The sequence below is a fragment of the Pseudomonas karstica genome (assembly GCF_009707515.1).
Lineage (GTDB): Bacteria > Pseudomonadota > Gammaproteobacteria > Pseudomonadales > Pseudomonadaceae > Aquipseudomonas > Aquipseudomonas karstica.
Map to the genome: position 1 here is coordinate 1 of NZ_WLYI01000010.1, position 56,208 is coordinate 56,208.

Genomic DNA, 56,208 nt, shown 5'->3' on the forward strand with positions numbered 1-56,208 from the left:
CTCCTGACAACGCTCCCCGGCCTTTACAAACCACATATCCGTAGGCATAAGGCTTGACCGCAAAGGCTAAGCATCGAATAAACCGATATCAGGCATTGAAAGTAAGCCTACCATTTAGTAGGTTTAAAATGCAGTAATGTACTCGCCGAGAGGTAAGTCTGAATATCTGGGCAACTGGTTTCTCAGCTGTCCCCCTCTTTGCTGCGGACCGCCTGCTCGGCGTGTGTCGTCATTGGCTTGGCTTCAAGCGCGATCTGAAGCCGACCTTTGTGGATCAAGCAACGCAACGTAACGCTCTATAGCGAGCCACGCAGAAAGCGCTCGAAAATGAGCTCTTACTTCCCCTACGATCTCACGAGGCAGCACTGGAATCTGAGTTGCGAGCAACGCGCATACGCAACACCCCTTCGTCGCATCTCCAATACCCCCCTGCCAGTAACCTTTATAGGCTCGAAGCTGATCTGCGGGGCCGGGGCATAGACTTTCCAAGTGGGTGATTCCGGCCTCCGCTTCTTGCCGATACTGGCTGACAATTGTCCGTACGAGGTCAACCTTGGTTAGAACGTGATGATGAATGCTAGCTATACGTATGCCTACGAACTCGGATATATCCGCGTAGCTGAAGCCGCTGTATCCGTCTGCAATGATGAGCGAGCGGGCGCAATTGATCATTTCGTAAAATATTTTTGAGTGGTTGGCCATCCTCGCACCCTACCTTTCAGTAGGGCTTCGCGTTCGTAAGCCCCTGCAGCCCGAGACTTGAACCTGTTGGGCTCTGGATAAATTGGCTTCACGCTTTCCAAAAATGGGCAAATAGCGACTATTGCAAGAAATCCTACCTTCTAGTAGGTTTATATCCACTAATGGCAACTGCAGTAATGGCCGACTAACTCCCCTGACATAAAAAACGCCTTGAGCAGTAGACGGAGACTGATGGTAGATAATGTTTTAACTGCGCTGTCGATTTTCGACGCTGCCGCCAGCATCACACCTGGCCCAAACAACATCTTGGTGATGGCTTCAGGCGCCAGCTTTGGTTTTTTGCGCCCAGTCCCCCACCCCTACGGCATTTCAGCGGGAGTGTTCGCAATCATTTCCCTCATCGGCCTTGCCTCCAACGCAATCTGGACCAGTATGGGGACCGCACTCCGCGATTATCTATCGGGGCAAGACTGTGGGCCTTCAATATCGCTATGGCGGTGTTACTCGTCGCGCCCCTTTACCCTGTGCTATTTCACTAACCACACTCATCAACGTCGACAACGGCAGGCACCGGCACGAGCACACGCTGGAATGGCCTGATAGCACTCAAAACAGAGTAAAACCGCCTGCAAAGAGGACACTTCATGAAAACGGTAGATATCCCAACTCAGCTTTCATCCTATCGACAGACAATCGACAATATCGATGCCGCGCTTATTCACATGCTCGCCGAGCGGTTTCGCTGTACCGATCAGGTCGGCGTTCTTAAGGCGGAAAATCACTTGCCTGCCGTTGATAAGGATCGCGAACAGCATCAATACGATCGCCTGCAAAAACTGGCAGAGGATGCCAATCTGGACCCGCTTTTCGTTGAGAAATTGATGCAGTTCGTCATCAGTGAGGTGGTTCAGCGGCACAGACAAATCGCCTCTGCACACGAAGCCATGAACACCTCGCATCCCCCTGCAACGAACAATTCCTGAGGCCGTACTTCTAGTCGACGCCGGCCAGCACTACCACCAGTGCATGTTGCCCATGCATCACGCCCTCCCAATCTGCGATCAGCTATCCGGCTAGATAAGCGATGCTGACTAAGGTATCCACGTGCTCTTGAATTCCGCATTTAAAATCGCGCTGCTACCCTTGGCGCTTATCAGTTTGAACGTCATCGCGGCACAAACTGATCCCGGCATGATCGACCCCATTCCCAAAGAACTGAACCCGCTGCTGGCGACCATAAACGAGCGTCTTGAGATCGCGGATCTCGTTGTGCTCACTAAATGGGAAAGCGCTATGCCGATCCAGGACAGTGACCGAGAGTCCCAGGTGAACGCCAACGCTCAGCAACAGGCCGTGAGTCACGGGCTTGGCAAAGACAATGTAGGGCAATTGATGGCTGCTCAGATCGAAGCGAACAAACTCGTTCAATATGGCTTGCTAGCCGTCTGGCAGACAGCGGGAATGGTCCCTGAAACAAAACGGCCCGACCTGAAAAACCAGATCCGACCTCGATTGGATGAGCGTCAGACCCGTCTGCTCTAGCTGGTTGAATAAGGTACGACCACGACTGGCCAGCGATCAACTGCACGAACTGGCGCTGATTCGGGCGACGGGCGAGTTGTGTATCCGTAACAAGCCGCATGCGACTGCGCTGAACTAACGTGACTCGCTCCCAAGCGACGATGCGATAACTGCTCATCTGATAGACGAGGAAAACAAATGAAGTGGCCCACGATCAACGAAGTACGCAGCTTCACATCCTTGCCCTCAGGCTATCTGTGGGACCACCTCAAGCGCGATGAAATTGATATCGCGATGACTTTTTTTAAAACTTGGTTTCCTTCCATCTCGGTCGGTATGGGCAGTCCATTCATGGACCGACAATTCTATGAAGAAAAAGTCGTACTCCATAAACAACTTGATAGGGGAGTCTTCGCTGCAGTGGTTCGCCACAACGATGAGATCGTCGCCATTGCTACTTGGGAGAGAATTGACGGAGCCGATGTGATCTACGGTCGAGTGGGCGCAGTAGCGAAACCCCATCGACAATCAAACCTGGCAGTGGCTGCCCAAGAGCTTGGCGAAAAGATGGGCAAACATATGGGGGCAGGTCTGATTTATGGCATGGCGACAACGAGCGCCCCTTATATGCAGCAAGCATTGGAACACGCCGGTTATACGCCCGTGGGCATAATGCCTGGCTATGATCGTGAGGAAAGAGAGCCTGGCGTAGTGCGTCGTGTGTATGAGGTGATCTACGCGAAACGCCTCGCGCCCCAGTCGGATTTTATGATTCCATCGCCGCAAAACCTCACCCCAGCTGTTGCCCGGCTATACGCAGAAATTTTCAAAGATGACATCAACACAACCCCACCAGATTAATGGGCAAGGGGTGAGTCGATGTGATCAAATCGATTGCCGAGCAAACCAACTTTCTCGCCCTGAATGCCGCCATTGAGGCTGCCCGCGCCGGTGACACCGGCCGAGGTTTCGCAGTGGTCGCCGATGAGGTCCAGGGCCTGGCCCAGCGCACGCAGCACTCGACCCAGGAGGTGGAGGTGCTGAGCAAGGCCTTGCACGCCGCTCGCACCCTGCACAACAATCACGTCATTACCGATCAAAGCGAGGGCCTGGACCGCGACGCTGGCCGCGCATTACAGGGAATAACCTTAGCGTGATTTACGTCTGGGAATAGTAAGCTGTCAACCGTCTATCAACACCGGCTACCTCCATAGCCATGCTGGCCATCGCCATAGTGTTTAGTCGCGACCTTGCACTAGCAACCAGCCCGACGAAAGAACTCGTCGTGACCGAAGCAGTCATGCCGGGTCAGGTGTGGCTTCTCAGCCTCGCGCTGCCCAGAGGTTCGCAAATGCATAGCTCGCGATCTGCTTGGAAGTTGCGCCGCCCCGTGCCCGACCTGGATCATGCCGTCGAGACAGTATTAGCGAAATGCAAAAGTCCGACAGAGGCTTACGATCTATCGTTCAACAATACATTGGACTCAAGCCTGCTGCCGCGTTGCTGCCAACACGATCTCCCGGATGCACACATTGCGGCTGCTCGTAGGCATAAGGAATCGCTGAGGCGACGTCGTCGGCACTGAGCACGATGCCGCCCATGTCTTGCTTCCAGATCTGATAACCAGTTTTGATCGCTTCGGCGGTGGTGTGGCTGAGCAACTCGGCTTCCACCGCGCCGGGGGCGATGGTGATCACTCGGACGTTGTGGGGCGAAAGCTCATAATGATGCGACATTTCATAGGGCTCCGACGAGCTGGAACAACATGTGGAAGCCGTCGAGGCCGGTCGAACCAACTATAAAAACGGCTAAGATATCCCTTCTTCGTTGACATTATTTGAAGACGCTCTTGACAGTTTGTTAGGTACCTACCTACCATTGTAGTGAGCTACCTAACCAAGGAACTTTTTTGAGCAACTCTAACCATCAATCAGTCGGCGCCTGGGCAAAGCGTTACCACCTGGCTAGCAGAGCGATGATCGAGCGTATCCTGCGCCCGTATGACCTAGGTTCGACGCAGTGGTATGTCTTGTACCAACTGGCCAACCATGGCCCAACCGCCCAACGCGACTTTCCAGCGTTGCTTCAGATCGAAAAACCCACGTTGAGTGATCTGGTCAGGGCTCTGGTTCGGAAAGGTTTTGTGACCCAAACGCCTGATCCTCTCGATCAGCGCCAGCGCATCCTGAAACTTACCGATGCGGGCAGTAAGTTGTGGAAAGAGTTGCCTGATCCGATTGCCCTAATTTTGGCACTCGCGTTCGAAGGTGTGGACAAGCCCACACTCGAGTTGGTCACCACCGTCCTCAAGCGCGCAACCGAGCGCTTGAGCAATCAAGTCGACGAAGGAGTTTGAAATCATGACAATTCTAGTTACCGGCGCAACGGGTATGGTTGGTGCGCGCATTCTCAAGCGTTTGCTCGCCGATGGAGTGAATTGCCGCGCCATCGTGCTCAGGGAAAACAAGTACCGGCCACCGTGACCGCCTTCGAGGCTGACCTTCTTGACCCCATTTCCCTGAAGGCCGCCGTTGAAGGTGTCACTGATATCGTCCACCTTGCCGCAGTTCTGCGTACGCAGAACCCCGACGACATCTGGAAGGCCAATCTGGAGGGTACCAAGAACTTGATCGAGGCTGCCAAGCAATATGCCCCGGAGGCGCGCATTGTCATGGCGAGCACTAGCCTAGTCTACAGCGCCGACAGTCCATATCCTGGACTCGAGGACGATGCAGTCGATCCGAAAATGGCCTATCCGGCTAGCAAGGTCGCGGCCGAAAAAGAGCTTCAGTCGTCGGGGTTGAACTGGTCTATCTTGCGATTTGCCTTCGTGTATGGCGACGACGATGGACATCTGCAGCAAATTCCCAAGCTCGCGGAACTGTTCAAGTGGCATCCGGCAAACAAGCTGAGCTTAGTTCACCATCGTGACATCGAAGCTGCAGTCAGGTTCGCCCTCGATGGAGGCATGGACCGGCGCATTGTCAACATCGTTGATGAAGCTCCACAGTCGATCTATGAGATCATGGGGATCATTGGCGCAACTATGGAGTCATCGGCCGAACCTTTGAGCAACCCCTGGTTCGGACAAATTGACGGCAGCTTGGCGCGCAGCTTGGGCTTGAAGGCCACAGTCGCCACGATTCACCAAGCGGTGCGCGAAGGCGCATTGTAGTCAACGCGCCAAATGCTTCCTAGGACCCCATGTAAGGAGGCATTACTGCAGAGGTTGAGCCTTTACTTTTCGACACCACAGCGTTAAGTGTGTCCAGGATGCTGCTCTTGAAGATTGCAGACAAACAGCAAACAACCATTTCACATTAGCCATGAAAACGCATATATAAGCCTGTGTCAGGCCTGCAGGTTTCAGATCAAGATTTTGGGCTGATGGTCACTGAACTGAAGTTCTTGAGCAAACATTCAGAAAATAGTTTTAACTCGCGATGACAGCTATCTTTCGTGCACAAATAAGACACCAGCAGTGTTACTGTTTTTAAATGACTGGCCTCGAAAGTTCCGAAGGTATCACTATAGCTAAATAATTGACCCGCATCAGCTCAACGTCCTGAGATACGCCTATCAATGAGAACTAATGGAAAGTTTAATAAACTTTTTAAATCTTCTAAATTGACTATCGACACATTCATGCGCACTCCGCGCTCAATCATCGCGAACGCTTATGCTCTTCCGACATTAGACAAGTATTGTATTCAGTCGTCTCACGGGATTGGGGGATGCTCCGAGGCCAAAAGTTAAAATTGACCAAAACCTAGCTTAGATAATAAAATTCAAGGCTAGCTCTGAGATTCGAGGTCGAAAGCCTCCTCTCGGAGACACTCGAAAAAAGCTCATCATCCGGTGGGCTTTTTTTTGCATCATCGAATTGTGGCGCGCTTCGTGCACTTGGTCGTTCATCTCATCGTTAGTGTGGGAATTTTTCCATCCAGGTATTAATGAGACTTGCGAACGTGTGAACAGAGTTAACAGTGATCGGAGAGTCGTGGAGAACTGAGGGGTACAACGAGTAACACCCGAATGCCAATTGCACAAGCTCTCGGCTATGACGGTCAAACCTGAACAGATTGAAGCATTCTTCAGCACACCGCCTTCTTGAAAAACATGGGCATTCAGTCCACCATAGACAAATATGCCACGCATTGAGCGATAGCTCTGCGCGGATCCAGGCTCCCATCAATCTCCAAAAATCAGTCATTAGCTAATGAAGAATATTGAAAACTACAAAGTGGTTGCGGACAGCATCGCTACGCTGCTTTTCCCAAACGCAGAAGTCATTGTTCATCATGTAAAAAGTCAGACTGTTGTCCACATAGCGAACAATTTTTCCAAACGAAAACTGGGCGATGATTCAGCGCTAGACGAAGAGCTAGGGGATCTTAGCGATGCGAGCAGCATAGGGCCTTATGAGAAAATCAATTGGAATGGACAAAAAATTCGCTCCATTACCAGCGTTCTCTGTGATCAGGATGGTAAGGCCGAATATCTGCTGTGCATTAATTTAAATTTCTCCGTTCTTGAGCAAGCTCACCATGCACTGGCTGATTTCTTCAAAGTCAGCCGACTAATACCTCAACCCGACGCACTGTTCAAGGATGACTGGCAAGAGCGAATAAATACATTTCTTCATGCCTGGTTACAAGATAAAAATTTGTCGTTGCGCACTCTTAACATCAAGGATAAACGTGCTTTGGTCGAGGCGTTATTTGCTGAGGGAGCGTTTGAGGGACGCAGTGGTGCTGATTATGTAGCCAATGTTCTGAATATGGGGCGCGCCACCGTGTATAAGTATTTGAAACAGTTGAGAAATTAATCGGGGTGCGAACCAGCTAATATAGAACGCATCTGCAAACCACGTTCAAGCGCCTCGAAAGAGGCTTTGAAGTGTAAAAACCATCAAGCAATCGAAAAGTGTTATACCCACTCGGGGTACTATCGTTATTTATTCGAGTATCAAGCACGTAATCGTCAAACTCACAGCCCCTTTGCGCGATGAACATAGCCGTTCGCTCTAGTGCTCCGCCTAAGACGTTGGAAATATTCAGCAGTAGATAGCCGTCTAGCTATGCGTGCGTATATATTTTCTGTCTATCAATCATTCTTTGTCGCCTTAGGTTTTCGGCCTAGTGCATCTGTAGTTATCCGAGGCTTATGTTTACTATTGTTAGCGGCCAAGAACTTGGGCATCAAATCAAATTCGTCAGTTTGTGATCCGGACTTAACCACCTTACTCCCTGAAGCAGGTCGAGTGGTATATCACTCCAAACTCATCATGGGCGTATTAAGGAGTTGCTGGTCAACCCCGGTTTGATGAACCGCAGACAGGAAATCAAGGCAGGCGCTAGTAACTGACCTATAGCGGACACACGCCTGACGAACACAATGTTCTCTGACGCAAAAAATAATTTCCATGGGGGAATGTTTCCATACAGAAATATTCGTCATGTATCGCTGTCAGCCCCTACCTAGAGCCATAAAAGCCCCAACCGAGAATTTTCATGATGCTTTTTTGATCAGGACTGACTCGATTTTTATCGATTGTCATTCGGAGATTATAGGTCTAGTGTAGACAAATATTCTACAAATGCGATGACTTTCCCATGTCGATCCAGACTCGCTTCACTGATTTACCGCCACTCGGCCCGGGCACCATGGTTCATTTGTACACACATGAGTTCACTGGGAAGGGGAGTTCGCGCAGTGCCTACATTCAGGCAGGACTGCACGCTGACGAGCACCCTGGTTTGTTGGTCGTGCAGCACCTGAAGAAAATGTTAGTGACGCTGCATAAACAGAACAAAATTCTAGGTCGAATAGTGCTGTGCCCTTTTGCCAATCCAGTTGGCATGACCCAAAACGTTTTTGGGTTCTGGACTGGTCGCTTCAATCTGGCGAACGGTGAAAATTTCAACCGTAACTTCCCAGATCTGCTTCCTCTCTTGGATGCACAGCTCAATGATTCCACCTGCCAAAAACTGACCCCTAAGCAGCGCCTGATGAACGCCATTGGAGCAATGTCGCCGACCGATACGGTTAGTACTCTCCGCCAGACGTTATTGGGTGAAGCGCTGCAGCATGATGTTGTGTTGGATCTCCATTGCGACACTGCCGGCGTACTGCACCTCTACGCAAATCAGGGCCAGCGTGACCAGGCGCTGAAGCTGGCCGAGTGCATGAACGTCGAGATAGTTTTTCTTGAGGAGTCAGCTGGCGGCCAACCGTTTGATGAATCATGTAATCGTCCGTGGGACTGGCTCATCAAGAACGAACTCCTCAGCAAAGAAGCACGCCCATTCGCAGCGAGCATCGAGTTGCGTGGGCAGGCAGATGTCGATGATCAACTCGCTTACGAAGATGCTCTAGGCATTTTGGATTTTCTCGCTGAAGAGGGGCTAATTCGGCTTGATGCCCCAACCGTGGCCAAATGCATTCCGCAGGTTTATCCGCTGGAAGGTGCAAGCCATTTGCCGTCTCCCGGCCATGGTCTGCTCGTCTGGAAAAAACGAGTCGGAGAAGCAGTTTCAAAAGGACAGTTAATCGGGGAAATCGTCCCAATCGACAGCGCAATTGGCACGCCTCGAATGCCCATCTTCAGTGATGTAGACGGGGTGATCGCGGTTCAACCTCTGTTCAAACTGGTTCGAGCAGGTCAGCGAGTAGCACTACTAGCTGGCACTGAACCCCTGCCCAATCGCCGGGCGGGCCAACTACTCAATCACTTCTGACTTATGAAGGAATTTTGAAATGTCCGTTGATCAAATCAGCTTGTCGTCTTTGTACGACTCGATATGCGAAGCACACAAAGCATTGCGACCTGCGGTAGCTGTAACTCCTCTAATTTACAGCGCACGACTTTCGGCCATGACCGAATGCGAGGTCTATCTGAAATGCGAGCACCTGCAACATACAGGCTCATTCAAATTTCGAGGCGCCAGCAACAAAATCCGTCTTCTCCCTGAAGCACAGCGTCAGTTGGGAGTGATCACCGCCTCTTCAGGCAATCATGGGCAAGGCTTGGCTCTCGCCGGCAAGGTTTTGGGTGTTCCAGTTACCGTCTACACCACCACTTCTGCATCAGCGTACAAGCTGGATGCCATTCGTGCCCTGGGCGCAGATGTCGTCAGTCTGGATCTCGACCCTTTGAGCGTGGAGTTGGAGGCTGCGCGCCAAGCTGCCTCTCAGGGCAAACCTTTCGTTTCACCTTATAACGATCCACAAATCATCGCTGGCCAAGGCACGATCGGCGTCGAATTGTTCGAGCAGGCCCCTGACCTTGACGCGGTGTTCGTGGCAGTCGGTGGCGGTGGGATGATTTCAGGGATTGGCGCTGCATTGAAAGCTCTCAATCCAAACACCGAAATAATCGGTTGCTGGCCAGCAAATGCACCGACCATGCAGCGCTCTCTCGAAGCCGGCGAGATTATCGAGATGGAGGAAGACGACACCATTTCCGATGGCACTGCCGGCGGTATTGAACCAGGCAGCATTACCTTCCCACTCTGCCAAGCCTTGTTAACGCGCACAGTGCTGGTTAGTGAAGATGAAATCAAAGCGGCAATGCGCGATGTCGCAAGCTGTGAACGCTGGATCATCGAAGGCGCCGCAGGCGTTGCCGTGGCCAGCATGAAGAAACTCGCGAAGGAATACCGTGGCAAGCGTGTTGCGGTGGTCATTTGCGGTCGCAACATCATCCTCGAAAAATTCCTCGGAGCCGTTCAATGAAGGTTTTCAACAAGCAACAGATCATCTCCCAACTTGATCTGAATCTCGCCGTAAAACGCTTGGAGGAAGGCTTCGTCGCGTTCTCCAACGGCGAGGTGCAGGTACCGCCAGTTCAAGCTTTTTCGTTTGTAGAAGCTAATGGCGATTGCTGCGTTAAATCGGCTTACGTTAAAGGCAGTGATACCTTCACCGTGAAGATATCTACAGGCTTCTACGACAATCCGGGCAAAGGCTTGGAGAGCAACGATGGGCTGATGATGGTGTTGTCCGCGACCACAGGGCAACCACTAGCGTTGCTGCAGGACGAAGGCTGGTTGACGTGTATTCGCACAGCGCTCGCGGGGCGAATCGCTGCCCGCTTGTTGGCTCCGAGCGAAGTAACGGCAATCGGCATCGTAGGTGCCGGCATGCAGGCACGGATGCACCTGGAGCAGCTTCATGCTGTCACCGATTGCCGCAAGGTGGTGGTGTGGGGGCGCAACGACGCAGAGCTTGAGGCCTATAAGGCCTTTGCTACTGATCTCGGCTACGAGGTGCAAACCACTCGTAACCCGGAAGACGTCGCACGGTCCGCAAATCTGATCATCTGCGTTACACCTTCGCGCGAACCTCTGCTCAAGAGTGAGTGGATTCAACCTGGGACACACATTACTGCCGTGGGCGCTGATGCCGCTGGCAAGCAAGAGCTGGATCCCGCTCTGGTCGCTCGCGCTGATCGCATCATTGTTGACTCCATCTATCAGTGCAGTCAGTACGGTGAAATCTCGCACGCACTTAAGGCAGGGCTGATTCGTGAAGAGCAGTTGGTTGAGCTTGGTGCGTTGCTGGCTGGTCGAGCAAAAGGTCGCGACAACGATGATCAGATTACGCTGGTCGACCTGACAGGTGTGGCTGTACAGGATGCCCAGATCTCCAGTTGTGCTCTGGCATCCATGAAAGGCTAATTCTCTCGCCATACCCAACTCGCGCGCCCAACCTGAGCGCGCTTGACCTTGCTCGGAGCGAAATCATGAAAATAAAAAAGCTTTCCGTTCTGTTTTCCAGCTCAGTTCTGGCCCTTCTGATGGCCTCTCACTCCAGTGCTGCGGACACCCTTAAAATTGGTATTGAGGCAGCTTATCCCCCATTCGCCTCAAAGACTGACAAAGGCGAAATTGTCGGATTTGATTACGACATTGGCAATGCCTTGTGCGTGCAGATGCAAGTGAAGTGCCAGTGGGTGGAGCAGGAATTCGATGGGTTGATTCCCTCACTAAAGGTGAGGAAGGTAGACGCAATCATTTCCTCCTTGACCATCAGTGAGGAGCGGAGGAAATCAGTCGACTTCACCAATCGCTATTACCAAGCAGCTGGCCGTTTGGTAATGCTCGAGGGCACCGACTTGGGTACAAACTTTTCGGGATTGTCTGGTAAGAGGGTTGGAGTGCAACGTGCGGGGATCCATGACCGCTTTGCTACCGGAGTTCTCGCCCCAGCGGGCGCTCAGGTTATTCGTTACACGTCGCTCAATGAGGCCTACCTAGATTTGATCGCAGGCCGTCTCGACGCTGTCCAGGGAGACGATGTTGCTGTTCAAATGGGGTTCCTCGACACACCCAACGGCAAGGGGTTCGCGTTTGCAGGAGGCCCACTGAGAGACCCGAAATATTTTGGTGATGGAGTAGGTATCGCGGTGCGTAAGGGTGACATAGCCCTGGCCGAGCGTTTTAACAGCGCCTTGGCAGCAATCCGGGAAAATGGTGAGTACAAAAAGGTTCAGGATCGCTATTTCAAGTTCGATATTTATGGCGAGTAAATTCTGAATTAACGCTAAAAAAGCGAAAATAATAAAATGACGACGACGCTTCGACGAACCACTAATGGCTCGTCAGGAGGCAAATTCGATGCAACTCGAATCGCTTGAGTTAAAAGCACTTCAAAATTTGCTCGAAAGTTTTGAGCATCAATCCAGCGAGGTTATCGACAGGCAACCGACGCCGGCCGGCTTTTTCACCATCATTCGATTAGGTGAATCAGTTCCCAGGCTTAGTCAGAAAAGCGAGCGAATATGGAAGTTCAAACACCCACAGCTTTGTGGCGGAGGCTTCTTTGTGTGTTGGCAGGTAAGTGATGTGGAGTTATGTCTAGAGGCAGTCTCAAATAACGGCCGCTGGCCAGCAGATATGCTCACGGCAGTTTAATCCCCTAGATGGCGAACCTTCAGTGTTCGCCTATCGCTCAGCCTTCCATTGCATTACCCGCCAAGGTGTCGAGCAAAAAAGTACTGTTAGTCAGTTTCTGGATGCACTTACCGTTCATGCGGGACTTAATTTGAGGTGATTGTGCATGAGGACACCGCATATCTTTGCGAGTATGACCAACGACGAGTCGGAAGGTCGGACTTAGTGCAGAAAGTGGAACGGGCTTTATCCCCCGGTGCTTGATCGGAGGGTCTGCACAAGCAGCTTGGCCAGTCCGTCCACTGCGCTCACGCCTCTAGACCCCGAACTTCGATATACAGATACAGACATTGGCTGAAGAGGCCCCAGCCCATGCTCAATACCAAGCTTGGCAAGATGTGCAGGAACGCTGCATTGGGTAAGAACGGCAACCGCCAGGCCGCTTTCTACGGCAGCAATCTGGCCAGCCAGACTTGAACTGTCACACACTATTCGGTATCGACGGCCCTGCAGGCCCAAAGCCTGCAAGGCGCTACGCCTCGCAGGGCTGGTTTCTTCATAAAGTGCGATGGGCAGAGGATCGCGACGCCATATTTCAAAGGCCGCAGACCCGATCCAGAGTAAGGGCTCCTGAAACAAAAAAGTACCGCGGCGTGCGTGATCACGGGAAATAAGGGCTATGTCGAGATCACCTCGCTCTACTCGGGGAATCAGTGAAGTGGATTGCTCGCAGTGAAGCTCGATATCGACTGCGCCATGACGGGCGGCGAAGCGCCTGAGCACCGGGGTCAGGTACTTAGCCGCGAAGTCCTCGGGTACACCAAGCCGGACGCGGCCGGTTAGCTCACCGCCGTGAAAATCCGCCAGGGCCTCGGCATGCAAATCGAGCATTCTTCGCGCATAGCCCAGAAGTCGCTCTCCATCCAGGGTCAACTGATGAACCCTTGAATCGCGAACCAATATCTGCCGCCCTAATGCAGCCTCGAGTTTTTTCAACTGCATGCTCACCGCCGATTGCGACCTGTTCAGCTCAGGCGCAGCGCTGGAGAGTGAACCAGCATCAATCACGGTGACGAAACATTTGAGCCAGTCCAACTGTAGATCTCTGTATTGCATCACGGCTATTTGATTTTCGAATAGGTAGTATGCAGATTATGCGCTTTGCGCAAAAAATAAGCACTGTTATCGTTTGAAAATTCTATGGGTAACCTGACTGTCAGAGCTGCGCCTCAATCGGCTTTGCGGTCTTGGCAAAGAGTAGTAGCAGTTTGAATTTTAGGAGTTGTTTTTGGCCAGTATAGAAGTTGGTAAATCCGAGCTTGGCTTGAGAGAGATCTGTTATGGCTTTCAGCAATTGCTGCCTATATCGCTGTTCGTTGTGGCATTTGGGCTTGCGTTCGGTCTCGCCAGCACTCAAATGGGATTGACCAATAGCACCACGATGGCGATGAGTATCTTCGTGTTCGCTGGTGCCGCCCAATTTGCGGTATTGGATCTCTGGGGCCAGCATATTCCAGTCCTCCCTCTCGCTGTCACGGTATTTGCCATCAACGCAAGACACCTGTTGATGGGGGCAGCGCTTTATCCTTGGCTCAAGCATCTCCCCGCAGCCAAACGTTACGGCATCATGCTGGTGGTTTCCGACTCCAACTGGGCTATGTCAATGCAAGCGCTCAGCCGATCGCAACCTGGCCTTGGCTTGCTGTTCGGAGGCGGCTTGGCGTTGTGGGCTGCATGGATATTGGGTACTTGGCTAGGCATACACTTCGGCAATGTAATCAATAGCCCGATAAGCCTCGGCCTCGATATGGTCATGGGGTGCTTCCTATGGGCGATGGTATTGGGTGGTAACAAAAGTACCCGCCTGATCTTCATCTGGGCTGTGGCCGGCTGCGCAGCCCTCCTGGCCCGGGCTTACTTGCCCGAGAACGCCCATGTTGTAACCGGCGCCTTGGCGGGTGGCCTGCTTGGGGCAATGTGGACGGAGCAGAAACAATGACCATTGAAGCAACAGGTTGGGGCACGTTCGTGGCCATCTTCATCATGGCGTTGGTCACTCTCGCCACTCGCTGGGGCGGCATCTTCATCATGGGCTTTGTACCCATCAGCTACAGGGTGCAGCAATTTATTAATGCCATGTCCGGCTCGGTACTGGTGGCAGTGCTCACTCCGCTGGCTGTCGAAGGCGACAACGGCGCCCGCATGGCTTTATTCATAACCGCAATAGTGATGCTGGTGCTAAAAAAACCGCTGCCAGCCATTGCTGCGGGGGTAGTGGCCGCCGCTGTCTATCGAAGCGTTGTTAGCGGCTCAGTGTGAGCCACATGATCTTTTCTGGAGTCCCGATGTATATCAGCGAGATTAGCTCAAACGCACCTGTAGCATTTCTCACATCGCTGCAAAAAAACGTATATGCGACCTTGGAAACGCTGAATATTCCCTTCCAACGGGTAGAGACCCATGACTTGGTCACCATGGAGGACTGCGCGCGCGTAAACGAAAAATTCCAGGCGCAGATGGTTAAAACTCTTTATCTGTGTAATAGTCAAAAAACAAAATATTATTTATTTATTACCACCGGACCGAAGCCGTTCAACTCCAAGGCGTTCAGCAAGGCGCTGGGCTCTTCACGGGTTTCTTTCGCTGACCGATATGTCATGGAACATCATTTGGACGTAAAGATCGGTGCTGCTACCATATTTTCCTTGCTGCTGGAACATAATAACACTGTGCAATTAGTGCTCGATGCTGATGTTGTTGACCAGCAGTGGTATGCCTGCAGCGATGGGACCACCAGCAACTACCTCAAATTCAGAACTCGTAGTTTGCTCGAAACGCTGTTACCCCACATGAGGCATCTTCCGGAAATAGTCACCCTCTGATATTTACGATGTACGCCTACTTGGCTTTAGAGGTTCGATACTCGCGGGGTGTGCAGTGAGTCGCTATCTTAAATTGGCGAGAAAATGCACTGTGGTCGGAATAGCCGCAGTCTGCTGCTATATCAGTCACACTTAAGTCACTGTTCTCCAGCAGGGTACAGGCTAAGTCGATGCGCATTTTCAAGAGCAGTTGCTTAGGCGTGAGGTGAAAAATTTCCTTTGATAACTTTTCCAGAATATCCACGGAGAGGCTGACGCGCTTCGCCACTTCGGAGATAAGCATTTTCTTGCCACAATCCTCTTCGAGAATTTTCAGGAATTCGTTCAGGCGCTTGTAGTTCAGGTGGTTTTCATCAGGTCGCGGCAAACGTCTGGAAATACCAATCAGCCCCTGAATTTCACCATCGTCGCCGTGAATAGGATATTTGGTGCTTAAACACCATTGCTTCCCACCGTCGGCTGAGAAGTACAGGCGCAACAGATCGATGATTTGCTTGCCCGTGTTCATCACCTGCATGTCCTGGGCCAGCGTGCTATATCCCGACACGGGAAATAGCTCATCCGCGGTGCGCCCGCATACGTCCTCCTTGCTCTTCGCCCCGCTTTGCTCAACGACGGCCCAATTGACAATCACGTACCGCGACGCCCGGTCCTTGATATAAAACAGCACATCAGGAAGGCGATCAAAAATATGTTCGACCAGGGCGAGATCTCGACCAGCCGCTTTGAACAGCATCTCGTACTCCGTCATCATCGCCCTGCGGTCCTCTTCTTTACTTTTCACGACTTGGGTAGAGGCGCCGATCAATACCGCGTGGCACCCCCGACTCATTAAGACTCGCCCAGCACCCGCAGGGCATTTTCCAGATCGTCTATCAAAGCACCGATCGGCTCGATGCCCACTGAAAACCTGAGCAGGTTCTTCGGCACCACACTATCGGGACCTTCAACAGACGCCCGGTGCTCTACCAGGCTCTCGACCCCTCCCAATGATGCCCCTATGATAAAGACCTTCAGCGCGCAGGCTACGCGCTGCACATCCTCCGGCGTGCCATCAATCAGAATGGACATCATACCGCCGAAACCATTAGTCATTTGGCGCTTGGCGACGTCGTGGCGAGGATGGGATTTCAAGCCGGGATACAAGACTCCCTTCACGCGGGGATGGCGCACAAAGTGCTCGGCCAGCGCCAAGGCGTTTTCGGACGATCGTTCGAAGCGCACTGCCAACGTGCGCATGCCGCGGATCAGCAACCATGATTCAAAAGCCCCCAGTACGGCCCCTGAAAGGTTACGGATAACATTGACCTCTTCCCAGCGCTCGTCGAGGCTATTGGTTACCAATACCCCAGCCAGTACATCACTGTGCCCGTTCAGGTATTTGGAACAGGAATGGAACACGATGTCAGCCCCCAGGGCCAGCGGATGAGATGTCACCGGCGGCGCGACGCTGCCATCTACGCAGAGGATGCCACCCACCGCATGTACCGCATCGGCTGCGTCCTGGATATCGATAACATCCCAGGTTGGGTTTACCGTGGGCTCGACCCACAACAGAGCTGTATTGGGTTGGATCGCTTCGCGCAGTGCGCCATCTCGGGACTGATCAAAGAAGCTCAATTCTATTGCGCGGCGCTCAGCCAGCCGGCGCATCCATTTCTGCGCACCGTGATACATCACCTGCGGCGCAAGAATATGCTGACCCGCTTTTACGGTTTCCAGAATCGCTGTGGTAGCTGCCAGTCCCGAACCGAACAGTCGGGCCTCTTTGCCCCCTTCCAGCTTGGCCAGCAGTTCTTCGGCGAGAATCGTGGTCGGGTTGCCGTATCGGCCATAGCGAATGTTGCCAATCAGTTCGTACTGATCATCACGGGCAAATGTGGTGGACGTATGGATAGGCGGCACAATAGCGCCGGTGCGGTCATCGACAAAATGATCAGCTTGCACCAGCAGCAGGTTTCTATCGGCATGAGTGGAGGGCAGCATACGGTCGGTCACTAGAATTCTCCTCAAAAGGGTAAGGTGCTTGGGTCAAGCATCTGCGCGTTAGATCAACGGGCCATGGCGCTCAAACGTTCGATGCAATGTTCCAGCGAACGAGCTTCAACGTCTGCATAAAGCGAGCATTCGTCATGCACCGTGGCGCCCAACGCGTCTTCAAAAGCGCGCTGATTGGCTGGGGCACGATAGTCGCTGTGAACCACATCGCCGAGATTGGATTGGAAGATGCCCGCAGCGCTGACTGGTAAAAAATCTTCATATACGAGAGGGTCAAACGCAACGTAACCTTTAGCTACCAGGGAGTCGGCGGTCCAGCCTGTATTGAACTCACCGGGTAGTGGTTGCGCCTCCTCCAGCACGCGATACCGGAAGTGCGCCAGCCTCTGTGATCTCAACGCAGCGTAGTCATCAGGAAACTCTCTGAACGCACGTTCCAGGCATTCAACGTAAGAATCTGAACCCCCGCCAGCGGCGGCGTGCGACCCCCGCGCTTGCGTGAGCAGCAAGTCGTAAAGTTCACGGCCTTTGCGGGTCAGCGCAATGCCACGCTGCTCTATCTCCCCAAACCTGGCGGTATGACGCCCATGCATGTTGTTTTGATCGGCAAAGGCGATGGCCTCTTCCAAGGCTTTGAAACTGGTTTGGCGCAGTAAGATAGCGCAGCGGCGTTTTGGCGGGCCTTCGATAAATGCCTTGGGTTCGATACCATAGGCAGTCATCGAACGCTGGACCTGATCGATATCCAGTGTTCGTGGCGTCAGGTGGTTAATATGCGGCCCCTTGAATGCCGCGATATCGGCGACCAGGCGATGCTGCTTATTGAGCAGGTTGTACTGGTCGTAAGTGGCTGTCGACTGGGTATGCCAGCGGAAGGTATGCAGCGCTTGCTCGATAAACTCATCAGCGTCGCCAGAACATAAGCCGCCCTGATCTTCGAACTTTCCTATGAGTACCTTGACGCGGTCGGTGAAGATCTCGCGCTTTGCTAACAGCGCAGAGGCCAGCGTGCGAGCCTGCTCGTCGTCAATCAGTTCATGGCGCAACAACGATGTGAACAGGCGAAACGGGCACGCGGCCAAAGCGCGGTCACTGATGGGGCGAAAGGCTGTGGCATGCACCGGAACGCCGGCGACACTCAGGTCGTAGTAACCCACGGGGAACATACCCATCACCGCCAGCATACGGCGCATCATGCGCATTTCCGCGGCAGCGCCTAAACGGATCGCCCCATGACGCTCCACAGAAAGCCTACTCAAGTCCTCGGCGTCGCTTAATTGTTCAACCAGCTCCGGCCGCCTGGCGAGTACTTGCGCATTTGTAGCGTTTACCAGCTCCAGGAGGTTCCCGTAGAGCGGCACCTCCAGCTTATACATGTCAGACATTGCTTGCGAAAACTGCAGGCGGATGTCATCTGGGCTTACGTGAGATTGCGTTGCTTGCGGCATGGTTGACCCCTAACTCGCCTGTCACAAAGGTGAATAGCCCTGTGGCGCGTAGTGCCTGAACGACACGCGCCACGGCACGATCAATCGACTTCAAAAATTGCTTCAATCTCGACAGAGATACCTCCAGGCAGGCTGTTGGTGCCCACGGCAGAACGGCTATGCCCGGGTGCATCCGGCAGCACCAGCTTGAACAGCTTGCTGCAGCCATCGATCACCTTGGGCTGCTCGGTATAGGCTGGCATGCAATTTACCAAACCAAGGATCTTCACAACGCCCTTCACCCTGTCGAGGTCCCCTAAAGCCAGCTTGGCGGTAGCGATCAATTGCAAGCCTATGCGCTGAGCATCCTGGGCACCTTGTTCGGTGGTGTAGTTCTCGCCTAAACGACCGGTACGTAATTTATTGTCCTCATCACGTGGGCCCTGCCCGCTCAGGAATAATAAATTTCCGACCCGGTAGAAGGGCTGATAATTGCCAGCCCCCATGGATACCGCGGGTAAAACCAACGCATGTTTTTGGAGCAGTTCTTCAATCGTACTCATGCCTGTTAATCCCTTTGCATAGCGACTCAGTAAACGACCGACTCGACAATCGGTTTGCTATCGCGAATCCGCTCAAAGCCCAGGGGTGTCAGGTCCAGCGTGGTATAACGCCGATGAGTGACCAGTTCGGCGATTGCCCGGCCGACCGCGGGCGAGTGCATGACCCCATGCCCGGAAAACCCGGTAGCGAACAAGAAATTCTTCAAACGGTCATGAGGACCAACGATGCCGTTGTGGTCCAGCAGGTTCATTTCGTAGTGCCCAGCCCAGGCTCGCCGCAGGCGTATCTGTTCCATCGCAGGGATTCGATGCGCCAGGAGCTCCCAAAGCTTGCCTTCAAGCAGATCGTGTGCGGGCTCAAAATCATCAGCGGGATGAAGGTCATCCACCTCATCCGGAGCGATGCCTGCGATAAAGCCATCGCCTTCTGGACGGATCCATAAACCGGAATTGTCAAAAAGCATAGGGAAGCCCTCGCCAGGCACAGGCGCGGTGAAATGAAAGACGGTGCGCTTGCGCGGCTCTACTGGGATATGAATACCCAACAGCTCGGCTATTTTCCCACCGGCTGGCCCTGCCGCGTTTACACACCAGTCGCAAGGAACGCATGTGCCATCGGCCAGGCGCACACCGACGACGGAGTCTGCCGAGGCCTCAATGGCAACCACCTCCCCGTCTACATACTCTGCGCCCAGTTTCCGGGCTTGCTTACGCACCAGCTGCAACAACGCCCAGGCGTCAAACCACCCTTCATTAGCGCTGCCATAGGTGGCGATGCCGATATCGTCGACGTTAAGCCAGGAATAGCGAGCAGCGGCTTGTTCGGGGGTAAGAATATCGATGCTTGCCCCTTGCTCGCGCTGCATCAGTGCGTTGTTGCGCTGCCCTTCAATAGACTGCGCGGACCCCAGCATCAAGTAACCGCGCTCATCAAAACCGATATCAGCATCATCACCAAAGTAACGCTTTACGTTTTTGAATACCTCAACACCGAACAGACTCATTCCAATATTGAAATCGCAGCCGAATTGAGTACGCACCGATGCCGCGGAAAGCGCTGTGGAGGAAAACTGATAGGTACTGTCTTTCTCAATAACCTTGATAGCACCTTGAAAACCTTCTTTGCGTAGAAAGTAAGCAGCAAAGCTTCCAATAATTGCTCCGCCTATGATGACTACCGTTTCCGTTGCCTGGGTCATGGTATCTCCGCCTCTTTTTGTTCGTGGCGGTAGTGTGCAGCGTTCCTGACGCGAGTGTCTTGAAGAGACCCCGCAGAAAAATACGGTTTTCTGCACACTTTTTTAGTTCAAAGCCTGCCTATAGGTATCGTCAAGAGAAGCTGCCTCGGGGCCAGATCGCCTTCCGGCTGAGTAATCACCTTTCTTGTCAGAGACGATTGGCTGGCCGCTTGCCTCAATCGGAGCGCTTCGCCCTGCCCCGCTCCAAGACAGAACTTGCAGGTTCAGTGCCATCGCTCAGCACAAGACTATGCAGAAATCCGCCAAAAGACACCGTGCCCAGTGCAAGCCAGGCAATTGCCTTGCAAGTAGCATGGATCGCACTACCGGAATTTAGTAGGTAGTCACGACTTGGAAAATTCAATCGAAAAAACCACCGCGGTGGCAAGTTCCGAACATAACAACCACATGTCCTCGATACGCGCTGTAGCTAGCAGTCACATCGTTCAAAACTGACGCGGCCTGTATTCACTTTGTTGGAGATATTGCATATGAAACATAAAGGAAAAGTTGCACTGGTAACCGGCGCGGCCCAAGGCTTGGGCTTGGCGTGTGCCGAGCGTTTTCTGGAAGAAGGTGCCAGGGTGGTATTGGTCGATGTGCAAGCCGAGAAAGTTAAACAACAGGCAGAGCGCCTAGGGGCCAACGCTACGTGGTTTGCCGCCGATCTCAGCGAAATTGACAGTGCCATGGCCGCCGCCATCGTCGCCACGGCCGTTGATCATTTTGGTTCTATTGACATTGTGCTGTGCAACGCAGGAATTATTCACACAGCCGATTTTGTCGACTTTCCGGAAGATATCTTCGACAAGATCCAACGGGTCAACCTCAAGTCGCCGTTTTTGATTGGTCAGGCAGCGGCGCGCGTCATGATCGAAATGGGCATCAAAGGCTCAATTATCAATATGTCCTCCATCAACGCCATTCTGGCCAACCCTAGTGCGGTGGCGTACGCCGTATCCAAAGGGGCAGTGAAGCAGTTGACCGCCGTCATGGCCGTAGCGCTGATCAAACACGGCATTCGAGTAAACGCCCTCGGCCCTGGCACCATCGCAACCGAGCTGGTCATGAACTCCGTTATGGCCAGCGAAGAGCAGCGCCATACCGTGTTGTCGCGCACACCTATCGGTCGCCTTGGTGAGGCTTCGGAGGTGGCAAGCGTCGCATCGTTCCTGGCGAGCGACGATGCCTCCTATATCGTCGGCCAAACCATCTACCCAGACGGCGGTCGATTGGTTCTCAACTACACCGTACCCGTCAGTGAATGAGCCTGGCCATGGCTAACCTCAATATCACACCGACGTTGAGCATTGCAGGCACACGCGGCATTTTCCTGAATGCCGCGCAGGCACACGCCGACTGTCAGGTTCAGAACAAGATCATCGCGCTCGCCGAGAGGGTAGCGTTGCTGCCGCACATCCTCGAAGCAGTTCCTGGGGTTAACAGCTTGCTGGTGGTGTACGATCCCATGAAGCAACAGCCAGGGGCGCTGATGGATCAACTTGCCACCCTCTGGCAACAGACCCCGGCGACGCAAATCCAAGGCACCACGTTCGAAATTCCGGTGTATTACGGTGGCACCAAAGGGGAGGATCTGCCAGCCGCCGCAAAACACTGCGGAATGAGCGTGGAGGAGTTTATCCAGGTTCATAGCGCTTGTGAATATCAGGTCGCCTGCATCGGCGCCATGCCAGGTTTCCCATACCTGACAGGCTTGGATCCGCGCATCGCCATAGCGCGACGCTCCACACCAAGGCTGAGCCTCGAGAGCGGCTCAATCACCATCGGTGGAAGCCACGCTGGCATCACGCCGTGCAGGGCCCCTTCCGGCTGGCACGTGATCGGCCATACCCCCACGACACTCTTCGATGCGAAGGCGTCAAAGGCAGCGCTCTTGCGTCCGGGTGATCGAATCCGCTTTATCGTTGAGGGGATTGCACAGTGATCGAAATTCTCTCTACAGGCGCGTTGAACTCGATTCAGGATCTCGGCCGGTTCGGGTATCTGAATATTGGCGTCGCCCAATCCGGAGCGATGGACACCTTGGCGCTGAGGGTGGGTAACCTGGTGCTGGGCAACACGCCCGAATGTGCTGCGCTGGAAATCGCAATGTTCCCCTTTAAGCTCAGGTTCCTGACGCCCCAGGTATTTACCATTGTCGGTGCAGAATGCCGAATGCAGCTTTCAGGCATCCCGCTCGCACCGCAATGGGTGTGTGATGCCAAAGCAGGCGATACGCTTGTCGTTGAACCACCTGAAAAGGGCAGTCGCGTCTACGTTTGCTTCGCTGGCGGATTAGACGTGGAGCCCGTCATGGGATCTAGATCCACCGACTTGAAAAGCGCGCTGGGTGGTCTCGACGGCAGGGGCCTCAAACGGGGTGACACTATCGCCACTTTCCAAACGTCACAACCGCCTTTCAAAGGTGGCGTCTGCGCGCCAAGTGCCGTGTCGATGGGTTCGACGCAGATCCGACTGACCCCCGGTGCCGAGTATTCGCAATTCAGCGAACACGCCTTAGCGCAGTTCTTCCACAGCGAGTGGAAGGTCACCCAGGAGTCCAACCGCATGGGCATACGCCTGAGCGGCCCCGTTATCACACCGCGCAATAAAATGGAGATGCTTTCACACGGCATTCTTCCAGGGACGGTGCAAGTACCGCCTTCCGGCCAGCCAATCGTACAGATGGCAGACGCCAATACCTGTGGAGGCTATCCAAAAATTGCCAACGTCATCGACGCGGACATTCCACGTCTCGCGCAGTTGCCGGTCGACAGCGTTTTCCGCTTCACACTTGTCACTCATGAACAAGCGCTGGAGGCGCAAACGGAAGTCGACGCGTCACTGGAACGCTTACACAAGGCGATCGCCGTCGGCAGCCGCTCACTATTTTGAACCGAGGTATTGCCATGTCCAAGTCACTTAGGGTGGATCTGAATACTGATATGGGGGAAGGTTTTGGTGCCTACACCATGGGCGATGACGACGCCATCCTTGACGTCGTGACCTCCGCAAATATCGCCTGCGGCTTCCATGCCGGTGACCCTGAAATCATGGCGCAGACCTTCGCCATGGCCAAGGCACGAAATGTCGCAGTGGGTGCACATCCCGGGTTTCCGGACCTCTGGGGCTTCGGTCGGCGCGTCATGGCATTTTCGCCAGGACAGATCGAACGCCTCGTGGCCTATCAGATTGGAGCCGCCCAGGCGCTTTCCAACTACGCGGCACATCCGATTACGCACGTAAAGGCCCATGGCGCGCTGAGTAATCTCACCGCGCAAGATCCATCGGTCGCCGCAGCCGTATGCCGCGCCGTCAAGGCTGTCGACCCTGAGTTGATCTGTCTGGTCATGGCCGTAGGCGACCACGCCAAGATCGCGCAGGACATGGGCCTTGTCACTCGTGCGGAAATCTTCGCCGACCGCGCCTACACCGAACAAGGTCACTTGCAGTCGCGCAAAGAACCCGGGGCGATCATCCATGATCCTAAGCTGGCGGCCGAGCGTGTGGTGCGGATGATCCGTGGAGGGGGCGTTGAAACGCTGTCGGGCAAGATTTTCCCGTGCCCGGTGGACTCGGTTTGCGTTCACAGCGACACCCCGGCGGCAGTTGAAATCGCCCGGACTATCCGCGAGCTCCTGGTTATCGAAGGCATCGAAGTTCGCAATTTCGTGTGAGCAGCAGCTCAATAACAATAAGGTGGCTGTCATGAATATCGAGCTAATCGAACGCTTGATCAAACTCGCCGAGCGTTCCGGCCTGACCGAGCTGGAGTATTCGGAAGATAACAGCAGGGTACGCTTCAACTTCCACCCCATTGAAGGGGCCGCCGCGCATTGTTCGGCTATCCAGGGACCTCAGGTAGAACCGATGACCTCGCCTGAGGCCCCGTCGTCCTTGCAGCAGGGCCATGCCGTAAAGTCCAGCCTCAGCGGGACGTTCTATCGCGGCTCAGCGCCAGAAGAGCCACCGTTTGTAACGGTAGGCGACCGGGTAGAAGAAGGACAGACCCTGGCAATCATTGAAGCCATGAAAATGCTGAACCCGATCGAATCCCCTCTTTCAGGCCGAGTGCTGGAAATATTGATCGACGACGGCAGCATGGTGGAGTCCGGATTGCCACTGTTCATCATTGCCGAAGAGGGTTGAGAAATGGCCAATACCACATTCGATACGGTGCTCATTGCCAACCGCGGTGAAATTGCATTACGCATCCTGCGCGCTGCAAGGAACTTGGGCCTGCGCACGGTAGCTGCGTATTCGGACGCAGACCGTGACTTGCTGCACGTGAAAATGGCGGATCAAGCCATCTGCATAGGGGCTGGGCCTCCCAGTGAAAGCTACCTGGATGGGCAGCGGCTATTGCGAGCTGCCGAGCTCACAGGCGCTGGCGCAATACATCCAGGCTACGGATTTCTTTCGGAAAGCGCTTCTTTCGCACAACTGGTCGAAGATGCGGGGCTCGCGTTTGTTGGGCCGACGGCAGCGTCTATTCGCCTGATGGGCGATAAGGTGTCGGCCAAGCAAGCCATGCTCCGCGCAGGCGTACCCTGCGTCCCGGGGTCACCCGAGGCACTATCGGACGACAAGAAGCAAATCCATGCCCTGGCGAACGCCTGCGGTTACCCGCTGATCATCAAGGCCTCGGGAGGTGGCGGTGGCCGCGGTATGCGCATCGTAAGGACCAGCGACCAACTTGACTCAGCTGTTTCGCTCACCAAGGAAGAAGCGGGACGGGCATTCGGTAATGCCGAAGTCTATCTCGAAAAATTCCTGGAGCACCCCCGCCACATTGAGATTCAAGTGTTGGCCGACGCCCATGGCAAGGTCGTATGGCTGGGTGAGCGAGATTGCTCAATGCAGCGCCGTAATCAGAAAGTCATCGAGGAAGCCCCTGCCCCAGGCATCGACCGTAATGCCTTGCGCGCGTTAGGCAAACGCTGCGTCAAAGCCTGCGAGATGATTGGCTACCGAGGCGCTGGCACCTTTGAATTCCTCTATGAAGATGGAGAGTTCTACTTCATCGAGATGAACACCCGGGTGCAAGTGGAGCACCCAGTGACGGAGTTGGTCACTGGCGTCGATATCGTCCGCGAACAACTGCGTATCGCGATGGGGTGTGAACTTTCCTTTGAACAAAAGGATGTTCGGTTCCGCGGTCATGCCATCGAATGCCGGATCAACGCCGAGGATCCTTTCACATTCGCTCCCTGCCCTGGAAAAGTTGAACGTTGGGTAGCACCGGCTGGCCCAGGGGTACGGGTTGATACGCATCTTTATAGCGGCTACAGCATTCCCCCTTACTACGACTCACTGATTGCCAAATGCATCGTCCACGCGGCGTCCCGTGAAGAAGCCATCGCCCGTATGAGCGGCGCGCTCGGTGAAGCCGTTCTGACGGGTGTGAAATCCAATATTGCGCTGCACCAGACCCTGTTGCAAAACCCTGGGTTTGTCACGGGGGGCACTGATATCCATCACTTGGAGCGGTTTCTGGAAGAGCGCGAAGGCCCAGCTCAGAGGCAGACAAAATGACTTACGATGAAATCGAACAATGGGTGGCACTTGCAGGTTCGAGCCGGATTCAGACCTTTGAACTTGAGGAGGTCGGCCAACGTTTGAAGGTTACCTTCGGGACTCGCGCGCCCATGGCCAAGGTCGCCCCCCTTCACGAGCCCGCACCCATCGCGCCTGTGGTGAAATCCCCCGGCATGGGTATCGTTCGACTGACGCATCCGCAACAAAGCACTCCCTTTGTTGCGCCAGGTAGCCCTATCAAGAAGGGCCAGATCCTGGCCTTTCTTGAATACCGCGGCGTGCTCGAACACATTGTGAGCGAACGGGACGGAACTCTGGCGGACGCAAAGGTAAAAGACGGTGATTTGGTCGGTTATGCCGATGTGGTATTTGAACTTAAATAGGTACCCCAATGACATTTTCCCAGCTTGATGCCCCTTCCTACCACAGTGCCGAAACTATCCTGAGTTGTGCCTCGGCGTTGATTGTGCAAATAGGCTACGGCGCGATGTCCATGCGCTGCCTGGCCAGGCAGATGGGGCTCCAGGCGGGAAGCCTGTATTACCACTTCGAAAACAAGGCGGCGGTCTTGGAACAGGTCGTTGAAAATGTCATTGGTCGTCGATGTGATGCCTGGCGGCAGGCAAAGCCCAAGCGTGCGACTCCGTTGGGTCTACTTGAACGCTTCGTCCATTTTCATGTTCGGTACCAGTTTGCGTTTGGCGCTGAAGAAAAATCAGTGTTGACCGAAATGCGCCACCTGGCCAGCGAACGGCAGGCGGCCTTGGCGAAGGAGATTGCAGCGTATGTTGATGAGGTGGCTGGCATCGTGGCCAAATGCCGGGCCAAATCAGCTGACACGGAAGACGTACGCATTACCGCTGCAAGCCTGATTGCGTTGCTAGATGGTGCTCGTCAGCTTAGGACTTCAGATGCTGTACGCTCAGATGCGCACCTGGTGCAGGTGATGTACAAGCTATCGCTTCAGTTGCTCAACCTTCATCCCCTGACGGCCGTCTCGCTTGCTACGTCAAGCTCGGCGATCGCAACTAAAACTCTTGCCCGGCCAGTGCAACGCGGCTCACCGGTGCAAGATCCGTTTTGCGCCCCATCTGAAGTGCAGTGTTCCATAACCGGTACGCAAGATAAAAAAGATAAGCCGCACCGGCCACTTTGATCCCATGAAGCACCGTCTGCGATGCCCGCAGGGCTACCGTCAGTCCCGCTGATGTCAACGCAATCAACAGCGCAAGCGCGAGCAAACTGCAGATGCCTGCAACACATGTGTCGCGGTAGCCATACTGGGTTGCGTTATCGGATAGGCGATTATTGGGCCCTGGGCCATGTTCAACGCGAAGCAAGCGGGCAGAAATAACGCAATCGTCGCAAGGTTCATGGTCGTATTCGTACTTTAAAGGCACAGCAAAAAGCTCCTGCACCATGGGGCCCATGATGCAGGAGCATCGGCGAGTGTCGGCAATGGAACGGCCGACCTAAACCGTCTGCTTTCCAGGAAGTGGAATATCGTATGCGTCATCGGTGCCATACACACTATCGCAGGGCCGTTTGCGCAGCAGTGCAATGATCAGCATCGATCCCGCCACCCCGGCAGTCATCAGGGTTTCATATCGATAGTCCGGGCTTAACAGCATGTAACCCAGTACCACGCTGATGAGCACGATGACGAACCAGGTCAGGTAGGGAAATAGCCACATCTTGAAAGCCAATTCTCGGCCTTCTTGCTCTTTGACCTTGCGCATACGAAGTTGCGATATCGCGATAACCAGGTAAACCAGCAACGCAATAGCCCCCGTGGTTGATAACAAAAACCCGAAGACCTTTCCCGGGAACGCGTAGTTCACAAAGCACCCTGCAAAGCCCGCCAATGTCGAAGCGGCCACTGCGAATGTTGGTACACCGTTACGCGAGATATGCCGCGCTTTGCGCGGTGCCTCGCCGCGAGCGGCCAACGAGTAGAGCATCCGTGACGCAGTGTAGAGGCCGGAATTCATGCAACTGGTCACCGCAACCAGAACCACAATATCCACCATCAACTTGGCGCCAGGAACGTTGAGGATTTCCAACGCTCGCTGGAAGGAACCCACCGCCACTAATTGAGGGTCATTCCAGGCCACCAGCGATACCACCAGGAAGATCGACACCAGATAGAAGATGGCGATGCGATAAACCACCAGGTTAGTCGCTTTACGAATTTTATCCTGAGGGTTGGCGGTCTCGCCGGCTGCAATGGTCACAATTTCAGCGCCAAAGAACGAAAAGATCGTGACCAGAACGCCTCCCAGCACTGCGCCGAAGCCGTTAGGCATGAAACCGCCGTTTGCCGTGAGATTGGCCACACCAGACACCGTAGCCAACGGCCAATACCCACAAATGGCCAGCCCGCCGACCGCGATAAAGGCGATGATCGCAATGACTTTCACCAGCGAAAACCAATATTCGAACTCACCGAAATTATTAACGCTGATGAGGTTGGTGCACGCGAGTGTTGTCATGATCGCGAACGCAAACAACCAGGAAGGTACAGCGGGCACCCAGGCATGCAGGATATCTGCACCGGCTATCGCTTCAACCGGGATAACCAGCACCCAGAACCACCAATACAACCAGCCGATGGTGAAGCCGGCCCAAGGTCCGATTGCCCTGCCCGCGTAAGTGGAGAACGATCCACTATTGGGATTGGCGACAGCCATCTCCCCTAACATACGCATGACCAGCAACACCAGAATGCCTGCAATCAGATAAGAAAGGAGAATTGCCGGACCAGCAGTCGCAATCGCTTTGGATGAGCCGATGAATAAACCAGCTCCAATTATTCCCGCAATGGAAATCATCGACACCTGCCGCGATGAAAGGCCATGTTTCAGCGTGCGTTTTTCGAGATTAGTCATTTTTTTCCTCACAAAGGCGGAGGGCAGCAAAATATGTGTGACTTACATGCGTGATTGGACAGGGAAAGATCAGCGCAGCTAAAGGTACGTTGTTCCCACCAGCCCTGCGCCGATCACAAGAAAGGAGACAAGCAAGACACGCCGTCCATCTCCCGACTTGTCAACGAGGAACAAACGTAATCATGAGTATCGTGCTCAGATAGCCTGCGCAAGGATGACGCCTGCTGTACAGACACACTGGTTTTGCCCATCAAACCAGCTATCAGGAGAATAAAAGTGTTGTGAGTCTTAGGGTTGGGATTTGACATTCCTTACTCCATGCTAAAGCGACAGCCAAAAAGCGCAAAAGCGACTTTATGGTCTCGACAAAGGGGATTATCGGCAGTGAGAAAGGGTGTGTTGCTCCAGGGAATATGCATTCCATTTGGCTCCATCACTGACATTATTATTTTTGATTCAGTTTGGCCTTTGACCCAGCGTGGATCGGCAGCCACATGCTACTAGGCAGCGATAAGAACTGGCTTGTGTAAAACAGGGGGTCGATAGATGGTTTTCTGCATACCCCGTGCAGCCTATTCACAGGTGTAGAGCATTACCGACGCGTAAAAGCAATCGGTGCCCCGAAAGGACAGCTGTTAAATTGAGTAACTTAATGGCTAATTGAAGCCCTCAAATCTGCGCCAATAGCCATGCCCGAAACGCTTGCAGAGAAGGCAGCATTTCATTACGTGGTGGGTACACCAATAAATAATTGCGTTGGCTGGAGAAGGGTTGATCGAGACTGACCAGCTCCCGGCCTTGCAGCTCTTCGGCGACCAGAATGCGTGGTACCAGGCCGATACCAATCCCCGCTTTCACCGCCTGTATCAAGTGTGATGTCAGCTCGAAGCTCGGCCCCAGGCGCATCATGCGGTGGGGCAGATGGTGATGGCTGAACCAGTCGCCCCAGACGTTGGGATTATTCGCGACATTCAACAGCATTTGGCTACCGATGTGTTCCGGCATCCAGAGATCGCGTGCGCAGGCCAATTCCGGCGAGATGATCACCACCAACTCCTCCACTTGCAAACGATGACTAATGAGCCCCGGAAGATTGGTATTGCCCACGACGATGGCGGCATCAATGCCACTGGTTTCGAAGTCGATGGCGTCGATGCGGGAGTTGATATGAACCAGTATGCCGGGATGAGTTTTATAGAAGTCATGAAGACGTGGCAACAGCCACTTGGAGCCGAATGTCGGCAAGGTTGCCAGGCGCAAGGATTCACCCCCGGATTGATAGGCCGTTGCCTGCAATGTGGCGCCGCGAATTCGCCCAAGCGCCTCACTAATTTCCCGCTGGTACAGGCGCCCAACATCGGTCAACTGCACTCTGCGGCCTTCCCTGCGAAACAATGTCAAGCCCAGTTGCTGCTCCAAGGCCTGAACCTGACGGCTGACGGCACTTTGGGTCAACGACAGCTCGACGGCGGCGCGCGTGTAACTTTCATGCCGCGCAGCCGCCTCAAAAGCCAGCAGCAGGGACATGGAGGGCGTGAGGTGTCGGTAATTCATTCAGAAAAGTCATCGATAGCGGCATGATTATCGGTTTGTCATGCACCGAATGCTTAAGGATCATTGGCGCAAATAATGACGTGAGGCTGACCGACATATGCCTCGACGACAAGTGTTTTTTCTTTGCTCAGACTGCCAAGAGGCCATCCCACGATGATCGCCCAACTGCATACAGCTGCCCCTGCGGCACAGTACCCCGAATTTCTCGACGCACTGCGTGCCAGCGGTTTCCACGGCCAGCTCAGCGCTGACTACGCCACGCGCACAGTGCTGGCGACTGACAACTCGATCTATCAGCGCCTGCCCCAAGCGGCGGTGTTCCCGCTGGACGCAGACGACGTCGCGCGCATTGCCGCCCTGATGGTCGAGCCGCGTTTCCAGCAGATTAAATTAACCCCGCGCGGTGGCGGCACCGGTACCAACGGCCAGTCATTGACCGATGGCATCGTGGTCGACCTGTCGCGGCACATGAACGCCATCCTCGAAATCAACGTCGCCGAGCGTTGGGTGCGGGTGCAGGCGGGTGTGGTTAAGGACCAGCTCAATGCCGCCCTCAAACCTCATGGACTGTTTTTCGCCCCGGAGCTGTCGACGTCCAATCGCGCCACCGTCGGCGGCATGATCAACACCGACGCCAGCGGCCAGGGCAGCTGTACCTACGGCAAGACCCGCGATCACGTACTGGAATTGCACAGCGTGTTGCTCGGCGGCGAGCGTCTGCACAGCCAGCCGTTGTCCGACGCCGAACTGGAAACCGTCTGTGCGCAGCCCGGACGTATCGGCGAGGTCTATCGCACAGCGCGGCACATCCAGGAAACCCAGGCCGACCTCATCGAAGCAGTATTCCCCAAACTTAACCGCTGCCTGACCGGGTACGACCTGGCGCACCTGCGTGATGAGCAAGGCAGGTTCAATCTCAACAGCGTGCTGTGTGGCGCCGAAGGTTCTTTGGGTTACGTGGTCGAAGCCAAGCTCAATGTATTGCCGATTCCGAAATATTCGGTGCTGGTGAATGTCCGTTACAGCAGCTTCATGGACGCCTTGCGCGATGCCAATGCGCTGCTTGAGAAGAGGCCGCTGTCCATCGAAACCGTGGATTCTAAGGTGTTGATGCTGGCGATGAAAGACATCGTCTGGCACAGCGTCGCCGAATACTTCCCCGCCGATGCCGAACGCCCGACTCTTGGCATCAACCTGGTGGAATTCAGCGGCGATGAAGTCTCTGAAGTGAAGGCGCGGGTCGCGGCATTCGTCGAACATCTGCAAGCTGACAAGACAATCGAGCGTCTTGGCCACACCTTGGCGGAAGGGGCCGAAGCGGTGACGCGCGTCTACACCATGCGCAAACGCTCGGTCGGGCTGTTGGGCAATGTTGAAGGCGAGATTCGTCCGCAGCCATTCGTCGAAGACACCGCCGTGCCGCCGGAGAAACTGGCCGATTACATCGCAGAGTTCCGTGCGTTGCTCGACGGCCATGGTCTGGCCTACGGCATGTTCGGTCACGTCGATGCCGGTGTGTTGCATGTGCGCCCGGCGCTGGACATGAAAGACCCGGCCCAGGCCGCGCTGGTCAAGCCGATTTCCGACGCCGTCGCCGCGCTGACCCAGCGTTACGGCGGCCTATTGTGGGGTGAGCACGGCAAGGGGTTGCGTTCGGAATACGTGCCGGCGTTCTTCGGTGAACTGTACCCTGCACTGCAATCGCTCAAGGGAGCCTTCGACCCGCATAACCAGCTCAACCCAGGAAAGATCTGCACACCACCGGATGCTGCTGAGGGTTTGCTCAAGGTCAACGAAGTCACCCTGCGTGGCGATCTGGACCGGACCATCGACGAGCGTGTCTGGCAGAGCTTCGGCAGCGCAGTGCATTGCAACGGCAACGGCGCCTGCTACAACTTCGACCCCAATGACGCGATGTGCCCGTCGTGGAAAGCCACCCGCGAACGCCAGCATTCGCCGAAAGGCCGGGCCTCGCTAATACGTGAGTGGTTGCGTCTGCAAGGCGCGGCCAACATCGACGTGCTGGATGCGGCTCTAGACAAGGTTTCCTGGCTCAAAGAGCTGCCTGCGCGGGTACGCAACAACATGGCCCGTCAACGTGGCGAGTCGGACTTTTCTCATGAAGTCTACGACGCGATGGCCGGTTGCCTGGCCTGCAAATCCTGCGCAGGCCAGTGCCCGATCAAGGTCAACGTCCCGGATTTTCGCTCGCGTTTCCTCGAGCTTTACCACCGCCGTTATCAGCGGCCGCTGCGCGACTACCTGATTGGCTCACTGGAATTCACCATTCCCTACATGGCCTACGCGCCTGGGCTGTACAACGCGTTGATGGGTTCGAAGTGGGTCAGCGACCTGATGGAACGTCACATCGGCATGGTCGACAGCCCGCTGATCCATCGCTACAACCTGCAAGCAACATTGAGTGCATGCAAGGTCGGCGTGGCCAACGTTTCGGCGCTACGCGAACTTACCGAGGAACAACGTCAATACAGCGTGGTGCTGGTGCAGGATGCCTTCACCCGTTATTTCGAAACCCCATTGCTGGCCTCCTTCGTTCAACTGGCGCACCAGATGGGTTATCGAGTCTTCCTCGCGCCGTACAGCGCCAATGGCAAGCCGCTGCATGTGCAGGGTTTCCTCAACGCATTTAGCAGGGCGGCAGTGCGCAATGGCAAGCAACTCAAGGCGCTGGCCGATTGCGGCGTGCCGCTGGTGGGGCTTGATCCGGCGATGACGCTGGTCTATCGCCAGGAGTATCAAAAGGTGCGGGGACTCACTGATTGCCCCAAGGTCTTGTTGCCTCAGGAATGGCTCGCCGATGTGCTGCCCGACACGACCCAATCCGCATCGCAGACGTTTCGTTTGCTGGCCCACTGCACCGAGAAGACCAACGCAACGGCCAGCACCTCACAGTGGCAAGAAGTCTTTGCGCGACTGGGTCTGAACTTGGTAACCGAAGCCACCGGCTGCTGCGGCATGTCCGGTACCTACGGCCATGAGGCGCGTAATCAGAAGACCTCGCGCATCATCTTCGCGCAGTCTTGGGCAACAAAACTGGACAAGCAGGACGAGGCGCTGGCTACTGGTTATTCGTGCCGCAGTCAGGTCAAACGCCTGGCGGGTCGCCAATTGCGTCATCCGCTTGAAGTGATATTGGAGCGATTGCCACGGCCGTGATGCGACCCGTAAGCTGGTCGCCGCAAAGAGTAAATTTCGCAAGTCACTCTCAACAGCTGATCTTAGGAACGTGTCTGAGTTTTTTACAACTCAGCTACGTTATGGCTGTCGCGAAAAATCTTAAAGCTCACCAAGCAAAGCATGGATTTCGCTCGCCAAAACGGTGCAACAAGTACGCTATTTTTCATCCAGAAAATGCTCGACCGCAGTGTTGAAGAGCGATGGGTCCTGAAGGAAAGCGAAATGACTGGTCCTGGGCAGAATCAACAGCCCTGCGCCAGGAATGGTCGCGGCGATGTATTCTAAATGATCACGCTGGATGGCCTCATCGTGATCGCCGCCGGCAATTAGCACAGGTGAGTGGATTTTCGCCAGATCTGCATCGCTCCAGCTCGGCTGGTTTGCCCACATATGGCTGATTTTCTGGACGAAACCGTCATAGTTTTTGGGCGTTGGCGAGAGCTGGACATATTCCTTACCGGCGCGCTTGATGAAGGCGGCGAACGTCAAATTATTTTCAACTCCTTCCTTTACTCCAGAGGTTTGAGTGTTGGGTGCGAAGGCGAAGACTTTGCCGGTGCGTTGCGGGTAGCGGATCGCCAAGTCGAGGCCGATTATCGCGCCGTCACTCCAACCCACGATGTCGGCCTTGGAAATACTCAACAGGTCGAGAAAGCGAAACATATTCGACGGTTCATGGTGGTTCCTTGGAATGAAGGCAGTCCATGGCTGAAACTGAACACGGGATGGGTCCCGAGGGGCTACATGAGCCTAGCGCCGACTGGCAGGAACTCCGCGGCTAACTCAGGTATCAGCGCAAAGGCTTCGTGCATCTGGCTGTTGCGGAAAAAAATTCAACTCTGAGTCTGGGATCAATTGAACACTACCGTCATGTGTTCAATACCTGATGCATCGAGTGACTCGCTGAGGTTTCCAGCACTTTCTTCATGACCTCGAACTGTAGACCCGGTCGGCTGGGAACCCCAAACCTGTCGTCGTCATAAGGAAAAGGTTCGGTTTCACCTGTTTTGCAATAGCCCCGACGCTCATACCACTTTATCAACGTGTCGCGCGCTTCAAGCACCGTCATATGAATACACTCAGCGCCGCGTGTTTGGCACCATTGCTCCGCGGCGGCGAGCAATTGCCGTCCACACTGCGCATTCTGTTTTTTTGGATCGATTGCCAATGACCCGAGATACCAAGTCCCCGGTTGCACTGGCTCAACCCATACACACCCGAGGATGTTTTCCCGCTTCTTCCATACCAATAACGAAGCGAGCGGTTTCTGTGCAATCTCAGTCCTGAGTGTTGTTTCCGAAATACGGTCTCCGCTAATCAGGCCAGTTTCTGTCGTCCAACTTGCTCCTTCACCTTCGCCGCGATATGCCCGATTGAGTAACGAAACGACTCCAGCAACATCTGCATCACAGGCGGGTCGCAAGCTGACAGGGTTAAGGCGATCAATGCGCTCAGCTAGAGACTCCTCGGCCAAGCGATTTTCCAGAGTATCAAGCTGTTCCAGAAAAGGACCCGACATCCCGGCTAATAAGTCGCGAACCACGATATCAATAAGTGGCCATACAACCTGGCGGCCTTGATCGACGGCAGCCCTCCCCGCCTCCGTCAGTTCGACGAGGGACTGCCGCTTGTCTTTCTCCCCCCGGCTTGAGACAACGAGCCCTTCGTCCGTCAGCCTGTTTACACTTTTTGTCATTGCAGGCTGGCTCACCCGGATGGCTCGGGCGAGATCCCCAACAGTGCAGCCTTTGGAGCTATCGAGCAGCGCCAGAATTGGAAACAGCCCTGGTGGAACTAAAGTGCCAACATCGCTAGCCAACAGACTCGCTTCTGCTTGCATCTGCTCGGCAAGTCGCTTAAGACGGCTCCCTAAAAAGATATGGGGCATTTCTCGTAAAATATCCATAGCACCTCCTCAATTTGCATAACCAGTTATGCAAATCTTCTAAGACTTGTCAAATCAGTTGTCTTGAAAGATGTTTTGAATGGGTAGAGAAGCCGCCCGGTAGCTGCCTTAGCGGACCACACGTAGCCGAATTGATAGCTGGTCCGTTCGGCTTAGTCGTCCGCCCTCTGGACGTGCAACACGAGTTATCGGCCAAGAGCTGACCCTCGCGACTGTCCGCTTTGGGTCGATTCTGTTGAAAAAGTCGGCTTCGAATTCCACGGCAGAAAAGTACGCGCCTGAGATTGAAGTCTGAGTTTTGCGCAGAAGGTTCAGGAGTCGGATTTCACGTAGCAGCGTGCAAAAGAGGTGTTTTCATCCATCAATATTCGAGCGTTTTGGGCAAGCCGACTTTTTCAACAGAATCGGTCGGAAACTGCCCTTCAGTGAGCCCGTAGTAGCCTCTTGCTAACCTATGACTCCTGGTCCAGGCCGCCCATGGCGAGTCAGCATCAGGACGACTTTGCAATGGTGGCCAACCCTGACGATATCTACAACTCACGTGAACATCGGAAACTCGCGGCCTCGTACGACCTTGAAGGCTCCAACCTGCTGCTCAAGGATTCTTCCATGGGGCAACCGTTAGCCCGTTCCGGAGTTCGACCGATTCAGGCGCAGCTGGAAACCCTTGGCGAAATCAGCCGGAAATTGAAACGTGTGGGTTAAGCGAAAACCACCTTGCCGGGGGTCGGCGCGCCTTTCTGACTGAGCGCTTCCCCAAGCATTTAAGAGCGCCTCACATGGGAGTTTCCAGATGATGAGGGTGTTCGATTTGGGTCAAAGGCAGCCGCTCGCGCCGCATCGCTACCGACCAATAGCGTCGTCATTGTTTCACCAAGGTAAGTTGCGAGAACGCTCACTCGTGCCGGGGCGCGAGATCATCGGTATGCAGCGGCGTCGAGTCTGTTTGATTCCAGGCAAGATTCCAAAATGAAAGACGCATTCACGGCCGCGTCATCCGACGCGGTGCTGCACCAGATGGATTTTGCCAACGATGGAACTGAGCCGGCCCTCCTCCCCCCTGAAACATCGCGATCATCCGCTGCAACGGTTGGGCCGTCTGGATGCCACCGTGCCATGACCTCGTCTGAAGACACAGTGTGGGTCCAACGCTTTTTCAGCGTGACTCTTCGCCCCCTCCCTGACTGTTGTCGTCCCGAGGGGAGCGCCCGAAATACGCCTTGTAGGCGCGGCTAAAAGAAGCTTCGGACTCGTAGCCAATTGCGAAACCTACCTCGCCAATGCGACTGTTATTACGGGCCAACATCGTTTTCGCCAGGGTCAGTCGCCACTCATTCTGATATCGAAGAGGCGAGCGTCCCACCAGTGCACTGAACCGGTCGCAGAAGCTGGACCGTGACATGCCCGCGATCGTCGCGAGTGCATCGATACGCCACTGTTGTCCGGGCTTTTCGTGGATGGCCTTGAGGGTTCGGGCGATGCGCGGGTCTGACAAGCCCCCGAGCCAGCCGGAGGCCATGCCGTGCTGAACCCAAGTGCGCAGGATTCGAATGACGATCAGATCGATGAGGCGCGACACCATCAGGGCTCCACCGGGCTGTGTGTCATTGACCTCAATCAGCATGAAGTGCAGGATGCCTTCGGCCCACGCGGCAGCTTCGGCCTGCTTGATATGGATCAACCAAGGCAGGGCGAACAGCATGGCCTGGAAGCTGCTGGCATCGAACCAGAATCGGCAGATCACCAGCGCTGCCGGGCCTTGGGATGCGGTAATGGTCAACGAGGACGGGGCGTGGGGCAGCAGCAGAATGTCGCCTTGCTCGATCGACTGGGTCTGACCGTCGGCGCCTTCGATATGCAACTGCCCCTTTTGCAGGACGCAGATGTGCGAGCTTCTCTCGTCCAGTCCCAGTCGTTCCCCCGACGCCAGCGTGATGGAGTAGACGCGGTCTCCGGTCAGACGGATCTGAGCCAGGACCTGCGAGAGCAGATCCCCTGTGGCCAGTCCCTCTAGCTGCATCTCCGGAAGAATGGTCAAGCTTTCAAGTAAATCCGTCATGTCGGTCCGGCCACGTCTTCAATAGTCTGAACGTCGGAATCATAACGTCTTTACGCGGCTGATCAGCAACTGGGGCGCGTCTGCGGCGTTATGCACATCATTCAATCAATAAGGAATAGTCAAATGTTCGGGATCTCTCCTCTTGGCTGGATACACACGCTCGGGAGCCTGCCAGCCATCCCATTGGCCGGTTACATGTTCATCAAGCACGGGCGCATCGTTCCCCGGTCGCGAGCCGGTCTCGCATATTTCGTCTCAATGCTGATCGGCGGCCTCACGGTGTTCCTGGTGGCCCATCAACCGATTAGCCCGGTGATCGGGGCGGTGACGACCTTGATGTTGCTCGCCGGTTACGGGGTCGGTTTCGTGCCGTGGCTGGGGCGGACGGGGACTTACCTTGAGACCATTCTCTTGAGCGTGACGGCATTCCTGCTAATGGTCCCGAGTGTCTCGGAGACGTTGCGCCGAGTTCCCGATGGAAACCCCATCGTGACTGGCCCGAATTCGCCCCTGCTTAAAGGCGCGCTCGGTTTGATCGCCCTTGCACTCGTCGTAGGCGTTGCGATGCAGATATTTGTACTCCGAAAAGAAGGCGCGCACCTTGCTCGACAGGCACAGAGCTGAAACGTCGATGATCACGTCAGCGCTTACGGTGAATCGCCCCGGGTTTCGTAGAGACCTCTTTGCCCCAAACGGAAGCCAAGCTGTTGGCGTCAGACACCCCTCTGTGGGGCGACGCCTTCATTTACTTGAGCAGGCCGGTGGCGAGGTGTTCTTCCGCCGCACTGTGTCAGGGCTGTTGTTAACCGACAGCGGTGAACGCATTTTCGAACTGGCCGAGGAAATAGAACGCGGCGCGCTGATGATTGAACGGTGAATCGCGGGCGAGAGCAATCAGCCTGAAGGCCAGTTGCGGATCTCTTCTGCAGACTGGTTCGCCAGTTACGTGCCAGGTCCCGTCCTGAGCGAACTAATTAGGCGTCATCCTTTAATCGTGCCCGAGGTGATTGCAGGGCACCGATTGTTCGATCTGGCACGCAGGGAAACGGATATTGCTCTTAGGATCGTCCCTTTCACCGAGCCCGACATCGTCCGACGCCGGCTCGTTACGCTTAGCTACGGACTGTACGTGAATAATCAGTCGCCGTTCCTGCCTCGAACTGATGGTGAAGGCGTCGACCTGATTACCATGAACACTTCGCAAGCGCATTATCCCGATGCGCTCTGGTTAAAAACGCTGTACCTACGGGCCAGAGCCGTGCTCACCAGTAGCAGCCGTACGGCTCAGGCGCAGATGTGCGCCCTTGAACTGGGCGGTGCCGTATTGCCGCGCGTTCTGGGTGACCAGTTACCCGCGCTCAAACTGTTAGACACCGGCGAGCCGCCGCCCGAGCGCGATATTTGGATGGGATACCACAACGATATGCGGCAGAAGGACCGGCTTCGCGCACTCGCCGACTTGGCAGACGAGATGATTGGAACGGCCTGATCGAAATCTAAACTCGCGTTGGGTAGTTTTAGGCTGAGATTACCTTCCAATTAGTAGATAGTTATTTTCGAATCAAGGAATTCGCCAGAGCCTGATGATGAGGATCTATTATGACCATGATTTCCGCGCCGCTGCCTGTGCCTTATGCTTTATCAAAGGCCGCGCAACTCACTAATAATTCGAGCGAGAAAGCCGCTAGCCCGGACTTCCCGGCGTTGCTGAAAGCTCAGTTCAAGCCCCCCCAATTGCCGCCCGGTCCGGCCAGCGCAAACGCACAATCGGAGGCAGCCACACACTTGTCGCGCCGACCGGACGTCGATGTCATGCTTCAACAACTATTTGCATGCCGAAGGATGACGCCCTACGTCGCAAGCAGGGGCGTTCGAACCACACCTGGGGCATCAGCGGTCCTGCTTTGCGATTTTGCCGGAGAGGCCCCTGACGAAGCCACCTGCGTTGGGGAGCAGAGTACCGAGCATGTCCAAGATCCGACCGCGTGGCGCAACAATGCTTGTAGAAACATTTATATCGTCGGGGTCCCCTTCGAATGCGCCTTGAATGTGTCCGCCACTGCCTTGGTGCAGACAGCAAGCGTACTCACATGGATACCAACCGAAACTGTTCAACCTCCATCGCACTCGCCCAGGGCTCGGCCGTTACGCCTGCGCAAGGCTTTAACCGTCGATGGACATCAACAGAATTGGGGGGATGTGGACCACAATGTCTAGTGGGTTAACCTGCTGTAACCAAGATTCAGGACCTGGGGACTCCCGCAGACTTCAGCCTTGAGTGATTACAAACCGGTCCAATAATGGCTGAGTGATTGCACCCAATATATTTACATCGCCGTACGCCCGAGCGGAAAGCATTGCGCCATGCACCGTCCTCACCGTAGAAGGCGTTGAACGGAAATGGCGATGACCATAGCGTCGGATTCCCTGAGTAGCCGCAAAGCCTAAGCCGTGCCGACACTCCAGGCAACTCGGGATACCCCTCGACGCCGTCACAACACCGGCGACAACCCTCCGTCGACCCGCAGGTTCATCCCGGTGATATAACCGGCAACCGGGCTGGCGAGGAATGCCACGGCGGCGGCGATTTCCTCCAGCCGCCCGACCCGCCCCATCGGCACCTGGGCAAACATCGGCAGCACTGCGCGCTCGATGTCCTCCCACGGCGCGTCTTTGCCCGCCACACCACGCGCCTGGGCGACTTCACGAAACCGTGCGTCAAGCGCTGCACTGTGGATAGTCCCGGGCGACACAGCGTTGACGGTGACGCCATCGGCCGCCACCGCCTTGGCCATGGACGCCGTCATGGCATTCATGGCCGCCTTGCACGCCGAATAGTCCGGCGCCGACGGCGGCGGCATGGTGGCTGCCAGGCTGGAAATATTGATGACGCGCCCCCACTGCGCCGCCCGCATGGCCGGCAGCAAGGCGGTGCTGACCCGTAGCGCCGCCAGCACATTTCGATCATAGGCTGCTTCCCACGACTCAGGACGCGTCGTGTTCCAGTCTTCCTTGACCCCACCGGAGCCGCCCGCGTTGTTGATCAGGATATCGATAGGGCCGGCCAGCCGGTGCGCCGACTCAAGCATCTGGCGCACCTGTTCGGGGTCTGTCAGGTCACCCACTACCACATGCGCGCGGCCGCCGAGGTTCGTGATATCGTCGGCCACCCGTTGCGCCTGCGCCCTGTCACGGCCATGCACGATGACCACGGCGTGCTCCGCCGCCAGTTTGCGCGCAATCGCTTCGCCGATGCCTTTGCTGCTGCCGGTGACCAATGCCTTTTTTGCGCCCAGTTGCAAATCCACTGACCCACTCCTTTCCAAAACAGGTTGATTCGCAAGGTAGAGTGAGATGACCGATCAGACCAGTACGCACTTTTATGTGCCTATCGGCAAAGAGGAACGCGAGACCTGCCTCGGGCCCGAGGGCTCGGTTGCGCATGTCGCGCGGGTCGTTCGAATGATTCAGGGGCGCTGGAAATTGCCCATTCTCTTCAGGCTCTACGCAGACCCGTCGATGCGCACCCTGCAACTGAAACGCGACCTGCCGGGCATTTCCCAGAAGGTGCTGACGGCCCATCTGCGCGACCTGGCCGAAGACGGCCTGATCGAGCGGATCGACTTTGGCGAGAAGCCACTCAGGGTTGAGTACCAACTCTCGGACGCGGGCCGCCAGTTCCTGCCGGTGCTGATCGCGATGCGGCGGTTTTCAGTCGGGCATCCGGCGTAAATCGCCGTCAGATTTGCGACAGGCCACCGTCGACCATCAGCTCCACACCGTTGACATATTGGGCATCGGCCGACGCTAGAAGCAACGCTGCACTGGCGATTTCCGAAGGATCGGCCATGTAACCCAGCGGCACGATTTGCGCCACATGCTGGCGCAGGGCTTCGATCTGGGCCTCATCCATTTTCAAGCCGTTATCCATCAACCGCGTGCGGGTGAAACCAGGGCTGAGCACATTGGTGCGGATTTTCCGGCCTTTGAGCTCATTCGCCCACGTGCGTATGAAGGAGCGCACAGCCGCCTTGGAAGCATTGTAGAAGCTTAGTTGCTGGAGCAAATGGAGGCCGTCAGCACGATCGCCGCGCCGTCTTTCATCAAGGGCAGGAGCGTCTGAACCGTGAAGAACACACCTTTGACGTTGATGTCGAACGTCGTGTAGTACGCAGCCTTGGTGGTATCGCCAACCGGTTTTTTCGCAGATGCCTGCGTTGGCGAACACTGCGTCCAATCGCTCGTCTTGTTGTTCAACCAATGCCTTGAGCGCATCAAGGTCGGCCTGCGTGGCAATATCGGACACCACCGCTACCGTCCTCTCGCCCAATTTCGCGGCCGCCGCCTCAAGCGTTGCCGCCGAGCGCCCCAGTGATGTAGACACGTTTGGCACCCTCGTGATCCAGGTGCACGATCATCAAATAGGACGTCACAATGGCTTGGTCGCCACGCAGGTCAATCAGTGGCAGACCGGTGAAATGAGCCAGTCCGCCACGGATAGCAGCTTCATGTTCGGGCCTTTGGATAAAAGCAGCGATTTCCCTGGCGCCCTGGGCACCGCCGAGCGTTGGGCCTCGGTCGAATACGCCATCGTCCTGATACGCCGATAACCTGTAGTGGGCATGCCCGGTATCGGCACTCGGTGGATGGGACGCGATCAGTTCGTAAATCGCGAGCTTGTCCTCGACTATGCGCACTTGTCCTTGACGGTTTTGCTCAGCAGTCGCGCAGTCAGGCGTTCCGGTAGGCTATGCGTCCGACGCAGCATTCAGCCGGGCCTACAAATCTTGCTTCGGTCACTCCCCCCGGGACGCAACGCTACGGGGCTGAGACCATCGCTGCCTCTTTATCTAGAACTCGACATAGCCATGGCAAGGTGACTGCTTGTAGGTGCTGGCTCGCATCAGCCTAGTCTTCTTTGATTTTGATCAGTTGATCGCGGATACCGGCTACGGCTGCCTGTATTTGCATGACGTTGTCTTTGCTCAGCCCTACGGCCGCTTGAATGCATTTCGGCACTTTCAGCGCTTGGGTTTTCAACGCCCTCCCCTCGTCAGTCAGTTTTACCCGTACTTGGCGCTCATCCTGCTGATCACGTCTGCGCGACACTAATCCCGCGGCTTCAAGCCGTTTCACCAGCGGTGTAAGCGTGCTCGACTCTAGGAAAAGTGCGCTACCCAGGTCTTTGATTATCTGATCATCCTTTGCCCACAACGCGACCATGAGCAAGTACTGCGGATACGTCAGACCAATAGCCTCCAAGATCGGCCGGTAGAACTGCGTCAGGGCATGGCCTGCCGAGTAGATCGAAAAACACAAAAAATCACTTAGCGGCGCGAAGTCTTCATCGTCGCTCATATCTTGAGTAGACACCTGTACCTCCTACATCTCAATTTGAAGGCAAATTATTACGTGCACGATTCAATCGCAAGCTATTGACAGAATATTTTATCTGTCGCACTATTGATCCTATAGCGATTAGTTAGCGCGCAATATACTTCCCAGCCTTATCAGGCGACCACTGGTAGACATGCAATGAAAAAGATTTTCTCAGGTTTGGCTTTAGCCACCGCCCTCGCTACTGCAAGCTTCGCGAATGCAGCGGACGTTAAGCCCACCGTGATCCTTGTTCACGGTGCTTTCGCAGACTCTTCAAGCTGGAACGGCGTCATTAAAATCTTGGAAAAGGACGGTTATCCTGTAATTGCGGCGGCGAACCCATTGCGTGGAGTTGCGAGCGACGCTCAATTTGTCGCCAGCATAGTGAAAAGCGTAAAGACCCCAGTGGTACTTGTTGGCCATTCCTACGGTGGCCCAGTCATCAGCGAAGCGGCATATGGAAATCAGAATGTGAAAAGTCTGGTTTACGTAGCAGCTTTTGCTCCGGAAGCAGGTGAAACAGCAGCAGAGTTGTCAGGACGGTTCCCAGGTGGCACGTTGGCTTCGGCACTGGCTGCACCTGTAGACCTGGCTGACGGCGGTAAAGATTTGTATATCCAACAGGATAAGTTTCACGATCAGTTCGCTGCGGATGTTCCTGCGGCAGACGCCCGTCTGATGGCTGCAGGCCAACGGCCGGTGACTGTTGCGGCTTTGAATGAAGCTGCAACAGAGCCGGGTTGGAAAACCATACCTTCCTGGTTTGTTTACGGTGATGCCGACAAAAACATTCCGCCTAAGGCTTTGGCTTTCATGGCTGAACGAGCCCACTCGAAGCAAACTGTAGTCGTCAAAGGAGGTTCCCACGTCGTGATGATTTCGAATCCAAAAGCAGTAGCCACGCTGATCGAGAAAGCTGCAAGGTAGTTTTCAGAAAGCTGCCAAACGGCTCGACCGATTGGCAGCTGCTGACTTTAACAATCAGGACATAACGTCCTTATCCCAAGCGCTGAGATACGCGCACTCCTCAAGAATGGCCCCCGATAAATTCAGGGGTTCCCCGCTGAACCAACTGCGTCTATCAGGGTTGGTGAGCAATGATGGCGTCAAAGCCTACCCATGGTCGCTTTCCGGCAAAGCCGGCTTTACGCGCACGTACTCACGACTAAACTCTTATCGATGATGGAGGTAAGGTATGGGCTCAAAAAAACGGCGCAATAGAACTGATGTGTACGTTCGGCAGCAGCCCGATTCGGATGCACAGCCTCGGTCCGGCAACAAACCTTCCGGACCATCGGCGCTTTCGCTCGCCATGTTGTTAGCTGAAACACGAGTGCCAGTGATCGATGAAGAGTGGGAAAAAATGACTCCGGTTGGCCGCGAATTTAAATTCAGTTAAGTACATTCGATTGTGTGCACTGATTGAATCGCCGATAAAACCGGCGTTGCCGAATAAAGCCAGCGGGGGTTGACTCTATTCTGGGTGTCAGTTGATGAGCTACTCGACGCCACGTGTGATGAGATCAGTCCAGTATCTGATGACCGGCTTCACGAAGCACTGCAAGCCCCTCGGCGAACTGGTCTGTCTTCAGCAGCAGGAAGTCGCCATCGAAGGTGGAAACCACGAATACGCCGAAACAGGCTTCGGTCAACGGCCGAACGACCGACAGCACAATACCCGTTTCATCGAATGCGAAGGGCCCAACGAGCTGGATGCAACTCCAGTCGCGATCGCTTTTGATACCTTCGGGCACGCGACTCTGATGGCAAACAATGGAAAGCTCATCGGCAGAGCGCGCGATGCTTACGAACCCGTCCCCATCCGCCCAGGCAGGAATCGGATCTTTGCTGTCCAGACGGGAAATTGAATAAAGCTCAGGCAAAACTTTCAGGCGGATACTTTTAACCAGTTTCATAGCGTCTCCAAATGGATTGGGAGTTTATCAAGATATTCAAGCGTTAGATCAGCGTTGCTGCACCAAGGGTTGTTTCAGTGTGGCCTCCGAAAACCAGGTTTCAGCTAAACGAACCCAGTAAGTCGCTCCGATCGGCAAGATGTCGTCGTTGAAATCAAAACTCGCGTTGTGCAGAACACAAGGTCCCGAACCATGGCCGATACCACGATGAGCGCCCTCACCGTTACCGATGAATACGTAGCACCCGGGTTTATGCTCGAGCATATGGGCAAAGTCTTCCGCGGCCATGGTGGGCTTGCCGTTGGTGATGACCTGCTCTTCGCCAAGCAACTCGCGCAAGACCTCGATGCACAGGGCTGTCTCGTGCGGGTGATTGATCAGGGGCGGATAGTCGGATTTGAACAAAGTTTCCACGCGGCATCCGAAAGCTTCGGCGACGCCCGTGGCGATCTCCCTCATGCGCCTTTCAATCAAGTTTCATGGCACCACGGGAAAATGCCCGGAACGTGCCTCCCAGCCAGGCCTCATCGGGTATGACCGTCAGACTCGCATCAATGCCAGCTTGAAGGTATGTGACGGAAATAACCGCTGGATCCTGTGTACCCAGATTTCGCGTAATAATGCTCTGCATCGCCTGGGCAATGTGCATCAAGGGCTGCAAAGGATCGATGCATTGCTGCGGCAAGGCCGCATGTCCGCCCTTGCCGACCAAGCGGATACGAAACTCGGTATCGGACGCCATCATCGCCCCGGGATGAACAGCAAACTGCCCGGCACCCAGACCGGGCCAGTTGTGCATGCCAAAAACCGCTTCCATGGGAAACAGCTCGAACAGGCCATCCTCAATCATGCGTCGGGCCCCAGCGGCACTTTCCTCGGCAGGCTGAAAAATGAAATACAGCGTGCCGTCTATTCGTCGCGTGTGCGCGAGTTCAAACGCAGCTGCCAGCAACATTGCACAGTGTCCATCGTGGCCACAGGCGCGCATTTTCCCTTCATGGATGGAGGCGTAATCGAACTTGTTGAGCTCCTGGACCGGCAGTGCGTCCATATCCGCCCGAAAGCCTAGGCTAATTTCTTTTTCCCGAAAAAGGCTGCCCCCAGCCATGATTCCGCTGCGCTCAGTACGGGTTATCAGTGGCCAACTTTACCCAAGAAGGACAAACGTCCCAAACGTGCGCATTCAGTGCGTCGATTCTACCCAGGTGACATTTTTTAGGGCGCGGCAACACTTCAGCGAAATCATCACTCCCTTTAAAATCAAAAATATAGAGATTATGGCCTGAAGCTTGCTTTCGTAATGCCGCCGCTCCTTGCGGTATTCGTTTCCCCCATCCCTATGCGATGGGTGACCCAGCCTCAACGATGCGGCTGCCGTCTTCAAGTGAAGCGACCCATACATCCAGCCGACAGCGTCGTCGGTATGTGAAATCAGGCCCTCCTTCCCCCGCCTGCATTTCTTCCAGACCTTTGCTCACCTATCCCCCCCTGCTGCCGGCCCCTATTCGGGCTGCCTACGCCGGGTTGCGGTCGACGTGCGGGTCTGGCTTCCAGGAGTTTCCAGAATGGCTATGAATCGTCGTGCTTTCCTGCGTACGTCCGCTATTTCCGCTGCTGCATTGTCCACCTTGAGCTTGAAGAGTTTCTCGGCGTTTGCCGCCGAGGACGCGATCAATATCGCCTCGCTCTACGACAACTCCGGTGGCCTGGACATCTACGGCAAGCCCATCGTCGACGCCCTGACCTTCGCGGTCGAAGAACTCAACAGCGCCGGCGGCTTGCTCGGCCGCCCGCTGAACCTGATCAAGTACGACACCCAGTCGAACATGCAGCTCTACGCGCAGTACGCCCAACAGGCGGCGCTCAAGGACCGTGCGGCGGTGGTGCACGCCGGTATCACTTCCGCCTCGCGGGAGGTGGTGCGCCCGGTGCTGGACCGCTACAAGACCCTGTATTTCTATAACAACCAGTACGAAGGTGGCGTGTGCGACCGCAACTTCTTCGGCACCGGCGTGACACCCGGCCAGACCGTCGAGAAGCTGGTGTCCCATGTCACGAAAAAGTGGGGCAAGAAGGTCTACATCGTCGCGGCGGACTACAACTATGGGCAAATCGTCACCGCCTGGGTCAAGAAGTACGTCGAGCAAGCAGGCGGGCAAAGCGTCGGCATCGAGTTCTTCCCACTGGACGTGACCAACTTTGGCGCGACCATCTCGAAGATCCAGGAAGCCAAACCGGACTTCGTCTGGTCGGCGCTGGTGGGTGGCGCGCACATGTCGTTCTATCGCCAGTGGAAGGCTGCGGGCATGACCGGCAAACTGCCGATTGCGTCCACCACCTTTGCCGGCGGTAACGAGCACATCGTGCTGTCGCCGGAAGAATGCAACGGCATCCTCATTTGCCAGAACTATGTGCAGGAACTGGCCACGCCGCAGAACCAGGCGTTCGTCGAACGCTTCCACACACGTTTCGGCGCGGATTACCCGTACATCACCGAACTGGCCATGGGCGCCTACCAGGGCATGATGCTGTGGGCCGAAGGCGTGCGCCAGGCGGGCACGGTGGAACGTATGGCCGTGACCCAGGCGCTGGAAAAAGGCATCAGCCTGGACCTGCCCAGCGGCAAGGTCAGCATTGACCCGGCGACCCATCACTGTGTGCTCGACGTGCACATCGCCGAAGTCCGCGACCGCCGCCTGGAAGTGGTTGAAAGCTTCGCCCAGCAAGCGCCGTCCGACACCGCCGCCGTGTGCGACCTGGTGAAGAACCCGCGCGACGCCAAACAATACAGCATCGCGCTGTAAGGAGACGGACATGGATTGGGCTGCCATTTTTTCCCTGCAGATCGTGGGTGCCATCGCCACACTGGTGCTGTTGAGCATCGGCCTGGCGGTGGTGTTCGGGATGATGAAAATCATCAACCTGGCCCACGGCGAATTCATGATGCTCGGCGGTTACGTCGCAGTGCTCGCCACCCATAACCTGCACGTACCTATCTGGATTTCGATCCTGGTGCTCGCGCCCTTAAGCGTGGGACTGTTCGGCATGCTGGTGGAGCGCCTGCTGATGCGTCACCTGTATGGCCGCATGATTGACACCATGCTCGCCACCTGGGGCCTGAGCCTGGCGCTGACCGGCGCCGCCACCATGTTGTTCGGCAATACCACGGTGGGCATCAGTTCACCGCTGCCCGGCATCACCCTCGGCGCTTATCAAACCAGCGGCTACGGGCTGTTTGTAATCGCCGTGGCCTGTGCCGTGTTGCTGGGCATGTGGGTGCTGCTGCGTTTTACCCACTTCGGCCTGTGTGCCCGCGCCACCATGCAAAACGCCAAGATGGCGGCGGCACTGGGGGCCAATCCCGGACGCATCTATAGCCTGACCTTTGGCTTGGGCGCGGCACTCGCTGGCTTGGGCGGTGCGGTACTGGCGCCGTTGACCGGGGTGATTCCGACCCTGGGCGCCAGCTACATCGCCAAGGCCTTCATCACGGTGATCGGCGGCGGCAGTGCGGTGATCACCGGTACGCTCAGCGCGGCCGGTGGCTTTGGGGTGATCAGCCAGGTGGTGACGTTCTTCAGCACCCCGGTGTTCGGTGAAGTGGCGTTGTTGCTCGCGGCCATTGTGTTGATTCGGGTACTGCCTCAGGGCATTACCGGTCGTTTCTTTCGGAGGGCGTTCTGATGCCTGTTGATACCCGCACGCTTTTACCCGTGCTCGGCTGCGCCCTGGCCGCCGTGCTGGTGGCAGTACTGCCGCAGTGGCTGGACCTGTTCACCTTGCTGTCCCTGACCATCTACCTGGTAATGGCGCTGTTGGCCCTGAGCCTGGCGTTTATCTGGGGCTTTGGCGGCATCCTGTGCTTCGGCCAGGCAGCGTTTTTTGGGCTGGGGGCCTATGCCTATGCGATCGGGGTGTTGAACATCGGCGACAGCACCTGGCCGGTGCTGCTGGCCATCGCGGTACCCGCACTGGTAGCCGCCGCCATGGGTTACTTCATGTTTTACGGCGGTATCAGCGACGTGTACCTGGGGGTGATTACTCTGGCGGTCACCTTGATTCTGTTCAATGTGATGAACTCCACCTCCGGCTCTGAGTACCACATCGGTAGCGCGCTGCTCGGCGGGTTCAACGGCATCCCGGCGATTCCTACGCTCAATGTGCCGTTCAACCCGGATCGGGTACTGGAACCGGAAACTCTGTTCCAGGTGATCGGCGGCGCGCTGATTCTGTGCTACCTGGGCCTGCGGAGGCTGCTCGCCAGCCGCTTCGGCAAAGTGGTGGTGGCAATCCGCGAGAACGAACAACGCGCAGGGTTGCTGGGCTACGACACGCGCCTGCACAAGCTGATCGTGTTCAGCCTCGGTGGCGGCATCGCCGGGCTGGCGGGTTGCCTGTTCGCCAACTGGGGCGCGTTTGTCAGCCCCGGCGTGTTCGGGCTCGCGCAGTCGGCGCAGATCATCATCTGGGTCATCGTCGGCGGACGCGGCACCTTGTTCGGGCCGATTCTGGCATGCATCGGCATCCAGGCGCTGATGGCGCGCTTGGGTGAACAACAGTATGTCGACAGCGGCTTCGTGCTGGGCTTGATCCTGTTGACTTTCGTCATGCTGTTGCCGCGCGGTTTGCTGCCATCGTTGGGGACGTTGGCGTCCCGTGTCTGCCCGCGTAATACACGACCGATCCGCACACAGGAGCGCGCGCTATGACCCTGCTGCAAACTCAAGGATTGGGCATCAGCTTCGGCGGCGTCCATGCCGTGAACGCCGTGGATTTCACCCTACAAAGCGGTGAACTGCGCTGCCTGATCGGGCCCAACGGCGCCGGTAAAAGTACCTTCTTCAAAATGCTCAGCGGCCAACTCAAGCCCACACGTGGCGTGTACCACTTCAAGGGCCAACGCATTTGCGGGCTGACACCGCATCAGGTCGCCCGGCTCGGCATCGGCATCAAGACCCAGGCCCCCAGCGTGTTCGATGGGCTGGATGTGCTGGAAAACCTGCGCCTGGCCGCCAGTCGCCTGCAAGCCCCTGGAGCGGCGCGCGACACCGCCGAGCAGACCCTGGAACGCATCGGCTTGACGGACCTGCGCTCACGCCTGGTGGGCGACCTGGCCCACGGCCAACGCCAATGGGTCGAGCTGGGCATGATCCTCGCCTCACGACCGGCGCTCGTGCTGCTGGACGAACCGGCCGCCGGCATGACCTATCAGGAAGTGCGCAAGACCGCCGCGCTGATCAAAGAGATCAATACCCACAGCACCGTGGTGGTGGTCGAGCACGATATGGAGTTCATCCGTTTGATTGCCGGTACCGTCACCGTATTCAACCAAGGCGCGATCCTGGCCCAAGGCAGCTTTGCCGAGGTGACCCAGGACCCGGCCGTGCGCGAAGCGTACCTGGGCAAGCAGGAGATCAAACATGCTTGAAGTCATCGGTTTATCTGCCGGTTACGGCCGCATTCCGGTATTGCGCGATATCCGCCTGAGCAGCGCGGCAAACACCTGCGTGGGGGTGCTCGGGCGTAATGGCATGGGCAAGACCACCTTGTTGCGCGCGCTGATGGGCGAGTTACCGGCCATGGCGGGCAGTCTGCACTTGGGCGGTGAGGATTTGAGCAAGGCCGCCGCTCATCAACGCGCGCGCGCGGGCATCGGCTATGTACCCCAGGGCCGGCAGATATTTCCGTACCTGAGCGTGCGGGAAAACCTGCGCATGGGCTGCGTGAAGGCATTCGCCGGTGCGGACGTCACCATCGAACGCATCCTGGCGTATTTCCCGCGCTTGCAACGCTTGCTCGACCAACCTGGCGGCGCACTGTCCGGCGGAGAGCAACAGCTGTTGGCCCTGGCCCGCTGCCTGTGTGGCAATCCGAAAATCATCCTGCTCGACGAGCCCACCGAAGGTATTCAACCGTCGATTTGCGACGAGATCATTGAAACCCTGCAACGCCTGCGCGTGGAGCAAAGCCTGGCAGTGATCCTGGTGGAACAGGACATCGAGTTTCTCAGTGCGCTGTCCGACCGCATCCTGATCATCGAGAACGGCCAACTGGTGGACGAGGTCGACCCAGCCCTCACCAGCGCCGAGGCCATCGCTGAGCGCTTCATGGGCTTTCATTCATAAGGAATTTCTCATGTCTATTCAACGACCTTCCCTGGCCGACCTCACCGAGGTCGGCCACTGCCTGGGCCTGGAGCTGACCGCGCCACTGCTGAGCGAATACGCCGAAATTCTCAAGTCCGTATGGCAGGGCTACGACCGCCTGGACCAACTCGCCAGCCCGCCGCCGGCATCGCGCTACCCAAGGGGCCCAGGCTATGTGCCTGAGGACAACCGCTACAACGCCTGGTACGTTCGCACCGATGTGCAGGGCGCCGCAGCGGGCAAGCTGGCCGGCAAGCGCGTGGCGCTCAAGGACAATATTTGCCTGGCCGGCGTGCCGATGATGAACGGTGCCTCGACCTTGCACGGTTACGTGCCGGACCTCGACGCCACCGTTGCTACCCGTGTGCTGGACGCCGCCGGGCAGATCCTCGGCAAAGCCCATTGCGAGTTCTTCTGCGTGTCGGGCAGCAGCCATACCAACGCCACCGGCGCGGTGCACAACCCGCGTAATCCGGGGCATTCCACGGGTGGTTCGTCGTCGGGCTGCGCGGCGTTGATCGCTGCCGGTGAAGTGGATCTGGGCATCGGCACCGATCAGGGTGGCTCGGTGCGCATCCCGGCCGCCTACTCCGGCATCTATGGCCTGAAGCCGACCCACGGGCTGATCCCCTACACCGGCATCATGCCCATCGAGATGACACTCGACCACGCCGGGATAATGAGCGCCAACATCGCCGACAACGCCCTGCTGCTGGAAGTGCTGGCCGGCGCCGATGGCCTCGACCCCCGGCAGGACCGCATCGTGCCGACCGAGGCCTACACCCAGGCCCTGGGCAAGGGCTGCAAGGGGTTGCGCATTGGTGTAGTGCGCGAGGGCTTCGGGCATGCCAACTCCGAAGCCGATGTGGACGCAGCGGTGCGCCGTGCGGCGGCCCTGTTCGAAACCCTGGGGGCCAGTGTCGAAGATATCTCGATCCCGCTGCACGCCCTGGGCCATGCAATCTGGACGCCGATTGCGGTGGAAGGCACCACGCAGTTATTGCGCGGCTACAATTACGGTTCGAACTGGAAAGGCCTGTACGTACAAAGCCTGATGAGCGCGCAACAGGATTGGCAGAGCAAGGCCGGGCAATTTCCCCATGACCTGAAAACCTGCCTGCTGGCAGGTGAATATGCCTACCGACGCTTCGGCGGCCAGTATTACGCCAAGGCGCAGAACGCCGCTCGACAGCTGCGCGCGGCCTACGACCAGCAATTCCAGGATTTCGATGTGCTGCTGATGCCCACCGTGCCGCTGAAGGCGCCCAAGCTACCGACGGCAGACGCCTCGGCCAGCGAGTGGGTGCAACGGGCTCTGGAAATGAACGCGAACACCGCGCCGTTCGATGTGACCGGGCACCCTGCCCTGTCGATTCCCTGCGGGCTTGCCGCCGGCCTGCCGGTGGGCATGATGCTGGTGGCGCGGGACTATGATGAAGCCACCCTGTACCAGGCCGCACACGCGTTTGAACAACATATCGACTGGGAAAGCCTGACTTCATGAGCACCTCTGACTACAAAGTCGGCCTGCTGTTTTCCGAGAGCAGCCTGACCGCTGCCTCGGAGACCACCCAGGCCAATGCTACTCATCTGGCAATCGCCGAGGTCAACAGCGCCGGAGGCATCCATGGCCGGCCGCTGGTGCCGGTCGACGGCCACCCCGGCGGGGACCCAGCGGACTACCGTGACAGCGCCGTGCGCCTGTGTGACGAGCATCAGGTGCAGGTGCTGTTTGGCACGCATATGTCGAGTACCCGCAAGCTGGTGCTGCCGGTGGTGGAAAGCCGACGCCGGCTGTTGTTCTACCCGACCCTCTACGAAGGGTTTGAATACTCGCCCTATTGCTTCTACACCGGCTCCGCGCCAAATCAGAACTCAGTGCAACTGGCGCGCTATGTGCTGGAGCATTTCGGCAACCGGGTGCTGTTCGTCGGCGGCTCGTACGTGTACCCCTTCGAGTCCAACCGCATCATGCGCGAGCTATTCGAGCAGGCCGGCGGCGAAGTGGTGGATGAGATCTACCTGCCATTCCACGCGACCGCCGAGGACTTCGAACGGGTTATGCAACGGACGCGCGACACCGCACCCGATGCGATCTACTCGACCATCGTCGGCAGCGATATTCCGGCTCTGCACCAGGCGTATAGGCACGCTGGATTCGACCCGACGCGCATGCCCATCGTCAGCCTCGCCACCAACGAAGTCGACGTGCTGCGCATGACCGATGAGGAAGCCGAGGGGCACGTCTCGGCGGCGCCCTGGTTCTCGACCTTGCAAACGCCCGCCAGCCAGGCCTTTGTCGCGCGTTATCGCGCGCGCTTCGGTGACGAAGCGCCGCTGACGGCGGGGGCCGAGGCGGCCTACTTCCAGGTGCATCTGTTCGCTGAAGCGGCTCGGCGCTCGGATGGCCCATCCATCGAAGCATTGCGCCATGCACTCGCCGGCGCACAGTTCGAGGCACCCCAGGGCCGCGTGCAGGTCGACCCGGACACCCAGCACACCTGGCTCTGGCCACGCATCGCCCGCCTCGACCGCCAGCGCCGTTTCGAGTTGGTGGTGCAAAGCGAGCAGCCGGTGAAACCCAGCCCCTATATGGTCGACTACCAACTGGACGTGCAGCCATGAACAGCGGGAGTGCGAGATGACCAACGCACCGTCACTGTTGCGCGAGCTCAAGGGCCTGCGGGTGCTGGTCATTCACCCGGTGGATGGCGAAGCGCGCGTGGTGCTGGACCAGCTGCAGCGTATTGGCTGTATCGTCGAGCAATGCTGGCCGGTGCCTGTGCACTTGCCGGCGCACACCGATGTGGTGTTGCTTGCCGTGGAACTCAGCCAGCGCCTGAATACCCAGGTGCTGGTCGAGGGCCTGAGCGAGCAGGCGCCGCCGATCATCGCCGTGGTGGGTTATGAAAACCCCTCGATGCTGCAACTGGTGCTGGAAACCCAGCCGGCCGCAGTGATCGAACGTCCGCTGCGGCCCTTCGGCCTGTTGACCCAGTTGCTGATGGCCCGTGCCGCTTGGCGCGCGCGTATCGACATGCTGGCGCAACTGCGCAAATTGCAAACCCGGCAACCGGCAGTTACCAAGATATCCATGGCCAAGGCCCTGTTGATGGCCCGCCATCGCATCGGTGAAAACGACGCCCACCGCCGCCTGCAACGAGACGCCATGGCCAGCCGCACCAGCATGGAGGCGGTCGCCCAAGACATCATTGATGCCGGCCTGCCCCCTCAACCTGAATAAGCAGAGGATATTCATGCAAGCTTTCAATTTCAGCACTACCGCCCACCTGATCTGCGCCAGCGGCGCCGCCCAACAACTGGCCGAGCATTGCGCCGCACGAGGTGCGCGCAACGTGCTGCTGATAACCGACGCGGGCATCCTGCGCCACAACCTGCTCGACTCGGTGCTGCCCGGCTTCGCGGCAGCGGGGATCAACCTGCAGGTTTTCAGTGACGTCCTCGCCGACCCAGCCGAGGAACTGGTGCTTGCTGCCACTGCACAGGCGCGGGCGATGGCCGCCGACTTGATCGTCGGCTTCGGTGGCGGCAGCTCCATGGACACCGCCAAGCTGGTCGCCTACCTGGCCCACCCCGAACAACGCCAGGACCTGAGCGATATCTACGGCGTCAACCAGGCCAGCGGTGCGCGCCTGCCGCTGATCCAGGTACCGACCACGGCCGGCACCGGCTCGGAAGTCACGCCGATCTCCATCGTGACCACCGCCACCGGCAAGTCCGGCGTGGTGTCCCAGCAGTTGCTACCGGACCTGGCCATTCTTGACGCGCAGTTGACGGTCGGCCTGCCCGGTCCGGTCACCGCCGCGACGGGCATCGACGCGATGGTCCATGCCATCGAGGCCTACACCAGCAAGCTGCGCAAAAACCCGATCTCCGACCTGCTGGCCCGTGAAGCCCTGCGTCTGCTGAGTGCCAACCTTGAGCAAGCGGTGCGTGAGCCGCTGGACCTTGAAGCACGCCAGGCCATGCTGCTGGGCGCGTGCCTGGCCGGCCAAGCGTTTGCCAACGCACCGGTGGCCGCGGTGCATGCACTGGCGTACCCGTTGGGCACCACGTTCCACCTGCCCCATGGGCTGTCCAACGCGCTGGTGCTCAACCAGGTGTTGGCGTTCAACCTATCCCACGCGCGTGCGCTCTATGCCGAACTCGCCCCTTGTGTGCTGGGTGAGCGGCTGGTGCCTGGCGATGCGGCGGCGCAGTTCCTTTCGGAGATGCAACGGGTGCATGCCGCCGTCGGGTTGCCTTTGCGCTTGAGAGACGCTGGGGTCACCCTGGAAAGCCTGCCGGAGCTGGCCCGCAATGCAATGCAGCAGCAGCGACTACTGGTTAATAATCCGCGCACAGTCCTTGAGGATGATGCCTTGGCGATTTATACAGCGGCGTATTGATATCAGGGTGAACGCATTTACATACAAGCCGCGCCGAGCAGGTTGCGGCCATAGCAACAGTAGCTGACGCCATGCACCCAAAAATGTCCACATCCGCACGGAACGTGGACATTTTTATCAAGCTTTACTGCTTAGCGTGTTTCACCTGTACTTCTGGCATGGCCGAAGAATGGTGGTTGAGAATCTTCCATTGCCCCCCGACCTGCTCGTAGACGAAGGTGTAGCGTGCCTGCACGTGACGGATCTTGCCGTCCGCCTCGGTCAGGGTGAACGTGTACACACCACTGTCCATCGCCACGTTGCTGCCCAACTGGCGGATCTCGCGGTAGTTGATCTGCCCAACAGGCTTGAGCGCCATGAAGTGATCAAAGTAGTCTTTGATCTGCGCTGGCGTAGTGCGTACCTGGTTGGACACGGTTGGCTGCAACACGGCGCCCGGCGCATACAGGTCGACCACTTTTTGGACGTTACCGGCCTGCAACGTGCTGTTCCAACGGTCAAACAAACCGGCAATCTCTCGGTCTTTCACATTCGCAGGCGCTTGCGCAGTGTCACGGTAGACATAGGGTGCCGTCTCGGCAGCCTGAACAAACGGTGCGCTCAAGGCGAAAATCAGGGCGATCGATGCAGTTTTGAATTTCATTGCGATACTCCAGTGGTGTTCGTTGAGCCCACTTTGCCAACCTGCCGGCTACCCGACATCGGCCAACCGGAGTCATTTGCCTATGCCATTTGGCAGATGGCGCTCGACATGCCCGGCAAGGTTTAATTAGCCCCTGCGCCCACAGGCCTGTAGCACCGGAGCTGAAGCATGCAAAACCCACCCCACGACCCTGGTAGTGCCTTGGCCATCCGCGCTCACTATCGCCAATCGGAGAGCCGTTCAGCGCGCCTGCGGCTGTTGGTCGATACCGGCCAGGAGTTGACCCAACTAACCCCGGATGCCATGCGCGAACGCGTGCTGGCGCGGGCATGCGCCTTCCTTGCG

At 56.3% G+C, this 56,208-nt stretch carries 54 protein-coding genes and 8 pseudogenes (1 of these 62 only partly in view); 41 read left to right on the plus strand and 21 right to left on the minus strand.

What is annotated here, in order from left to right; genetic code table 11:
- The first annotated feature begins 1,346 nt into the window (after positions 1-1,346).
- The 4 genes and pseudogenes from GIR22_RS09040 to GIR22_RS26355 form a co-directional block, all read left to right on the plus strand.
- Entirely contained in the window at positions 1,347-1,685 is a 339-nt protein-coding gene (locus GIR22_RS09040; protein ID WP_154743007.1) for a chorismate mutase, read from the plus strand.
- A 208-nt stretch (positions 1,686-1,893) separates the two neighbouring features.
- Positions 1,894-2,362 (plus strand): annotated as a pseudogene (gene aroQ, locus GIR22_RS09045) (gamma subclass chorismate mutase AroQ).
- A gap of 59 nt (positions 2,363-2,421) precedes the next feature.
- Positions 2,422-3,084, plus strand: coding sequence for a hypothetical protein (locus GIR22_RS09050; protein WP_154743008.1), 663 nt, complete (start codon positions 2,422-2,424; stop codon positions 3,082-3,084).
- Between the two features lie 14 nt (positions 3,085-3,098).
- Positions 3,099-3,326, plus strand: a pseudogene (locus tag GIR22_RS26355) (methyl-accepting chemotaxis protein); the annotation flags it as partial.
- A gap of 380 nt (positions 3,327-3,706) precedes the next feature.
- Here GIR22_RS26355 and GIR22_RS09060 read toward each other — a convergent pair.
- A pseudogene (locus GIR22_RS09060) lies at positions 3,707-3,944 on the minus strand (oxidoreductase); the annotation flags it as partial.
- Positions 3,945-4,198: 254 nt separating this feature from the next.
- Between GIR22_RS09060 and GIR22_RS09065 the strand changes: the two are divergent.
- The 8 genes and pseudogenes from GIR22_RS09065 (at position 4,199) to GIR22_RS09100 (ending at position 12,140) form a co-directional block, all read left to right on the plus strand.
- Entirely contained in the window at positions 4,199-4,579 is a 381-nt protein-coding gene (locus GIR22_RS09065) for a MarR family winged helix-turn-helix transcriptional regulator (protein WP_154743009.1), read from the plus strand.
- 34 nt (positions 4,580-4,613) lie between these two features.
- Positions 4,614-5,398, plus strand: a pseudogene (locus GIR22_RS09070) (NAD-dependent epimerase/dehydratase family protein).
- A 1,044-nt stretch (positions 5,399-6,442) separates the two neighbouring features.
- On the plus strand, positions 6,443-7,051 hold the full coding sequence (locus GIR22_RS09075) for a helix-turn-helix transcriptional regulator (RefSeq protein WP_154743010.1): 609 nt from the start codon (positions 6,443-6,445) through the stop codon (positions 7,049-7,051).
- Between the two features lie 787 nt (positions 7,052-7,838).
- The gene (locus GIR22_RS09080; RefSeq protein ID WP_154743011.1) at positions 7,839-8,963 is read left to right on the plus strand and encodes a succinylglutamate desuccinylase/aspartoacylase family protein; all 1,125 of its coding nucleotides are present in this window, start codon (positions 7,839-7,841) and stop codon (positions 8,961-8,963) included.
- 19 nt (positions 8,964-8,982) lie between these two features.
- The gene (locus GIR22_RS09085) at positions 8,983-9,960 is read left to right on the plus strand and encodes a threonine/serine dehydratase (protein ID WP_154743012.1); all 978 of its coding nucleotides are present in this window, start codon (positions 8,983-8,985) and stop codon (positions 9,958-9,960) included.
- Positions 9,957-10,904: an ornithine cyclodeaminase family protein gene (locus GIR22_RS09090; protein WP_154743013.1), complete on the plus strand. Its 948-nt coding sequence runs from the start codon at positions 9,957-9,959 to the stop codon at positions 10,902-10,904. Before GIR22_RS09085 ends, GIR22_RS09090 begins: the two co-directional genes overlap by 4 nt.
- A 71-nt stretch (positions 10,905-10,975) precedes the next feature.
- Entirely contained in the window at positions 10,976-11,755 is a 780-nt protein-coding gene (locus tag GIR22_RS09095; protein ID WP_178122174.1) for a transporter substrate-binding domain-containing protein, read from the plus strand.
- Positions 11,756-11,843: 88 nt separating this feature from the next.
- The gene (locus GIR22_RS09100) at positions 11,844-12,140 is read left to right on the plus strand and encodes a hypothetical protein (protein ID WP_154743015.1); all 297 of its coding nucleotides are present in this window, start codon (positions 11,844-11,846) and stop codon (positions 12,138-12,140) included.
- 225 nt (positions 12,141-12,365) lie between these two features.
- Here GIR22_RS09100 and GIR22_RS09105 read toward each other — a convergent pair whose 3' ends face one another.
- On the minus strand, positions 12,366-13,235 hold the full coding sequence (locus tag GIR22_RS09105) for a LysR family transcriptional regulator (RefSeq protein WP_154743016.1): 870 nt from the start codon (positions 13,233-13,235) through the stop codon (positions 12,366-12,368).
- A 172-nt stretch (positions 13,236-13,407) separates the two neighbouring features.
- On the opposite strand from GIR22_RS09105, the gene GIR22_RS09110 reads away from it, so the two are divergent.
- From GIR22_RS09110 to GIR22_RS09120, 3 genes are read left to right on the plus strand one after another with little or no spacing between them, the layout of a single operon-like run.
- Positions 13,408-14,118 (plus strand): AzlC family ABC transporter permease, encoded by a 711-nt coding sequence (locus GIR22_RS09110; RefSeq protein WP_154743017.1) that lies wholly within the window; start codon positions 13,408-13,410, stop codon positions 14,116-14,118.
- On the plus strand, positions 14,115-14,438 hold the full coding sequence (locus GIR22_RS09115; RefSeq protein ID WP_154743018.1) for an AzlD family protein: 324 nt from the start codon (positions 14,115-14,117) through the stop codon (positions 14,436-14,438). The genes GIR22_RS09110 and GIR22_RS09115 overlap by 4 nt, the downstream gene beginning before the upstream one ends.
- A 26-nt stretch (positions 14,439-14,464) precedes the next feature.
- Positions 14,465-15,001 carry a YbaK/EbsC family protein gene (locus tag GIR22_RS09120; RefSeq protein ID WP_154743019.1) on the plus strand — a complete coding sequence of 179 codons (537 nt, stop codon included), beginning with the start codon at positions 14,465-14,467 and terminating at the stop codon, positions 14,999-15,001.
- Positions 15,002-15,017: 16 nt separating this feature from the next.
- On the opposite strand, the gene GIR22_RS09125 is transcribed toward GIR22_RS09120, so the two are convergent.
- The 5 genes from GIR22_RS09125 to GIR22_RS09145 form a co-directional block, all read right to left on the minus strand.
- Positions 15,018-15,737: an AraC family transcriptional regulator gene (locus tag GIR22_RS09125; RefSeq protein WP_246208138.1), complete on the minus strand. Its 720-nt coding sequence runs from the start codon at positions 15,735-15,737 to the stop codon at positions 15,018-15,020.
- Positions 15,738-15,832: 95 nt separating this feature from the next.
- A complete protein-coding gene (locus tag GIR22_RS09130) occupies positions 15,833-16,999 on the minus strand; it encodes a trans-sulfuration enzyme family protein (protein WP_218581653.1) in 1,167 nt (388 codons plus the stop codon).
- A gap of 53 nt (positions 17,000-17,052) precedes the next feature.
- Positions 17,053-18,447 (minus strand): 2-oxoadipate dioxygenase/decarboxylase HglS, encoded by a 1,395-nt coding sequence (gene hglS / locus GIR22_RS09135; RefSeq protein ID WP_154743020.1) that lies wholly within the window; start codon positions 18,445-18,447, stop codon positions 17,053-17,055.
- 80 nt (positions 18,448-18,527) lie between these two features.
- Positions 18,528-18,989 (minus strand): RidA family protein, encoded by a 462-nt coding sequence (locus GIR22_RS09140; RefSeq protein ID WP_154743021.1) that lies wholly within the window; start codon positions 18,987-18,989, stop codon positions 18,528-18,530.
- A gap of 26 nt (positions 18,990-19,015) precedes the next feature.
- Entirely contained in the window at positions 19,016-20,188 is a 1,173-nt protein-coding gene (locus GIR22_RS09145) for an NAD(P)/FAD-dependent oxidoreductase (RefSeq protein WP_154743022.1), read from the minus strand.
- Between the two features lie 512 nt (positions 20,189-20,700).
- On the opposite strand from GIR22_RS09145, the gene GIR22_RS09150 reads away from it, so the two are divergent.
- The 8 genes and pseudogenes from GIR22_RS09150 to GIR22_RS26735 form a co-directional block, all read left to right on the plus strand.
- A complete protein-coding gene (locus GIR22_RS09150) occupies positions 20,701-21,495 on the plus strand; it encodes an SDR family NAD(P)-dependent oxidoreductase (RefSeq protein ID WP_246208141.1) in 795 nt (264 codons plus the stop codon).
- Between the two features lie 8 nt (positions 21,496-21,503).
- Positions 21,504-22,172, plus strand: coding sequence for a 5-oxoprolinase subunit PxpB (pxpB, locus tag GIR22_RS09155; RefSeq protein WP_154743023.1), 669 nt, complete (start codon positions 21,504-21,506; stop codon positions 22,170-22,172).
- On the plus strand, positions 22,169-23,122 hold the full coding sequence (locus GIR22_RS09160; protein ID WP_154743024.1) for a 5-oxoprolinase subunit C family protein: 954 nt from the start codon (positions 22,169-22,171) through the stop codon (positions 23,120-23,122). The genes pxpB and GIR22_RS09160 overlap by 4 nt, the downstream gene beginning before the upstream one ends.
- A 14-nt stretch (positions 23,123-23,136) precedes the next feature.
- The gene (locus GIR22_RS09165; protein WP_154743025.1) at positions 23,137-23,904 is read left to right on the plus strand and encodes a LamB/YcsF family protein; all 768 of its coding nucleotides are present in this window, start codon (positions 23,137-23,139) and stop codon (positions 23,902-23,904) included.
- A gap of 31 nt (positions 23,905-23,935) precedes the next feature.
- A complete protein-coding gene (gene accB / locus GIR22_RS09170; protein WP_154743026.1) occupies positions 23,936-24,376 on the plus strand; it encodes an acetyl-CoA carboxylase biotin carboxyl carrier protein in 441 nt (146 codons plus the stop codon).
- A gap of 3 nt (positions 24,377-24,379) precedes the next feature.
- Positions 24,380-25,762: an acetyl-CoA carboxylase biotin carboxylase subunit gene (gene accC / locus GIR22_RS09175; RefSeq protein WP_154743027.1), complete on the plus strand. Its 1,383-nt coding sequence runs from the start codon at positions 24,380-24,382 to the stop codon at positions 25,760-25,762.
- A complete protein-coding gene (locus tag GIR22_RS09180; protein WP_154743028.1) occupies positions 25,759-26,148 on the plus strand; it encodes an acetyl-CoA carboxylase biotin carboxyl carrier protein in 390 nt (129 codons plus the stop codon). The genes accC and GIR22_RS09180 overlap by 4 nt, the downstream gene beginning before the upstream one ends.
- 8 nt (positions 26,149-26,156) lie before the next feature.
- Positions 26,157-26,333: pseudogene (locus GIR22_RS26735) on the plus strand (TetR/AcrR family transcriptional regulator); the annotation flags it as partial.
- Between the two features lie 463 nt (positions 26,334-26,796).
- Here the strand turns inward: GIR22_RS26735 and GIR22_RS09190 are convergent.
- From GIR22_RS09190 to GIR22_RS09200, 3 genes and pseudogenes are all read right to left on the minus strand, one after another.
- A pseudogene (locus GIR22_RS09190) lies at positions 26,797-27,140 on the minus strand (LysE family translocator); the annotation flags it as partial.
- Positions 27,141-27,237: 97 nt separating this feature from the next.
- Positions 27,238-28,653: an amino acid permease gene (locus GIR22_RS09195; RefSeq protein WP_154743030.1), complete on the minus strand. Its 1,416-nt coding sequence runs from the start codon at positions 28,651-28,653 to the stop codon at positions 27,238-27,240.
- A 669-nt stretch (positions 28,654-29,322) separates the two neighbouring features.
- The gene (locus tag GIR22_RS09200; protein WP_154743031.1) at positions 29,323-30,207 is read right to left on the minus strand and encodes a LysR substrate-binding domain-containing protein; all 885 of its coding nucleotides are present in this window, start codon (positions 30,205-30,207) and stop codon (positions 29,323-29,325) included.
- A gap of 153 nt (positions 30,208-30,360) precedes the next feature.
- On the opposite strand from GIR22_RS09200, the gene ydiJ reads away from it, so the two are divergent.
- Positions 30,361-33,384, plus strand: coding sequence for a D-2-hydroxyglutarate dehydrogenase YdiJ (ydiJ, locus tag GIR22_RS09205; protein ID WP_154743032.1), 3,024 nt, complete (start codon positions 30,361-30,363; stop codon positions 33,382-33,384).
- Between the two features lie 177 nt (positions 33,385-33,561).
- On the opposite strand, the pseudogene GIR22_RS09210 reads toward ydiJ, so the two are convergent.
- Positions 33,562-34,056: pseudogene (locus tag GIR22_RS09210) on the minus strand (alpha/beta fold hydrolase); the annotation flags it as partial.
- Positions 34,057-34,273: 217 nt separating this feature from the next.
- Positions 34,274-35,311: a bifunctional helix-turn-helix transcriptional regulator/GNAT family N-acetyltransferase gene (locus GIR22_RS09215; RefSeq protein WP_154743033.1), complete on the minus strand. Its 1,038-nt coding sequence runs from the start codon at positions 35,309-35,311 to the stop codon at positions 34,274-34,276.
- Between the two features lie 477 nt (positions 35,312-35,788).
- Here GIR22_RS09215 and GIR22_RS09220 point away from each other — a divergent pair, with 477 nt between their 5' ends.
- Complete coding sequence (locus GIR22_RS09220) at positions 35,789-36,016, plus strand: membrane dipeptidase (RefSeq protein ID WP_154743034.1); 228 nt, start codon at positions 35,789-35,791, stop codon at positions 36,014-36,016.
- Between the two features lie 451 nt (positions 36,017-36,467).
- Here GIR22_RS09220 and GIR22_RS09225 read toward each other — a convergent pair whose 3' ends face one another.
- Positions 36,468-37,370 carry an AraC family transcriptional regulator gene (locus tag GIR22_RS09225; protein ID WP_154743035.1) on the minus strand — a complete coding sequence of 301 codons (903 nt, stop codon included), beginning with the start codon at positions 37,368-37,370 and terminating at the stop codon, positions 36,468-36,470.
- 123 nt (positions 37,371-37,493) lie between these two features.
- On the opposite strand from GIR22_RS09225, the gene GIR22_RS09230 reads away from it, so the two are divergent.
- The 3 genes from GIR22_RS09230 to GIR22_RS09235 all read left to right on the plus strand — a co-directional run bounded on the left by GIR22_RS09230 (position 37,494) and on the right by GIR22_RS09235 (position 38,859).
- The gene (locus tag GIR22_RS09230; protein WP_154743036.1) at positions 37,494-37,994 is read left to right on the plus strand and encodes a hypothetical protein; all 501 of its coding nucleotides are present in this window, start codon (positions 37,494-37,496) and stop codon (positions 37,992-37,994) included.
- A 103-nt stretch (positions 37,995-38,097) separates the two neighbouring features.
- The gene (locus GIR22_RS26365) at positions 38,098-38,247 is read left to right on the plus strand and encodes a hypothetical protein (protein ID WP_246208151.1); all 150 of its coding nucleotides are present in this window, start codon (positions 38,098-38,100) and stop codon (positions 38,245-38,247) included.
- Complete coding sequence (locus GIR22_RS09235) at positions 38,248-38,859, plus strand: substrate-binding domain-containing protein (RefSeq protein WP_343039647.1); 612 nt, start codon at positions 38,248-38,250, stop codon at positions 38,857-38,859. It abuts the gene before it with no gap.
- A 1,003-nt stretch (positions 38,860-39,862) separates the two neighbouring features.
- Here GIR22_RS09235 and GIR22_RS09240 read toward each other — a convergent pair.
- The gene (locus GIR22_RS09240; protein WP_178122170.1) at positions 39,863-40,678 is read right to left on the minus strand and encodes an SDR family NAD(P)-dependent oxidoreductase; all 816 of its coding nucleotides are present in this window, start codon (positions 40,676-40,678) and stop codon (positions 39,863-39,865) included.
- A 46-nt stretch (positions 40,679-40,724) separates the two neighbouring features.
- Between GIR22_RS09240 and GIR22_RS09245 the strand changes: the two genes are divergently transcribed.
- The gene (locus GIR22_RS09245; protein ID WP_154743038.1) at positions 40,725-41,102 is read left to right on the plus strand and encodes a winged helix-turn-helix transcriptional regulator; all 378 of its coding nucleotides are present in this window, start codon (positions 40,725-40,727) and stop codon (positions 41,100-41,102) included.
- 7 nt (positions 41,103-41,109) lie between these two features.
- On the opposite strand, the pseudogene GIR22_RS09250 reads toward GIR22_RS09245, so the two are convergent.
- The 3 genes and pseudogenes from GIR22_RS09250 to GIR22_RS09260 all read right to left on the minus strand — a co-directional run bounded on the left by GIR22_RS09250 (position 41,110) and on the right by GIR22_RS09260 (position 42,728).
- Positions 41,110-41,645, minus strand: a pseudogene (locus GIR22_RS09250) (SDR family oxidoreductase).
- Between the two features lie 71 nt (positions 41,646-41,716).
- On the minus strand, positions 41,717-42,067 hold the full coding sequence (locus GIR22_RS09255; RefSeq protein WP_154743040.1) for a nuclear transport factor 2 family protein: 351 nt from the start codon (positions 42,065-42,067) through the stop codon (positions 41,717-41,719).
- 211 nt (positions 42,068-42,278) lie between these two features.
- Positions 42,279-42,728 carry a MarR family winged helix-turn-helix transcriptional regulator gene (locus GIR22_RS09260; RefSeq protein WP_154743118.1) on the minus strand — a complete coding sequence of 150 codons (450 nt, stop codon included), beginning with the start codon at positions 42,726-42,728 and terminating at the stop codon, positions 42,279-42,281.
- 177 nt (positions 42,729-42,905) lie between these two features.
- Between GIR22_RS09260 and GIR22_RS09265 the strand changes: the two genes are divergently transcribed.
- Entirely contained in the window at positions 42,906-43,676 is a 771-nt protein-coding gene (locus GIR22_RS09265; protein ID WP_154743041.1) for an alpha/beta fold hydrolase, read from the plus strand.
- A 268-nt stretch (positions 43,677-43,944) separates the two neighbouring features.
- A complete protein-coding gene (locus GIR22_RS09270; protein WP_154743042.1) occupies positions 43,945-44,148 on the plus strand; it encodes a hypothetical protein in 204 nt (67 codons plus the stop codon).
- 124 nt (positions 44,149-44,272) lie between these two features.
- Here GIR22_RS09270 and GIR22_RS09275 read toward each other — a convergent pair whose 3' ends face one another.
- The 3 genes from GIR22_RS09275 to GIR22_RS26125 are packed head-to-tail and all read right to left on the minus strand — an operon-like array spanning position 44,273 to position 45,773.
- Complete coding sequence (locus tag GIR22_RS09275) at positions 44,273-44,665, minus strand: ACT domain-containing protein (protein WP_154743043.1); 393 nt, start codon at positions 44,663-44,665, stop codon at positions 44,273-44,275.
- A 48-nt stretch (positions 44,666-44,713) separates the two neighbouring features.
- On the minus strand, positions 44,714-45,124 hold the full coding sequence (locus GIR22_RS26120) for a M20/M25/M40 family metallo-hydrolase (protein ID WP_218581654.1): 411 nt from the start codon (positions 45,122-45,124) through the stop codon (positions 44,714-44,716).
- Between the two features lie 7 nt (positions 45,125-45,131).
- Entirely contained in the window at positions 45,132-45,773 is a 642-nt protein-coding gene (locus tag GIR22_RS26125) for an amidohydrolase (RefSeq protein WP_218581655.1), read from the minus strand.
- A gap of 457 nt (positions 45,774-46,230) precedes the next feature.
- Between GIR22_RS26125 and GIR22_RS09285 the strand changes: the two genes are divergently transcribed.
- From GIR22_RS09285 to GIR22_RS09325, 9 genes are read left to right on the plus strand one after another with little or no spacing between them, the layout of a single operon-like run.
- Entirely contained in the window at positions 46,231-47,469 is a 1,239-nt protein-coding gene (locus GIR22_RS09285) for an urea ABC transporter substrate-binding protein (RefSeq protein ID WP_154743044.1), read from the plus strand.
- A 10-nt stretch (positions 47,470-47,479) separates the two neighbouring features.
- Entirely contained in the window at positions 47,480-48,349 is an 870-nt protein-coding gene (locus GIR22_RS09290; RefSeq protein ID WP_154743045.1) for an ABC transporter permease subunit, read from the plus strand.
- A complete protein-coding gene (locus tag GIR22_RS09295; protein WP_154743046.1) occupies positions 48,349-49,374 on the plus strand; it encodes an ABC transporter permease subunit in 1,026 nt (341 codons plus the stop codon). Before GIR22_RS09290 ends, GIR22_RS09295 begins: the two co-directional genes overlap by 1 nt.
- Complete coding sequence (locus GIR22_RS09300; RefSeq protein WP_154743047.1) at positions 49,371-50,093, plus strand: ATP-binding cassette domain-containing protein; 723 nt, start codon at positions 49,371-49,373, stop codon at positions 50,091-50,093. The genes GIR22_RS09295 and GIR22_RS09300 overlap by 4 nt, the downstream gene beginning before the upstream one ends.
- Positions 50,086-50,790 carry an ABC transporter ATP-binding protein gene (locus GIR22_RS09305; RefSeq protein WP_154743048.1) on the plus strand — a complete coding sequence of 235 codons (705 nt, stop codon included), beginning with the start codon at positions 50,086-50,088 and terminating at the stop codon, positions 50,788-50,790. Before GIR22_RS09300 ends, GIR22_RS09305 begins: the two co-directional genes overlap by 8 nt.
- A 10-nt stretch (positions 50,791-50,800) precedes the next feature.
- Positions 50,801-52,315, plus strand: a complete 1,515-nt coding sequence (locus tag GIR22_RS09310) for an amidase (RefSeq protein ID WP_154743049.1) — start codon at positions 50,801-50,803, stop codon at positions 52,313-52,315.
- Positions 52,312-53,436, plus strand: a complete 1,125-nt coding sequence (locus GIR22_RS09315; protein ID WP_154743050.1) for a transporter substrate-binding domain-containing protein — start codon at positions 52,312-52,314, stop codon at positions 53,434-53,436. The genes GIR22_RS09310 and GIR22_RS09315 overlap by 4 nt, the downstream gene beginning before the upstream one ends.
- 16 nt (positions 53,437-53,452) lie before the next feature.
- Positions 53,453-54,055 carry an ANTAR domain-containing response regulator gene (locus tag GIR22_RS09320; RefSeq protein ID WP_154743051.1) on the plus strand — a complete coding sequence of 201 codons (603 nt, stop codon included), beginning with the start codon at positions 53,453-53,455 and terminating at the stop codon, positions 54,053-54,055.
- A gap of 13 nt (positions 54,056-54,068) precedes the next feature.
- Positions 54,069-55,220, plus strand: coding sequence for an iron-containing alcohol dehydrogenase (locus tag GIR22_RS09325; protein ID WP_154743052.1), 1,152 nt, complete (start codon positions 54,069-54,071; stop codon positions 55,218-55,220).
- A 124-nt stretch (positions 55,221-55,344) separates the two neighbouring features.
- On the opposite strand, the gene GIR22_RS09330 is transcribed toward GIR22_RS09325, so the two are convergent.
- Complete coding sequence (locus tag GIR22_RS09330; protein ID WP_154743053.1) at positions 55,345-55,863, minus strand: SgcJ/EcaC family oxidoreductase; 519 nt, start codon at positions 55,861-55,863, stop codon at positions 55,345-55,347.
- A 168-nt stretch (positions 55,864-56,031) separates the two neighbouring features.
- Between GIR22_RS09330 and GIR22_RS09335 the strand changes: the two genes are divergently transcribed.
- Positions 56,032-56,208: the start of a sensor histidine kinase gene (locus GIR22_RS09335; protein ID WP_154743054.1), read on the plus strand. The gene runs 1,008 nt beyond the window's last position; the window shows 177 of its 1,185 coding nt (coding positions 1-177); its start codon is at positions 56,032-56,034; its stop codon lies off the right edge, out of view.

Excerpts from the sequence above, each read along its gene's own strand:
- GIR22_RS09040 (WP_154743007.1), top strand. The coding sequence starts at position 1,347 with ATGAAAACGGTAGATATCCCAACTCAGCTTTCATCCTATCGACAGACA.
- GIR22_RS09050 (WP_154743008.1), top strand. The coding sequence starts at position 2,422 with ATGAAGTGGCCCACGATCAACGAAGTACGCAGCTTCACATCCTTGCCC.
- GIR22_RS09065 (WP_154743009.1), top strand. The coding sequence starts at position 4,199 with ATGATCGAGCGTATCCTGCGCCCGTATGACCTAGGTTCGACGCAGTGG.
- GIR22_RS09075 (WP_154743010.1), top strand. The coding sequence starts at position 6,443 with ATGAAGAATATTGAAAACTACAAAGTGGTTGCGGACAGCATCGCTACG.
- GIR22_RS09080 (WP_154743011.1), top strand. The coding sequence starts at position 7,839 with ATGTCGATCCAGACTCGCTTCACTGATTTACCGCCACTCGGCCCGGGC.
- GIR22_RS09085 (WP_154743012.1), top strand. The coding sequence starts at position 8,983 with ATGTCCGTTGATCAAATCAGCTTGTCGTCTTTGTACGACTCGATATGC.
- GIR22_RS09090 (WP_154743013.1), top strand. The coding sequence starts at position 9,957 with ATGAAGGTTTTCAACAAGCAACAGATCATCTCCCAACTTGATCTGAAT.
- GIR22_RS09100 (WP_154743015.1), top strand. The coding sequence starts at position 11,844 with ATGCAACTCGAATCGCTTGAGTTAAAAGCACTTCAAAATTTGCTCGAA.
- GIR22_RS09105 (WP_154743016.1), bottom strand. The coding sequence starts at position 13,235 with ATGCAATACAGAGATCTACAGTTGGACTGGCTCAAATGTTTCGTCACC.
- GIR22_RS09115 (WP_154743018.1), top strand. The coding sequence starts at position 14,115 with ATGACCATTGAAGCAACAGGTTGGGGCACGTTCGTGGCCATCTTCATC.
- GIR22_RS09120 (WP_154743019.1), top strand. The coding sequence starts at position 14,465 with ATGTATATCAGCGAGATTAGCTCAAACGCACCTGTAGCATTTCTCACA.
- GIR22_RS09125 (WP_246208138.1), bottom strand. The coding sequence starts at position 15,737 with ATGCTGTTCAAAGCGGCTGGTCGAGATCTCGCCCTGGTCGAACATATT.
- hglS (WP_154743020.1), bottom strand. The coding sequence starts at position 18,447 with ATGCCGCAAGCAACGCAATCTCACGTAAGCCCAGATGACATCCGCCTG.
- GIR22_RS09140 (WP_154743021.1), bottom strand. The coding sequence starts at position 18,989 with ATGAGTACGATTGAAGAACTGCTCCAAAAACATGCGTTGGTTTTACCC.
- GIR22_RS09145 (WP_154743022.1), bottom strand. The coding sequence starts at position 20,188 with ATGACCCAGGCAACGGAAACGGTAGTCATCATAGGCGGAGCAATTATT.
- pxpB (WP_154743023.1), top strand. The coding sequence starts at position 21,504 with ATGGCTAACCTCAATATCACACCGACGTTGAGCATTGCAGGCACACGC.
- GIR22_RS09165 (WP_154743025.1), top strand. The coding sequence starts at position 23,137 with ATGTCCAAGTCACTTAGGGTGGATCTGAATACTGATATGGGGGAAGGT.
- accB (WP_154743026.1), top strand. The coding sequence starts at position 23,936 with ATGAATATCGAGCTAATCGAACGCTTGATCAAACTCGCCGAGCGTTCC.
- accC (WP_154743027.1), top strand. The coding sequence starts at position 24,380 with ATGGCCAATACCACATTCGATACGGTGCTCATTGCCAACCGCGGTGAA.
- GIR22_RS09180 (WP_154743028.1), top strand. The coding sequence starts at position 25,759 with ATGACTTACGATGAAATCGAACAATGGGTGGCACTTGCAGGTTCGAGC.
- GIR22_RS09195 (WP_154743030.1), bottom strand. The coding sequence starts at position 28,653 with ATGACTAATCTCGAAAAACGCACGCTGAAACATGGCCTTTCATCGCGG.
- GIR22_RS09200 (WP_154743031.1), bottom strand. The coding sequence starts at position 30,207 with ATGAATTACCGACACCTCACGCCCTCCATGTCCCTGCTGCTGGCTTTT.
- ydiJ (WP_154743032.1), top strand. The coding sequence starts at position 30,361 with ATGATCGCCCAACTGCATACAGCTGCCCCTGCGGCACAGTACCCCGAA.
- GIR22_RS09215 (WP_154743033.1), bottom strand. The coding sequence starts at position 35,311 with ATGGATATTTTACGAGAAATGCCCCATATCTTTTTAGGGAGCCGTCTT.
- GIR22_RS09220 (WP_154743034.1), top strand. The coding sequence starts at position 35,789 with ATGGCGAGTCAGCATCAGGACGACTTTGCAATGGTGGCCAACCCTGAC.
- GIR22_RS09225 (WP_154743035.1), bottom strand. The coding sequence starts at position 37,370 with ATGACGGATTTACTTGAAAGCTTGACCATTCTTCCGGAGATGCAGCTA.
- GIR22_RS09230 (WP_154743036.1), top strand. The coding sequence starts at position 37,494 with ATGTTCGGGATCTCTCCTCTTGGCTGGATACACACGCTCGGGAGCCTG.
- GIR22_RS09245 (WP_154743038.1), top strand. The coding sequence starts at position 40,725 with ATGACCGATCAGACCAGTACGCACTTTTATGTGCCTATCGGCAAAGAG.
- GIR22_RS09260 (WP_154743118.1), bottom strand. The coding sequence starts at position 42,728 with ATGAGCGACGATGAAGACTTCGCGCCGCTAAGTGATTTTTTGTGTTTT.
- GIR22_RS09265 (WP_154743041.1), top strand. The coding sequence starts at position 42,906 with ATGAAAAAGATTTTCTCAGGTTTGGCTTTAGCCACCGCCCTCGCTACT.
- GIR22_RS09270 (WP_154743042.1), top strand. The coding sequence starts at position 43,945 with ATGGGCTCAAAAAAACGGCGCAATAGAACTGATGTGTACGTTCGGCAG.
- GIR22_RS09275 (WP_154743043.1), bottom strand. The coding sequence starts at position 44,665 with ATGAAACTGGTTAAAAGTATCCGCCTGAAAGTTTTGCCTGAGCTTTAT.
- GIR22_RS26120 (WP_218581654.1), bottom strand. The coding sequence starts at position 45,124 with ATGAGGGAGATCGCCACGGGCGTCGCCGAAGCTTTCGGATGCCGCGTG.
- GIR22_RS26125 (WP_218581655.1), bottom strand. The coding sequence starts at position 45,773 with ATGGCTGGGGGCAGCCTTTTTCGGGAAAAAGAAATTAGCCTAGGCTTT.
- GIR22_RS09285 (WP_154743044.1), top strand. The coding sequence starts at position 46,231 with ATGGCTATGAATCGTCGTGCTTTCCTGCGTACGTCCGCTATTTCCGCT.
- GIR22_RS09290 (WP_154743045.1), top strand. The coding sequence starts at position 47,480 with ATGGATTGGGCTGCCATTTTTTCCCTGCAGATCGTGGGTGCCATCGCC.
- GIR22_RS09295 (WP_154743046.1), top strand. The coding sequence starts at position 48,349 with ATGCCTGTTGATACCCGCACGCTTTTACCCGTGCTCGGCTGCGCCCTG.
- GIR22_RS09300 (WP_154743047.1), top strand. The coding sequence starts at position 49,371 with ATGACCCTGCTGCAAACTCAAGGATTGGGCATCAGCTTCGGCGGCGTC.
- GIR22_RS09305 (WP_154743048.1), top strand. The coding sequence starts at position 50,086 with ATGCTTGAAGTCATCGGTTTATCTGCCGGTTACGGCCGCATTCCGGTA.
- GIR22_RS09310 (WP_154743049.1), top strand. The coding sequence starts at position 50,801 with ATGTCTATTCAACGACCTTCCCTGGCCGACCTCACCGAGGTCGGCCAC.
- GIR22_RS09315 (WP_154743050.1), top strand. The coding sequence starts at position 52,312 with ATGAGCACCTCTGACTACAAAGTCGGCCTGCTGTTTTCCGAGAGCAGC.
- GIR22_RS09320 (WP_154743051.1), top strand. The coding sequence starts at position 53,453 with ATGACCAACGCACCGTCACTGTTGCGCGAGCTCAAGGGCCTGCGGGTG.
- GIR22_RS09325 (WP_154743052.1), top strand. The coding sequence starts at position 54,069 with ATGCAAGCTTTCAATTTCAGCACTACCGCCCACCTGATCTGCGCCAGC.
- GIR22_RS09330 (WP_154743053.1), bottom strand. The coding sequence starts at position 55,863 with ATGAAATTCAAAACTGCATCGATCGCCCTGATTTTCGCCTTGAGCGCA.